Origin of the sequence: Rhizobium sp. SSA_523 (assembly GCF_030435705.1) — a bacterium.
Classification (GTDB): domain Bacteria; phylum Pseudomonadota; class Alphaproteobacteria; order Rhizobiales; family Rhizobiaceae; genus Neorhizobium.
Map to the genome: position 1 here is coordinate 345134 of NZ_CP129381.1, position 56900 is coordinate 402033.

53 protein-coding genes and 1 pseudogene (2 of these 54 running past the window's edge) are annotated in these 56900 nt (G+C 62.0%); 20 read left to right on the forward strand and 34 right to left on the reverse strand.

What is annotated here, in order from left to right; genetic code table 11:
• On the forward strand, positions 1-781 hold the final stretch of the coding sequence (locus QTJ18_RS02970) for an MHYT domain-containing protein (protein WP_252752117.1). The gene continues 1514 nt to the left of window position 1, outside the view; only the last 781 of its 2295 coding nucleotides appear in the window; its start codon lies off the left edge, out of view; it ends in the stop codon at positions 779-781.
• Between the two features lie 187 nt (positions 782-968).
• Here QTJ18_RS02970 and QTJ18_RS02975 read toward each other — a convergent pair whose 3' ends face one another.
• Positions 969-1613, reverse strand: a complete 645-nt coding sequence (locus tag QTJ18_RS02975; protein ID WP_252752116.1) for a TetR/AcrR family transcriptional regulator — start codon at positions 1611-1613, stop codon at positions 969-971.
• Positions 1614-1701: 88 nt separating this feature from the next.
• Between QTJ18_RS02975 and QTJ18_RS02980 the strand changes: the two genes are divergently transcribed.
• Entirely contained in the window at positions 1702-2475 is a 774-nt protein-coding gene (locus QTJ18_RS02980) for an SDR family oxidoreductase (protein WP_252752115.1), read from the forward strand.
• A 183-nt stretch (positions 2476-2658) separates the two neighbouring features.
• Here the strand turns inward: QTJ18_RS02980 and QTJ18_RS02985 are convergent, their stop codons facing one another.
• On the reverse strand, positions 2659-4521 hold the full coding sequence (locus QTJ18_RS02985) for a TPM domain-containing protein (RefSeq protein ID WP_252752114.1): 1863 nt from the start codon (positions 4519-4521) through the stop codon (positions 2659-2661).
• Positions 4522-4552: 31 nt separating this feature from the next.
• Positions 4553-5425 (reverse strand): DUF3667 domain-containing protein, encoded by an 873-nt coding sequence (locus QTJ18_RS02990; protein ID WP_252752113.1) that lies wholly within the window; start codon positions 5423-5425, stop codon positions 4553-4555.
• 860 nt (positions 5426-6285) lie between these two features.
• Here QTJ18_RS02990 and QTJ18_RS02995 point away from each other — a divergent pair.
• Together QTJ18_RS02995 and QTJ18_RS03000 are read left to right on the forward strand one after the other, a co-directional pair.
• A complete protein-coding gene (locus tag QTJ18_RS02995; RefSeq protein ID WP_252752417.1) occupies positions 6286-6519 on the forward strand; it encodes a hypothetical protein in 234 nt (77 codons plus the stop codon).
• 97 nt (positions 6520-6616) lie between these two features.
• Positions 6617-7015 (forward strand): hypothetical protein, encoded by a 399-nt coding sequence (locus QTJ18_RS03000; protein ID WP_252752112.1) that lies wholly within the window; start codon positions 6617-6619, stop codon positions 7013-7015.
• Between the two features lie 34 nt (positions 7016-7049).
• Here the strand turns inward: QTJ18_RS03000 and QTJ18_RS03005 are convergent, their stop codons facing one another.
• The 5 genes from QTJ18_RS03005 to QTJ18_RS03025 are packed head-to-tail and all read right to left on the reverse strand — an operon-like array spanning position 7050 to position 12248.
• Entirely contained in the window at positions 7050-7805 is a 756-nt protein-coding gene (locus QTJ18_RS03005; protein WP_252752111.1) for an ABC transporter ATP-binding protein, read from the reverse strand.
• Positions 7802-8656 carry an ABC transporter ATP-binding protein gene (locus QTJ18_RS03010; RefSeq protein WP_252752110.1) on the reverse strand — a complete coding sequence of 285 codons (855 nt, stop codon included), beginning with the start codon at positions 8654-8656 and terminating at the stop codon, positions 7802-7804. The genes QTJ18_RS03005 and QTJ18_RS03010 overlap by 4 nt, the downstream gene beginning before the upstream one ends.
• The gene (locus tag QTJ18_RS03015) at positions 8649-9563 is read right to left on the reverse strand and encodes an ABC transporter permease (RefSeq protein ID WP_252752109.1); all 915 of its coding nucleotides are present in this window, start codon (positions 9561-9563) and stop codon (positions 8649-8651) included. Before QTJ18_RS03015 ends, QTJ18_RS03010 begins: the two co-directional genes overlap by 8 nt.
• A gap of 4 nt (positions 9564-9567) precedes the next feature.
• On the reverse strand, positions 9568-10629 hold the full coding sequence (locus QTJ18_RS03020; protein WP_252752108.1) for an ABC transporter permease: 1062 nt from the start codon (positions 10627-10629) through the stop codon (positions 9568-9570).
• Positions 10630-10652: 23 nt separating this feature from the next.
• Positions 10653-12248: an ABC transporter substrate-binding protein gene (locus tag QTJ18_RS03025; protein ID WP_252752107.1), complete on the reverse strand. Its 1596-nt coding sequence runs from the start codon at positions 12246-12248 to the stop codon at positions 10653-10655.
• Positions 12249-12376: 128 nt separating this feature from the next.
• Between QTJ18_RS03025 and QTJ18_RS03030 the strand changes: the two genes are divergently transcribed.
• From QTJ18_RS03030 to QTJ18_RS03040, 3 genes are read left to right on the forward strand one after another with little or no spacing between them, the layout of a single operon-like run.
• The gene (locus tag QTJ18_RS03030; protein WP_252752106.1) at positions 12377-13087 is read left to right on the forward strand and encodes a GntR family transcriptional regulator; all 711 of its coding nucleotides are present in this window, start codon (positions 12377-12379) and stop codon (positions 13085-13087) included.
• A gap of 1 nt (position 13088) precedes the next feature.
• A complete protein-coding gene (locus QTJ18_RS03035) occupies positions 13089-14009 on the forward strand; it encodes a dihydrodipicolinate synthase family protein (protein ID WP_252752105.1) in 921 nt (306 codons plus the stop codon).
• Positions 14010-14021: 12 nt separating this feature from the next.
• Positions 14022-15161 carry a mandelate racemase/muconate lactonizing enzyme family protein gene (locus QTJ18_RS03040; protein ID WP_252752104.1) on the forward strand — a complete coding sequence of 380 codons (1140 nt, stop codon included), beginning with the start codon at positions 14022-14024 and terminating at the stop codon, positions 15159-15161.
• Here the strand turns inward: QTJ18_RS03040 and QTJ18_RS03045 are convergent.
• The gene (locus tag QTJ18_RS03045) at positions 15152-16093 is read right to left on the reverse strand and encodes an AraC family transcriptional regulator (RefSeq protein WP_252752103.1); all 942 of its coding nucleotides are present in this window, start codon (positions 16091-16093) and stop codon (positions 15152-15154) included. The genes QTJ18_RS03040 and QTJ18_RS03045 overlap by 10 nt on opposite strands.
• Here QTJ18_RS03045 and QTJ18_RS03050 point away from each other — a divergent pair.
• A complete protein-coding gene (locus tag QTJ18_RS03050; protein ID WP_252752102.1) occupies positions 16092-16499 on the forward strand; it encodes a DUF2000 family protein in 408 nt (135 codons plus the stop codon). The two genes, QTJ18_RS03045 and QTJ18_RS03050, sit on opposite strands and share 2 nt — an antisense overlap.
• A 48-nt stretch (positions 16500-16547) precedes the next feature.
• On the opposite strand, the gene QTJ18_RS03055 is transcribed toward QTJ18_RS03050, so the two are convergent.
• Positions 16548-17846: a mechanosensitive ion channel family protein gene (locus QTJ18_RS03055; protein ID WP_252752101.1), complete on the reverse strand. Its 1299-nt coding sequence runs from the start codon at positions 17844-17846 to the stop codon at positions 16548-16550.
• A gap of 327 nt (positions 17847-18173) precedes the next feature.
• Here QTJ18_RS03055 and QTJ18_RS03060 point away from each other — a divergent pair, with 327 nt between their 5' ends.
• On the forward strand, positions 18174-18644 hold the full coding sequence (locus QTJ18_RS03060; RefSeq protein ID WP_289852022.1) for an MgtC/SapB family protein: 471 nt from the start codon (positions 18174-18176) through the stop codon (positions 18642-18644).
• A gap of 56 nt (positions 18645-18700) precedes the next feature.
• Here QTJ18_RS03060 and QTJ18_RS03065 read toward each other — a convergent pair whose 3' ends face one another.
• Together QTJ18_RS03065 and QTJ18_RS03070 are read right to left on the reverse strand one after the other, a co-directional pair.
• Positions 18701-20539 (reverse strand): ABC transporter ATP-binding protein, encoded by a 1839-nt coding sequence (locus QTJ18_RS03065; protein ID WP_252752099.1) that lies wholly within the window; start codon positions 20537-20539, stop codon positions 18701-18703.
• A gap of 57 nt (positions 20540-20596) precedes the next feature.
• Positions 20597-21793, reverse strand: a complete 1197-nt coding sequence (locus QTJ18_RS03070) for an aminotransferase class V-fold PLP-dependent enzyme (protein ID WP_252752098.1) — start codon at positions 21791-21793, stop codon at positions 20597-20599.
• A gap of 141 nt (positions 21794-21934) precedes the next feature.
• On the opposite strand from QTJ18_RS03070, the gene QTJ18_RS03075 reads away from it, so the two are divergent.
• Positions 21935-22720, forward strand: a complete 786-nt coding sequence (locus tag QTJ18_RS03075) for an IclR family transcriptional regulator (protein ID WP_252752416.1) — start codon at positions 21935-21937, stop codon at positions 22718-22720.
• 6 nt (positions 22721-22726) lie between these two features.
• Here QTJ18_RS03075 and QTJ18_RS03080 read toward each other — a convergent pair whose 3' ends face one another.
• From QTJ18_RS03080 to QTJ18_RS03120, 9 genes are all read right to left on the reverse strand, one after another.
• Positions 22727-23224 (reverse strand): RidA family protein, encoded by a 498-nt coding sequence (locus QTJ18_RS03080; protein WP_301557759.1) that lies wholly within the window; start codon positions 23222-23224, stop codon positions 22727-22729.
• 28 nt (positions 23225-23252) lie between these two features.
• Positions 23253-24461: an amidohydrolase/deacetylase family metallohydrolase gene (locus QTJ18_RS03085; protein ID WP_252752096.1), complete on the reverse strand. Its 1209-nt coding sequence runs from the start codon at positions 24459-24461 to the stop codon at positions 23253-23255.
• A 1-nt stretch (position 24462) separates the two neighbouring features.
• Positions 24463-25338 carry an ABC transporter permease gene (locus tag QTJ18_RS03090; protein ID WP_252752095.1) on the reverse strand — a complete coding sequence of 292 codons (876 nt, stop codon included), beginning with the start codon at positions 25336-25338 and terminating at the stop codon, positions 24463-24465.
• Positions 25338-26279 (reverse strand): ABC transporter permease, encoded by a 942-nt coding sequence (locus QTJ18_RS03095; RefSeq protein WP_252752094.1) that lies wholly within the window; start codon positions 26277-26279, stop codon positions 25338-25340. The genes QTJ18_RS03090 and QTJ18_RS03095 overlap by 1 nt, the downstream gene beginning before the upstream one ends.
• A 76-nt stretch (positions 26280-26355) precedes the next feature.
• Entirely contained in the window at positions 26356-27882 is a 1527-nt protein-coding gene (locus QTJ18_RS03100; protein ID WP_252752093.1) for an ABC transporter substrate-binding protein, read from the reverse strand.
• A gap of 366 nt (positions 27883-28248) precedes the next feature.
• The gene (locus QTJ18_RS03105) at positions 28249-28701 is read right to left on the reverse strand and encodes a BLUF domain-containing protein (protein ID WP_252752092.1); all 453 of its coding nucleotides are present in this window, start codon (positions 28699-28701) and stop codon (positions 28249-28251) included.
• Positions 28698-30317 carry a putative bifunctional diguanylate cyclase/phosphodiesterase gene (locus QTJ18_RS03110; RefSeq protein ID WP_252752091.1) on the reverse strand — a complete coding sequence of 540 codons (1620 nt, stop codon included), beginning with the start codon at positions 30315-30317 and terminating at the stop codon, positions 28698-28700. The genes QTJ18_RS03105 and QTJ18_RS03110 overlap by 4 nt, the downstream gene beginning before the upstream one ends.
• A gap of 263 nt (positions 30318-30580) precedes the next feature.
• A complete protein-coding gene (locus tag QTJ18_RS03115) occupies positions 30581-31321 on the reverse strand; it encodes an SDR family oxidoreductase (RefSeq protein ID WP_252752090.1) in 741 nt (246 codons plus the stop codon).
• Positions 31322-31445: 124 nt separating this feature from the next.
• On the reverse strand, positions 31446-31658 hold the full coding sequence (locus QTJ18_RS03120) for a tautomerase family protein (RefSeq protein WP_252752089.1): 213 nt from the start codon (positions 31656-31658) through the stop codon (positions 31446-31448).
• 119 nt (positions 31659-31777) lie between these two features.
• Between QTJ18_RS03120 and QTJ18_RS03125 the strand changes: the two genes are divergently transcribed.
• Positions 31778-32665 carry a LysR family transcriptional regulator gene (locus QTJ18_RS03125; protein WP_252752088.1) on the forward strand — a complete coding sequence of 296 codons (888 nt, stop codon included), beginning with the start codon at positions 31778-31780 and terminating at the stop codon, positions 32663-32665.
• Between the two features lie 30 nt (positions 32666-32695).
• Here QTJ18_RS03125 and QTJ18_RS03130 read toward each other — a convergent pair whose 3' ends face one another.
• Entirely contained in the window at positions 32696-33598 is a 903-nt protein-coding gene (locus QTJ18_RS03130; RefSeq protein ID WP_252752087.1) for a LysR family transcriptional regulator, read from the reverse strand.
• A gap of 116 nt (positions 33599-33714) precedes the next feature.
• Between QTJ18_RS03130 and QTJ18_RS03135 the strand changes: the two genes are divergently transcribed.
• Positions 33715-34581 carry an aldo/keto reductase family oxidoreductase gene (locus tag QTJ18_RS03135; RefSeq protein ID WP_252752086.1) on the forward strand — a complete coding sequence of 289 codons (867 nt, stop codon included), beginning with the start codon at positions 33715-33717 and terminating at the stop codon, positions 34579-34581.
• Between the two features lie 183 nt (positions 34582-34764).
• On the opposite strand, the gene QTJ18_RS03140 is transcribed toward QTJ18_RS03135, so the two are convergent.
• The 4 genes from QTJ18_RS03140 to QTJ18_RS03155 all read right to left on the reverse strand — a co-directional run bounded on the left by QTJ18_RS03140 (position 34765) and on the right by QTJ18_RS03155 (position 37313).
• Positions 34765-35238 carry an AtaL-like protein gene (locus tag QTJ18_RS03140; protein ID WP_252752085.1) on the reverse strand — a complete coding sequence of 158 codons (474 nt, stop codon included), beginning with the start codon at positions 35236-35238 and terminating at the stop codon, positions 34765-34767.
• 257 nt (positions 35239-35495) lie between these two features.
• Positions 35496-35885 carry a limonene-1,2-epoxide hydrolase family protein gene (locus QTJ18_RS03145; protein ID WP_252752084.1) on the reverse strand — a complete coding sequence of 130 codons (390 nt, stop codon included), beginning with the start codon at positions 35883-35885 and terminating at the stop codon, positions 35496-35498.
• 43 nt (positions 35886-35928) lie between these two features.
• Positions 35929-36531: an NADPH-dependent F420 reductase gene (locus tag QTJ18_RS03150; protein ID WP_252752083.1), complete on the reverse strand. Its 603-nt coding sequence runs from the start codon at positions 36529-36531 to the stop codon at positions 35929-35931.
• A 29-nt stretch (positions 36532-36560) separates the two neighbouring features.
• Positions 36561-37313: a 3-oxoacyl-ACP reductase family protein gene (locus QTJ18_RS03155; RefSeq protein WP_252752082.1), complete on the reverse strand. Its 753-nt coding sequence runs from the start codon at positions 37311-37313 to the stop codon at positions 36561-36563.
• 107 nt (positions 37314-37420) lie between these two features.
• Here QTJ18_RS03155 and QTJ18_RS03160 point away from each other — a divergent pair, with 107 nt between their 5' ends.
• Positions 37421-38350: a LysR family transcriptional regulator gene (locus QTJ18_RS03160; RefSeq protein WP_252752081.1), complete on the forward strand. Its 930-nt coding sequence runs from the start codon at positions 37421-37423 to the stop codon at positions 38348-38350.
• Positions 38351-38380: 30 nt separating this feature from the next.
• Here QTJ18_RS03160 and QTJ18_RS03165 read toward each other — a convergent pair whose 3' ends face one another.
• The 3 genes from QTJ18_RS03165 to QTJ18_RS03175 form a co-directional block, all read right to left on the reverse strand.
• Positions 38381-40231: an ABC transporter ATP-binding protein gene (locus QTJ18_RS03165; protein WP_252752080.1), complete on the reverse strand. Its 1851-nt coding sequence runs from the start codon at positions 40229-40231 to the stop codon at positions 38381-38383.
• A gap of 179 nt (positions 40232-40410) precedes the next feature.
• On the reverse strand, positions 40411-43047 hold the full coding sequence (locus QTJ18_RS03170) for an ATP-binding protein (RefSeq protein ID WP_252752079.1): 2637 nt from the start codon (positions 43045-43047) through the stop codon (positions 40411-40413).
• 180 nt (positions 43048-43227) lie between these two features.
• Positions 43228-43986, reverse strand: coding sequence for an SDR family oxidoreductase (locus QTJ18_RS03175; protein ID WP_252752078.1), 759 nt, complete (start codon positions 43984-43986; stop codon positions 43228-43230).
• 148 nt (positions 43987-44134) lie between these two features.
• On the opposite strand from QTJ18_RS03175, the pseudogene QTJ18_RS03180 reads away from it, so the two are divergent.
• A pseudogene (locus QTJ18_RS03180) lies at positions 44135-44470 on the forward strand (aldo/keto reductase); the annotation flags it as partial.
• 119 nt (positions 44471-44589) lie between these two features.
• Here the strand turns inward: QTJ18_RS03180 and QTJ18_RS03185 are convergent.
• From QTJ18_RS03185 to gudD, 4 genes are all read right to left on the reverse strand, one after another.
• Positions 44590-46089 (reverse strand): tripartite tricarboxylate transporter permease, encoded by a 1500-nt coding sequence (locus QTJ18_RS03185; protein WP_252752077.1) that lies wholly within the window; start codon positions 46087-46089, stop codon positions 44590-44592.
• A 10-nt stretch (positions 46090-46099) separates the two neighbouring features.
• Positions 46100-46564, reverse strand: coding sequence for a tripartite tricarboxylate transporter TctB family protein (locus QTJ18_RS03190; RefSeq protein WP_252752076.1), 465 nt, complete (start codon positions 46562-46564; stop codon positions 46100-46102).
• A gap of 102 nt (positions 46565-46666) precedes the next feature.
• Positions 46667-47635: a Bug family tripartite tricarboxylate transporter substrate binding protein gene (locus tag QTJ18_RS03195; RefSeq protein ID WP_252752075.1), complete on the reverse strand. Its 969-nt coding sequence runs from the start codon at positions 47633-47635 to the stop codon at positions 46667-46669.
• Positions 47636-47714: 79 nt separating this feature from the next.
• Positions 47715-49088 carry a glucarate dehydratase gene (gene gudD / locus QTJ18_RS03200; protein ID WP_252752074.1) on the reverse strand — a complete coding sequence of 458 codons (1374 nt, stop codon included), beginning with the start codon at positions 49086-49088 and terminating at the stop codon, positions 47715-47717.
• 156 nt (positions 49089-49244) lie between these two features.
• On the opposite strand from gudD, the gene QTJ18_RS03205 reads away from it, so the two are divergent.
• The 5 genes from QTJ18_RS03205 to QTJ18_RS03225 all read left to right on the forward strand — a co-directional run bounded on the left by QTJ18_RS03205 (position 49245) and on the right by QTJ18_RS03225 (position 55003).
• Positions 49245-49961, forward strand: a complete 717-nt coding sequence (locus tag QTJ18_RS03205; protein ID WP_252752073.1) for a FadR/GntR family transcriptional regulator — start codon at positions 49245-49247, stop codon at positions 49959-49961.
• 178 nt (positions 49962-50139) lie between these two features.
• Positions 50140-50982, forward strand: coding sequence for an inositol monophosphatase family protein (locus QTJ18_RS03210; RefSeq protein ID WP_252752072.1), 843 nt, complete (start codon positions 50140-50142; stop codon positions 50980-50982).
• A 53-nt stretch (positions 50983-51035) separates the two neighbouring features.
• Entirely contained in the window at positions 51036-51635 is a 600-nt protein-coding gene (locus tag QTJ18_RS03215) for a dual specificity protein phosphatase family protein (RefSeq protein WP_252752071.1), read from the forward strand.
• A 2-nt stretch (positions 51636-51637) separates the two neighbouring features.
• Entirely contained in the window at positions 51638-53338 is a 1701-nt protein-coding gene (locus tag QTJ18_RS03220) for a metallophosphoesterase family protein (protein ID WP_252752070.1), read from the forward strand.
• Between the two features lie 21 nt (positions 53339-53359).
• Entirely contained in the window at positions 53360-55003 is a 1644-nt protein-coding gene (locus QTJ18_RS03225; RefSeq protein WP_252752069.1) for a Na/Pi cotransporter family protein, read from the forward strand.
• 13 nt (positions 55004-55016) lie between these two features.
• Here QTJ18_RS03225 and QTJ18_RS03230 read toward each other — a convergent pair whose 3' ends face one another.
• Positions 55017-56003 (reverse strand): LacI family DNA-binding transcriptional regulator, encoded by a 987-nt coding sequence (locus QTJ18_RS03230; protein ID WP_252752068.1) that lies wholly within the window; start codon positions 56001-56003, stop codon positions 55017-55019.
• A 531-nt stretch (positions 56004-56534) separates the two neighbouring features.
• Here QTJ18_RS03230 and QTJ18_RS03235 point away from each other — a divergent pair.
• Positions 56535-56900, forward strand: partial view of an ABC transporter permease gene (locus tag QTJ18_RS03235; protein ID WP_252752067.1) — the beginning only. 1488 nt of this gene lie beyond the right edge of the window; 366 of the gene's 1854 nt are visible here — the first part of the coding sequence; it begins with the start codon at positions 56535-56537; its stop codon lies beyond the right edge, outside the window.

Genomic DNA, 56900 nt, shown 5'->3' on the forward strand with positions numbered 1-56900 from the left:
CAATCTCGTCGTCAATGCGCGGGATGCGATGGAGGACGGTTTCATCACCATCACCTCCGAGCCGGACAGAAAGCTGCCGGCGCGGCTGGGAAAGGGGCGGTTCGCCTGCCTCAGTGTCATCGACCAGGGAACCGGCATGGACGAGGAGACGCTTTCACGGGCGCAGGAGCCATTTTTCACCACCAAGGGCGTCGGGCAGGGGACCGGGCTCGGCCTCTCGATGGTGAGCGGCTTTGCCGAACAGTCGGGCGGGATGATCGACATTAGAAGCCGGGTGGGAGAGGGGACCAGGGTCGACATCTGGCTCCCGCTCGCGGCAGAGGATGCGCTGCCCGACGACATGGGGGCCACTGCGCCGGACCGGCCGGACCAGCCTTTGCAGAACAGGACTGTTCTCGTCGTCGACGACGAGCCGCTTATCCTCATGACAACGGCTGCGACCCTGCGGGAAGCCGGCGCCAGGGTTCTCTCTGCCGCGACGGCGATGGAAGCCCTGGAGGTGGTGCGGCGCAATCCCGGCATCTCCTGCGTACTGACAGATTATGCCATGCCGGGCATGACAGGCGCGCAATTGGCGGCGGCAATCCGGGTTAAGCTGCCGGGACTTCCGGTCATCATCGCGACAGGGTACGCGGACGTGCCGGAAGAGATCTCCGGCTATGGCAGATTGCAGAAGCCCTTTACGGAGGCCGATCTCCTGGAAACGATCGCCGTCGCGGTAGCGCCTCTGACGGCCGATATCATCCCCTTTCCGCCGCAGGCGCAGCCCGGCACGGACTAGAGCATCGGAAAAAACCGTGGATGCGCTTCTTCGCAAAAGACCGATTCAATAAATAAAAACTCCGTAGCGCCGGGCCGTATCCGACTACTCGCCCGACGCTATAGCGGCGGCTCGGCCGCAGAGGGTTCCTCGGCCAGCAGATGGCCTGGGGAACTTCACCTCATCAGGCCATCTGCCTTTCGGGCCGTCACGCCTTTCCAGCCGGCGATGCGTCGGTATCGGCCTTTCGCCCCGGCCAGGCCCTCAATGCAATATCGATCAGTCGCTTAAGCCGTTCATTGCAGGCACCGTCACAGGCCTGGGCGGACATGCCCTGAATAACTGCACCGTAAAAGCGCGCAAGCGTGTCGGTATCGGTTTGCGCCGGCAGTTCATCCTCCTGGATCGCGCGGTCGAAGCGTGCCTTGAGGGTCTGGATCGAACTTTCCCGCAGGTCCGCCGTCATCCGCGCCACGGAGGCATTTTCCTCCGCATGCTGCAGGACTGCCGTCGAGACCATGCAGCCCCGCGGCTTGTCCGGCTGCGTGTCGCCATCGGCAATGTCGTAGAGATACAGGCGCAGCGCCTCCCAGATGGGACGGGATGAATGCAGGATCTCCGAGCGGCGCGCGGTTTCGCGTGCGATGCTGAAGTTGAGCGCCTGGCGGTATAGTTCCTCCTTCGATCCGAACATCGAATAGAGGGTCGGCGGATTGATGCCCATGGCCTTGGTCAGGTCGGCAGTCGACGTTCCTTCATAGCCGCGCTCCCAGAACAGCCGGGACGCGATATCGAGGCCCACATCGCGGTCGAGCGCGCGCGGTCTGCCCCGTTTGCGAACTGGATCGGACATTTAAATAGTGATCCCTATTAAATTGTTGACACTGGGGTTTCACGCATTAATATAGAGATCACTATTTAATTTCGCAACGGAGTGACCCATGACCAAGAGACTGAGCAACAAGACCGCCCTCATCACCGGCAGTTCCCGCGGCATCGGCCGGGCGGTCGCGCTTGCCTTTGCGAGAGATGGCGCAGCGTTCATCGGCGTGCATTACAGCGAGAATGCCAAGGCGGCCGAAGCGACCGTGCGCGACATCGAGGCCCTCGGGGTGAAGGCGGTGGCGGTGAAGGCGGAACTGCGGCAGGGCAAGGCGGCGGCAGACAGCATCTGGTCGCAGTTCAGCGAGGCGGCGCGGCGCGAAACCGGGACGGATGGGCTGGATATTCTGGTGAACAATGCCGGCATTGCGCCGGCCCTGCCCCTCAGCCAGACGAGCGAGGACGTGTTCGACGATGTCATGACGATCAACTACAAGGCGCCGTTCTTCCTGATACAGGCGGTGGCCAATCATATTCGAGACAACGGCCGGATCATCAACATTTCGACCGGTTTCACGCGCATCGCCGCACCCACCCATCCCGCCTATGCGGCGTCCAAGGGCGCGCTGGAGACACTGACGCTGGCGCTGGCGCCTGACTTTGCCGGGCGCGGGATCACCGTCAATGCCGTGCTGCCGGGCGTGACCGCAACGGATATGAATGCCGAATGGCTGTCCTCGCCTGATGCGCGCGCCGGCGCAGAAGCGCTTTCCGTCTTCTCGCGCGTTGGTCAGCCGGAAGACGTTGCCGATGTCATCGCCTTCCTCGCTTCCAACGATGCCCGCTGGACAACGGGCCAGATGATCGACGCGACAGGCGGCGCAAGGATCTGAGAAAAGCCCGGGCTCGCACCCCCCGTTTCCGTCTCACTTCCCCTCTCGCTTCCGCTCTGGCTTTCTCTCGCACCATGCCCCGCGCTGTTTCGCGTGGGGCACAGCGCGGGCAGGATCTTCGAGGCCTGACCTCTCTCGGCGCGACCCTCTGGGCCGGGCCGGCAAGGTCCGGTCCCTCGACGCCTACTGCAGCAGATCGTAGCTGATGAGATCGAGCTGCGGCGCACCTGTCCGCAGAACGGTATCGCGCGCGACAAAGGAATAGCGGCGCCCTTCTTGCAGGGGAACCGGCATCAGCGTCTCCAGATCGCGATTGACGTAGAGGACGATATCTTTCCCGTCAGGGGTGCGGACCTGCATGGCTGGGCCGACATGACGGGACCGAGGCTCGTTCACCATGAGTGTGCGGTCTGTCGGATCGGGCGCGGTGGTCATCAGCGTGGCGTCCAGCCGGAGCAGCTTGTTTTCAACCGGATCCCTGGCGGGATCATAGGGTGTGGTCGCCTTGGCCCGTTGCTCGAACATTTTTTCATCCGCAGCCTGATAGGCCGCGAAATCCGGGTAACGGATCACCCAGTCCAGCGACTTTGCCTGGCTCATTACCCGGTAGGCGGCTCCCGCGATGGTGGAACTCACGCGCTGTGGCTGGCCGCCGCCTTCGACGATCTTGAGAAAATCGGCAAGGCGTTTGCGCGGCGAGGGGTCGTTCTCGAACAGCACCCGAAGGCCCGGCCCCAGAGACAGGCCAACCTTCTTCTGGTTTGGCGCGACGACAAGCACAGCGCCGTTGCCGACGTCCATCTTCCCGACCCGCATCTGCCGCATGAAATCAAGGGCGAACTGGTCGGGATCCCGTTCCTGGAGATCCTTGGTGACGACGGTCACCACTTCGACATTCGCCGCCGCCGCGAACTGGTAAGCCGTCTCTTGCAGCTTCTCGCGGACGGCAGGATCGAACACGCCCACATCATCGTAGACGAAGCGGTCGAATTTCGATGGTGTGGCCTCGGCCTGCAGGCGCGGGATTTGGTCGAGAACGGCAGGGCCGGGTTTCGCCGCACCGCTCCCCGCACCCGGGATCACGATATCGAGCGGTCCTGGAATGTCCGGCATGGGGGTAGATGTGACATTGGCAGGCGCAGCACCCTGACCCGTCGCCGCCGAGCCTGGGGGAGCCTCCTGCGGCGGCGCCTTTGGCAGGGCCGGCCGGCTGGGTTCAACGCTTGCCACAGCCACAGTCTCCTCGCCGCAGTCCTGCTGCTGCTGCCGGCAGGATTCCATCCAGCCGGCCTGCAGCGCCTTCAAACGCTTCGCCTGGCCGGGATGGGTCGGGCCATCGGCGAGCGGGATCAGGGTTGCGATTGCCTTGCGCGCCTGCGGCAAGCTTGCGCCCATCTTGAACAGGACAAAGCCGGAGAACTTATCGGCTTCAAGTTCGGTCGGTGGCTGGCTGCCGCCCGGCATCAGCGTGTGGCCGGACAGGTGATGTCCGATTTCATGGGCCAGAATGGACGTGCCGGGCCAGCCATCCTCTCCGGTGGCTTGGGCAACCTCTCGCATGAAGGCGCGGCTATAGGCGATCACCCGCCTGGGTATCCTGTCCTCCCCCAGCACGATGATCGCGGCTGCATTGGGAACATCGCTCTCCATGATGGTGAAGTTCTGCGGCAGGCCGGTGAAGCGCATGATCCTGTCGACGGTCGCCTTGCCCTCCGCGCTATCGGGGCTCTGCTGCGGCTGGGGCCTTACCGTCAGAGCCTTTCCGTCATAGGAACATGCCTGCAGCATTGCCGAAAGCTCTGTCGTCAACTCCTCCTCGTTCGGCGGCTTTTTGGTTTCAGCCTTGGCCTTTTCGGACGGTGGAGGGATCTGCGCTTGTGCGACCAGGGTTCCTTCTTCCATTTGCCGCAGCTTTGAAAAAATCGGCGCGCAGATTGCACTGTCGTCCCGCGTCGGCCAAAGGCTGGCAGGGGCGGCGGCGTCAGCGCCCTGAGGGAGGAAGAGTGCGCCGGCAAGGCCGGCTCCCATCAGAACAATGGCTTTCATGGAGTTTTCCTATCGTTCGTATCGACCTCGATCAGGACAATTGGGCCATCACGATCCGGATGACCGCCCGCGCGTAAAGGTAGAAAAGTCCTTCTTTCGCGACGTAGAAAACAGCCGCACCAAGCGCGGGCCACCACCATTGTTGCCGCCAATTGATGGCGAAAAACTGACCAAACGCAAGAAACACGATGGCTGCTTCGACCCAGCCCATATAGGTTGCGGAGGCTGCGCGATGGGCAGCGACTGCCTCCGGCGAGCTATGCCAGAGAAGCGGCGTGAGGTTGACGATGCTGGCAACGAGAATGACGAAATGGGTATAGGTGGCGAGCACCAGATGTTCCACCATGTTGAACCCGCCTCGAAACCAGAAGACAGTATTCGAAGCAATCAGAACAGCCACGATGCCGAGCGAGAAGGACCACTTGGAATAGGTGCGGACCAGTTCGATCGCTTTGCTCAGCGTCTCGTCGTCCGTGCCGAGATAGTCCGTTCGTGCAATGACAAGCAGGAGCACGACGATTGCGGCAAGCAGGAGCTTGAGGGGATGGGTGTGGTTCTTTCGCTGGCCGAAGACGAATTCCCGAGCCACCACGCCAGGTCGCAGCATGACCTTCACCGCTGATTTGACGAGCCCTCCCTCGAACCAGCGAAGCTTTTCCCAGGCCTCCTCGCGCAGGTGCCGGCTGCTGAGCCGCGATACCTTCTTCTGCCCGCAGGCATGGCAATAGTCATCCACGAGGCCGGTACCGCAATTGCGGCAGACCGGAAGATCGAAAAGGGCCTGGCTGATCTTTTCCGTGCGTATCCTTGCTGCGGCTTCTGCTTCAGCCTCAGCCTCAGCCTCGGCCTTGATGTCAGGAAAGGCACCGGTCTTCGCCGCCGGGCGGGGAGATTGCTCATTCACGCGATGCTACTCCCGGCGCTTTTCCCAGCGGGGCGCCCAATGGTGGCCTTCTGGTAACACAATTTTCCTGCATGCGGACGGCGCGCTTCGCGCATGACGCTCCGGGGGCCTCATCATCCCCGTCCTGCATGCAGCGCCTCCCGAATGCCCACAGGCGTTTGACCATCAAGCTCTCCCGAACGACCTCTTCAGGTTATCGGGCGCTTGGCCTTCGTTTCAAGGGCAGTGTCGCATGCGGGGCGCCGGCGTCAGGGCTTCCGGTCGCGCCATGCTGTCGGGGGAGGAAAGCCGCTTATCAGTGCAGGAGCAAGGTGTGACGCATGCTTTCGCGCAGGGCTTGGTCCAAGCCTTCTGTCATTGGTCAGCAATAACAGTGTCATCGGCAAAGCGGAACGGTGATTGGAAAGTTTTTGCACTGTCTGCGGCCGACAGGGCGCTGAGGGAATTGCAAGAGAAGGGAGCCGTCCGCGGCTATTTCTTCTTCTCCTGATCGTGATGCCACTTGATGGCGTAGAACATGCCCGTGCCCAGCACAAGCAGCTTGAACGGGAAGAACACGATCGGAAACCAATCCCACATTTGGATACTACCCTGGCTATGACGATGGTGTCAGCGCTACCGCAAAACCGTAGATGCCTACATGGGCCATGTTGCCGCAGATTCTGCGCCGCATCGAATTCTGCGCCGGCTCAATTCGCCTTGCCACCGGCAGGACATATGCTACAGCGGACACGGCACTGCCCGATCCCCAGCGGCACCTCATGAGCACCGGCGGACCTTCACGGGTTTGACCGGGACACTTTGCAGTCTCGGGGCTCGATGGATCAGCAAACACGGCAGAGCGAATGAAACAGGAGCAGATATTGAACGAACCGACCGTTGCAGAGGCCACAGATCAGATCTATGCGTCGCTTCAAGCCGATAATGCCGATCTTGACCAGCACATCGCGACCCTACGGGCAGCCCTGGCCCGGGCCGGCTCGAAGGAGGCTGTCTTCGATCCGGCAAAGCTGGTGCAGAACAACCGGTCCGGCAGAAAGCTGATGCAGGCCTATTTCCGGCAGCGCGGCGTGACGGTGACGTTTAAAGCCTGAGCGGCCAGAAGCCGTCGGGCGAGCGCTGATCGTAAGGCCGGCGCTTTGCGGCCGGCAAGGCGGGTCCGGCGCATCGGAGCTGAAGGAAGGAAGAGACATGTCGATATCCGTTCAGAAGACCATTCCCGCCGCGCGCATGCGCCAGTTCAACCAGATGGTTGAGCGCTGGCTGGAGGAAGGCCCGATCAAGCTCGCGACGAATGCGACGATCACGGCGCTGGACAATGCCGATATCCCGAAGGCCGAGCAGGCCGCCATCATCGAGGACAGGGATATCATCATGAAGCACAACATGCGTCTCGGCCTTATCAGCGAGATCTTCGCGCCGGCCATCGAGAAGGCCGTCAAGGCCTCTCGATCAGGGAGCGAGGCGCAGGACGAGATTGCCCGGCTGATCGTGACCGCCGTCGGTATTCGTCAAGACGATGAGAGCGAGCTCGTCACTTTCAATTTTCTGACGCAAAGCGAGGCAGACGCCTTCAATGCAGCGGCTTAGGCAGGCGTTTCAGCCTGTCGATCGCCTGGATGCCTTAGGCGGCAACATAGCCCCGGCTGCCGTCGCGCAGCATGCGCGTATAGGGATGGGTTATCCTGCCTTCCACGAGCTGTTGTCTGTCGGCGATTTCAACGAAAGTCCCATGTTGCATGACAGCGATATGGTCGCACAGATGCGCCACCACTGCGAGGTCGTGGCTCACCAGGATATAGGTGAGTTTCTCCCGTTCGCGGAGGTCTTTCAGCAGGTTGAGAATTTCGGCCTGGATGGAGACGTCGAGGGCCGAGGTCGGTTCGTCCAGCAAGAGAATGCGCGGCTCCAGAATGAGCGCGCGGGCAATGGCGACGCGCTGTCGCTGGCCGCCTGAGAGCTGGTGCGGATAGCGATAGCGGAAAGCAATGGGCAGACCGACATCGGTCAGAACCTTTTCGATCCTTTCCTGCCGCTGCCCGATGCCATTGATCTCCAGGGGTTCGAGAAGCGTCCGCCCGATCGTGTGCCGCGGATGGATGGAGCCGAACGGGTCCTGGAAGACCATCTGCTGGAGCGCCAGCTGCGAGCGTGTCCGCCTGCGGCCAATGTCTTCGCCGTTAATGGTCATCCGGCCGGTCCACTGCTTGTTGCGGCCGGCAAGCGCACCGAGGATCGTGGATTTGCCGCAACCGCTTTCTCCGACCAGGCCGAAGCTCTCACCTTCGGCGACCTGGAAGCTGACGCCTTTGACGATCTGGATTTCGGAATCCTTCGAGCCGTAGGAAACGGTGAGGTTGTCGACGTCGATCATGGTCATGCGGTGGTCTCCAGCCATGCCGGATCGCGCTTGAGCACATCCAGGCGGTCACGGGGATGGTCGAGGCTCGGCAGGGCGTTCAACAACCCTCTTGTATAGGGATGCCGGGCCTCTCCCAGATCCCGGGCGGCGATCTGTTCGACGATCTGTCCGGCATACATGATGATCACCCGGTCGCAGAAGGTCCGGACAAGATTGAGGTCGTGCGAGATGAAGATCAGGCCGATATTGCGTTCCGTTACCAGCTCGTCGAGGATGGCTAGAACCTCCTGGCGCACCGTCACGTCGAGCGCCGAGGTCGGCTCGTCGGCGATGATCAGCGAGGGCGAGGCGATCAGCATCATGGAGATCATGATACGCTGCCCCATGCCGCCGGAGACTTCGTGGGGATAGAGAGTGTAGACCCGCTCGGGATCGCGGATCTTGACCCGCTCCAGCATGGTAAGAGTTCGCTGTCTTGCGTTGCGTTTCGTCACCTTTTCATGCAGCAGGACGGTCTCGGAAATCTGCTCGCCAACGCTCATCACCGGGTTGAGGGAGTATTTCGGATCCTGCAGGATCATGGCCATGCGGCGCCCGCGGATGGAGAGCATGTCCTTTTCCGAAGCAGCGAGCAGGTCTACGTCCTCGAACCGCATGTGATCGGCGCGCACCACCGCCTGCGGCGGCTGAAGGCGCATCAGGGCGCGCCCGGTGGTGCTCTTGCCGGAGCCGGATTCGCCGATGATGCCGACTTTTTCCCGACCGACGGTGAAGCTGACATTGCGCACCGCCTGGACGACGCCCGACAGGGTCGGGAACTCGACCGACATATTTTCGACGGACAGGATCGGTTTTGATGTGTCAGGCATTGCGGGGATCCAGAATGTCTCTCAGGCCATCGCCGAGCAGGTTGAAAGCGAGACTGACGGTCAGAATGGCGATGCCGGGGAAGGTGGTCAGCCACCAGGCATCCAGGAGATATTGGCGGCCGGAGGCGGCCATCGCTCCCCATTCCGCCATGGGCGGCTGCGCGCCGAGGCCGAGAAAGCCCAATCCGGCCGCCGTCAGGATGATGCTCGACATGTTGAGCGTCAGGCGAACGATGATCGACGGCGCGCAGAGCGGCACGATGTGACGCCACAGGATGCGCATCATGCCGGCGCCCTGCAGTTCTGCCGCCACGACGAAATCGGCATTGCGGAAGGTCAATGTCTCCGCGCGGGCCAGGCGCGCGACCGGCGGCCAGACCGTCAGGGCGATGGCGATCACGGCATTTTCGATGCCGGGCCCGAGGCTGGCGGAGAAGGCGAGCGCCAGGACAAGGCTGGGAAAGGACAGGAAGATGTCGGTGATGCGCATCAAAACCGTATCGACCCAGCCGCCGAGATAGCCGGCCGTTGCACCGACGACGAAGCCGATCGGGGCGACGATGACGGTGACGAGAATGCTGATGTAGAGCGTCGTGCGCGCGCCGTAGATCAGCCGTGCATAGACATCCCGTCCGAATTCGTCGGTTCCGAACCAATGGGCAGCGGACGGCGCCTGCAACGCCATCGCAAGGTCCTGGGCATAGGGATCATGCGTGGTGATGACAGGCGCCAGCGTGGCGATAACGACCAGCAGCACGACGATCATCAGACCCAGGAAGGCGAGAGGATTGGCCAGCAGGTTCAGCCAGCCGACGTAATAGGTGTGCAGCCGCGCCTGGCGGGTCGAGGTGAAATCCTCGCTGATCAGCCAGTTGTGCAGGGCGGCGAAAGATCCGGTCTTGCTCATGATGTTACCGTGTTCTCGGGTCGATGAAGCGGTAGACGATATCCGACAGAAGATTGATCGCGATCGAGATGATGCCGATCAGGAGCACGCTGCCGAGAACGGCATTCATGTCGGCGAAGAAGAGGGCCGACGTCAGATACTGCCCCAGTCCCGGCCAGGCGAAGACGGTTTCGATCAGGACCGTGCCGTCGAGCAGGCCGCAATAAGCCAGCGCCACGACCGTCAGCAGCTGCACCCGGATATTGCGGAAGGCATGGCGCCAGACAACCGTATGCTGGCTGATGCCCTTTGCGCGGGCCGTCAGGATATATTCCTGCCGCAGCTGCTCGAGCATGAAGCTGCGGCTCATGCGGCTGAGATAGGCCATGGCGGCGTAGCCGAGAATGATGGCGGGAGCGGCGACGTGGTGCAGGGCGCTGAGGAAGACGTCCCATTCGCCGGCGATCAGGGAATCGAGCAGCAGCGAGCCGGTCGGCCCTTCGACGAGGCCCTCATTATAGATATCAATGCGTCCGCCGCCAGGGATCAGGCCGAACTGCGCGTAGAAGATCAGGATGACGATTGTGCCGAGCCAGAAGATCGGGGTGGAATAGCCGAGCAGACCCACGACGCGTCCCAGATGATCCACCCAGGTTCCCTTGCGCACGGCCGAGATTACTCCGAGCGGCACGCCAAGCCCGGCGCCGATCAGCGTTGCAAGTGTTGCAAGCTCCATGGTTGCCGGGAAGACCCTCGCCAGATCGCTCGCGACCGAGTTCTTGGTTATATGCGACTGCCCGAAGTCGAGATGCACGATATTGCTGAGATAGGTGCCGAACTGGACGATAAGCGGCTTGTCGAGGCCCATCTCCTTATAGACGCGCTCATAGGTTGCCTGATCCGCCTGATCTCCAATCGCGGCAATGACCGGGTCTGCCGGCACCAGCCGCCCGATCGCGAAGGTGATCACGAGCAGGCCGAAGAGGGTGGTCAGGATCACGGCGAAGGATGTGGCGATCTTCCGGGAGCCGGACAACAGCTTGCTGCTGCCCGGCCCCGCTGCCACGGTCGTTTGGGAGGTGGTCAATGTCGGCATCCTCTGTCAGGCAATCATTCGCCCTTGGTCACTGTGTCCCAGCGGGTGAGCCAGGTGGAGTGGCCGAGATAGCCCTTCACGACACCGCGGACGGCCTTGGCATCCGTGCGCTGGAAGGAGGTGATGAGGGGCGGAGAGGATTCCAGATAGGCGCGGTTGATGCTCTCATAGAGCGCGGCGCGCTTGGCCTTGTCCGTTTCATGCGCGGCGGCGGTCACCATCTCCTGAATTTCGGCTGGGACATCCCAGGCTGTGCGCCAGGCAAGAAGTCCGGTCAGCTTGGCGGCGTCCGCATTGTCGCGATTGGTCGCATAGGACGCCAGCACGGCATGCGGATCAGGAAGACGCTCGCCAGAGCGGGCCGAGAACAGTTCGAAGGCGCGCTCGCGGAACTTGCCGATATGATCGCCGCCCTGCAGGTCGAGCTTGATGCCGGCCTTCGCGGCATTGGCCTGAAGCGACTGCGCCACTTCATATTCCGGCGTCACCGGCGTGGCATAATAGACCTTGGAAAAGCCATCCGGATAGCCGGCTTCGGCCAGCAGCTGCTTGGCTTTGTCGATATCCAGCTTGTAGGGGTTTTCCGTCAATGCGCCAGGCAGACCGGCAGGAATGATCGTCTGCTGCTTGATGCCGTAATATTTCATGACGGTACCGGCGAGCCCATCATAATCGATGAGATAGCGGAAGGCCTCCCGGACCTTGGGATTGCCGAGGATCTCATCCTTCTGGTTCAATGCCAGATAGTAGAAGCCAAAGCCGGGCGTCTTCTGGATCGTGACATCATCCTTGGCGTCGAGCGCCGCGAGATCGGTCGACGACAGGCGTGTCGCGACATCCAGGTCGCCGGCCTCGATCTGCAAGCGCTGGGCCGAGGATTCCGGCAAGTGGCGCATCAAAACGCGGCGCATGGCGGGCGCGCCCTGCCAGTAGTCCTTGAAGGCGTCGGCAATCAGCAGCTCGTTTGCACGCCAGGTGCGCAGGGAATAGGGGCCGGAGCCGGCATCGGCGGTCTGCAGATATTCGCGTCCCATATCGCCATTCTTGTCCTTGTCGGCCAGGAATGCGCTGTCGAGGATGGATGTCGAAAAACTTGCGAGCGACAGCAGGATGAGGTCGGCATTCCACAGTTCAGGCGTCTTCAGTTCGAGCGTCTGGTCGTCCGTTGCGCGGATCAGCGTGTCGACATTATCGGCACTGAAGCCCCACTGACGAAGATCGGTCGAGGGTGCCAGGCCGAGCTTCACCAGGCGACGCAGGGACCACTCGACATCCTTGGCGGTGAGCGTATTGCCGGAATGGAAGGTGACGCCCGACCTGATTTTGAATGTGAAGGTCTTGCCGTCGTCGGACACGGTCCAGCTTTCGGCCAGGCCCGGCTCGGGGCTGGCGATATTGTCCGCCGGCAGGACGATCAGGCGCTCGTAGAGATTGGCAACGACTTCCGCCGATTCGAGCTGGTTGAGCTCGTGCGGGTCGAGACCGCGCATGGACGACATGTTGACAGCAATGACGAACTGATCGCCGGGCGTTGCGGCCATGGCAAAATTCGGCGCCGATGCAGCGAGCACGAGGGCGCTGGCGAGGGTCATGAATTCACGTCTTAACATGGGATTTTTCCTCCGTTGAGGCTCCTCAACCTCTTTTTGCCGACGCAACTTTTCGTATCGACATCAATGTGAAATCTGGTATATCAGATCTCACATCATGATTTGCGCGTCAACAGGATTTTGCAGAGATGGTTCAGGGGCACAGCCAGACAGATCTTGACGGACGGATTACGCGACTTGATCCCGCGCTGCAGGTCACGGTGCGTGATCATGTTCACCGCAACCTTCGGGCAGCGATCATTGCCGGCAAGTTCGCGCCGGATGAAAAGGTCAATGAGCGGCAACTGGCCGAACAGTTCGGAGTGAGCACGACGCCGATCAAGGAGGCTTTGCGGCAGCTGGAATCGGAGGGTCTCGTCGAGGCTCTGCCGCGACGCGGCGTGATCATCCGTTTCAACATGGGCTGGGCCGAGGAGATGATCCTGGCACGCGCTGCGCTGGAATCGATGATCGGCCATCTGGCGGCAAAGCGTGTCTCGGACGAGGCCTGCCGGGCGATCGAGGCGACGGTGCGTCTGATGGAGACGGCAACCGTATCCGGAAATGCCGATGAGCTGATCGCGCTCAACGAGAGCTTTCACGAGCAGATCCACCGCGCCTCCCGCTGCGACTATCTGGCCCGGCTGATCGAGCGCCAGCAATTCTACGATGCCAGCATTCGCCGGGTCATTCATTCGGATCCGGCGGAACGCGAAAGGGCCCTTGGAGAACATCGAGACATCGCCCAGGCGATTGTCGAGAAGAATGCGGACCGTGCGGAGCGCTGCATGCGCGACCATGTGGTCCGCTCCGGCGACATCTATCTGTCGATTGTATTTGGGAAGAAAGAGGAAGAGTGACGTGAGTGCAAAACTAGAGGCCGTCAGAAAGGCGCTGACCGGGATATCAGGGGTTCCGGTAACTCCCTACACCAAGGATGGGAGCATCGACCCGGTCAAGCTTGACGGGCTCATCAGGAAGATGGCGGCCGCCAAGGTCCATAATCTGATGGCGGCCGGCAATACCGGCGAATTCTTCACGTTGACTTTGGACGAAATCCGCCTGGTTCATCGCACCACGATCAAGGCCGCCGACGGCAAGGCGCTGGTCAGCGCCGCCGTCGGCCGCTCGCTTGCCGATGCCAAGGCGCTGGCCTCGGACGCGATTGCAGCGGGTGCCGATGCCATCATGGGGCACCACCCGATGGACCCCTTTGCCGGTCCCTCGTACCAGGCGCGGTATTTCCTCGATCTTGCCGATTTCTGCAGCGTGCCGGTGATTGCCTATGTCCGCGGCGACGGGCTTTCGGTTGCCGATTTCCGCCAGATGGCGCTCCACCCCAATATTGCCGGCATCAAATTCGCCTCGCCGAACCTCATGCTGCTTGCCGACGTCATCCGCTCCACCAGGGATGCGCCGGCCATCTGGGTTTGCGGGCTGGCCGAAGGCTGGGCGCCGGCCTTCTACGCGACCGGCGCGCGCGGCTTCACCTCGGGCCTCGTCAATGTCTTCCCGGAACGCTCCCACGCCATTCATGCCGCTCTGGAGAGCGGCGACTATGCGCGGGCACGCGGCCTCATCGATGGGATTGCCGAATTCGAGGCGCTGCGCACCAAATATAACAATGGCGCCAATGTCACGGTGGTGAAGGAAGCGCTCGCCATGCTGGGCACGGAAGTTGGACCGGTTCGCATTCCGGGTGTGGTTGCTCTCAACGATGAAGAGCGGACGATCCTGCGCGGGGTCGTCGATCGCGTGACCGCCGAAACGCGTGCGGCCTGACGGAGCAAGACAATGCATATCACCGGTTTCAAGACCTACATGCAGAGGGTGGACGATCGCCCCCGGCTGCTGCTGAAGATCGAGACGAGCGAAGGCATAGACGGGTGGGGGGAGTGCTACAATCACGGCCCCGACTGGGCGCTGCCGCCGCTCTTCGACTATCTGTTTCACCAGATCGAGGGCGAGGATCCGCGACGGGTCGAATTCCTCGTTCTGAAACTCAACCAGCAGTGCCGGTTTCCGCCGGGCGCCATGGGGCTCGCAGCGATTTCGGCGATCGATCATGCGCTCTGGGATATCGCCGGGAAATCCGCCGGTCTGCCGGTCTATATGTTGCTGGGGGGCAATGTGCGGGATCGGGTGCGGGTCTACTGCGGCGTCTATACCGCGCCGGACGCCGAACATGCCCGCGACCAGACCCAGCAGCTCTTTGAGGAGTACGGCTATACGGCCTTCAAGCTGAGCCCCTATCGCCGCGACCTGCATTCCGGTCGCTGGGGTGAACTGGTGAAGGAGACCGGCGACTGGTTTGCAAGGATCCGGGAGATCACGCCGTCGCATTTTGAATTTGCCTTCGACGCGCATGCGAAGATCTTCGAGCCCTACCAGGCGATCCAGCTTGCCGCGGCCATCGCACCCAATGATCCGTTCTTCTATGAAGAGCCGATAAGACCGGAGCATATTCCGGCCTGGGCGGAGCTAAAATCCAAGGTCACGGTGCCGCTTGCGACGGGAGAATCGCTCTACAACCGTTTCGAGTTTCTCTCGCTGCTGACAGCAAGGGGTGCCGATATCATCCAGCCGGATATCTGCGTCGTGGGCGGGGTCTCTGAGATGCGGCGCATTGCCAGCATTGCCGAGGCGCATTTTGTGACGGTCGCGCCGCACAATCCGATGGGGCCGCTGGCGACGGCCGTGAATGTCCATTTCTGTGCCGCCCAGCCGAATTTCAAGGTCCTGGAGTTCAAGCCGCACGTGCACGCGCCTTGGGCTGTCGATCCCTATATGCCCGTCGATGGCCATATGGAATTGCGTCCGGACCGGCCGGGCTGGGGTCTCGAAATCGACGAAAAGGCCCTTCAGACGGAAGACTATATCCACTGGGAGCGCAAGGTCACGCGCAAGCCCGACGGATCCACGGCCTATCCCTGACAGCCGATTTTCACAGCGCCGCCGGCGAGCCGGCGGTGGTCGCCCCTGTCGTCATGCATGAACAGCCAGCGACCCGGCGTCATGCCGAAGGCCTTGCGGAAATGGCGGGTGAAATGCGCCTGATCCGCAAAGCCGGCTTCGGCCGCTGCCGAGGCCAGGCTCTCGCCGAGCAGCATCGCGCGTTTGGCCTGTTCGAGCCGGCGCATGATGAGGTAACGGTGCGGGCTGGTGCCCATCAGCCGGCGGAATTGACGGGCCAGTTCATAGCGGTTCAACCCCGTTTCGGCTTCCAGCATTTCGGAATCGACCGCCTGCCCGAAATGGCTGTCCAGGAAGTCGCGCGCCCGCAGCACGCCGGTCTGAGCCAGATGATGGACGGGCTTTCCCGGGGCGCCTGACTGTCGGGACAGGCCAGCGGCCAGCCGCATCACCACATCGTCCATGGCAAGCGCGTCGGGCTCCTCTTCCAGATCTGCCAGGATCTCGGCCAGCGCCTGGCGAAGACCGGCATCGGATAGCACGGGATCGGCAACGAAGGGCAACGCTTGGCGATGACCGTTCACCCCGCTGATCATGGTCGGCGGAAGATAGATCATCCGGTAGATCAGGCCGTCCTCCGTGCCGGCAGCTCCATCGTGAAGCTCGTCCGGATGCAGCACGATGACATTGCCGGCATTGCTGAAATGGTCCCGTCCGCGATAGCGGAATGTCTGAACGCCGCGCAGTGTCAGTCCAAGCGCATAGGTATCGTGCCGGTGCGGCGCAAACAGCGTGCCGTGGAAGCGTGCTTCGATGCGCTCGACCCCATGCGAGGGGATTGCGCTGCGGATCGCGGCCGGCGGACGGGCTTTGCACGAACGTTCAAGACCATCCAGCGCAGCCGGCGCTAGATCTTCGTCACCTTCAATGCCCTGCACGGAGTTTGCTTGCATGTTCGACACCAAGATCGCCTTCGTCATCCGCGATGACCTTGAAAACTGGCAGAAGCTGAACGTGACCGCCTTCCTGACCAGCGGCATCGTTGCTCAGACGCCGACAATCATCGGCGAACCCTATCGTGACGGCGCCGGGCATGTCTATAATCCAATGACCATTCAGCCCATGGTGGTGCTTGCCGCTGACCAGGACATTTTGCGAACCATCCACAAGCGTGCCATCGAGCGCCAGGTGACAATTTCCGCCTATATCGAGGACATGTTCTCGACCGGCCACGATGCCGCGAATAGAGACGTCTTTGCGCGATACACTCCCGATGACGCGAAGCTTGTCGGATTGGGCCTGCGCGCCGAACGCAAGATCGTCGACAAGATCGTGAAGGGCGCCAGGATGCATCCGTGAGGGTCGGGCCACCAGCTCTGCTTCTCTCTCTGTTCGATGCTGGTCAAACTAGTCCTGCCTCCGGCTCCAGTCGTCCGTCGGCGTTTTGAGGCTGACTTCCCTCTGCGGCAGGGGGATCGAGATGCCAGCGGTCTTGAAGGCATCCCAGAGCGCAAGCAGGACCTGCCCCCGGACATTGGTGAGACCGTTCGCCGGATCGGATATCCAGAACCGCAGACGGAAATCCAGGGAGGATGATCCGAATGCGGTCAGCCAGCAGACGGGCGCCTTGAACTCATTGGCGACGCGGCCGACGGATGATGCCGATTCGATGGCGATGCGGATCACCTGGTGCGGATCGCTGTCGTAAGAGGTGCCGAAGTCGACGTCGATCCTGACATAGTCGCTCGAGAACGACCAGTTCACCACCTGTTGCGAGATGAAATCCTCATTGGGGATCAGAAATTCCTTGCCGTCCCGCGTGATGACGGAGACGAAGCGGGAGCGAAGGTCGCGGATGGAGCCGAACGTGTCTCCGAGCGTAATCGTATCGCCCGGCTTGATCGACTTGTCGAGCAGGATGATGATCCCCGAGATGAAGTTCGAAACGACCTTCTGCAGGCCGAAGCCGATGCCTACGCCGACCGCGCCGGAGAAGATCGTCAAGGCCGTCAGATCGATGCCGGTCGCCGACAGCGCGGCTGCGGCCGCAATGGCAATGAAGCCGATCTTGATGAACTTGCTGATGAGAACCTTGATGGAGGGCGACAGATCATTCGATTTCTGCACCCAGTGCGACAGGACATTGCCGATCAGGACTGCGACCCAGATGAGCGAGGCCGTGAGCACGATGGCCTTCAGCACCAGGAGCAGCGAAACCCGGACCGCGCCGAGATTGACGGCCATGCCGTCCAGCGCCGCAAGCAGCGGATCATCCAGCCGCAGCGCATGAAGCGCGAGATAGCTCCAGCTGACCCAGGCAACGGCACGCGACAGAGCGGAGTTGCGGATGATCTTGGTGAGGATGGAGATGACGAACCAACCGGCCGTCAGGGTGAGCGCCATCGACATCAGCCATCGGTGCGTAGACGGAAGATATTGAGACAGGCCAAGATTGGCGAGCCAGAGCAGAACCGTGAGATAGAGCCATTTCAGGCGCCGCATGAAGGCGATGATCACACGCAGCAGGTCGGGATTGCCTTTGATGCGCCGGGCGCGCGCCTCGAAGGCCGGCTCCGTTCGCGCCGCGGCAAACAAGGCTATGCCATAGAGGACGATGATCAGGCCCAGCTGGATCAGAACCCAGCCATTCAGGACGAAGGTCTCGAGCCATCGTTCAACACTGGCCATCGCCGACGAAAGGGTCATCTTCCTGTCCTTCCGGAATGCCGATGCTCGCACAGAGGCGGACGAGCGGTCTGACCCTGCGAGAAGTGCGGGCAGGGCAAAAGGTTTCCGCGCCCTCATGAGAATCATGATCCATCGATGAAAAGCGTCCTGTGGCTGGCTCACCCGTCCGCCAGGCCGGTCGCCCGGCATCGCCGGGGACGAAGCTGGGCGGCCGATGTTTTGCAGACGGCGGCGTGGACAGAGGATGCCGCCCATGAAACCGTATTTGTCGTCGCGGGCTTTGTGTGGCATCCAGTAGGCACGTGTATTCGCAGCTGAAACGAGGAAATCTCCGTGGCAGAGGAAATGTGGTCGACCCTTGTGAAGGAATTTTCCGACATACCCGATCTGTCGACCATCACGCTGATTACCGTGCGGCTGACGATTGCGGCGGCACTCGGCGGCATTCTCGGATATGAGCGGGAGCGCAAGGGGCGAAGCGCGGGCGTGCGAACCCATATGCTGGTCGCCGTGGGCGCGGCCCTGTTCGTCATCGCGCCGCTTCAGAGCGGCATGGAGGTCGGCGACCTCTCACGCGTCCTGCAGGGCATTATCCAGGGGATCGGCTTTTTGGGGGCGGGCGCTATCATGGTCCGCTCGACGCGCCAACAGGTCGAAGGCCTGACAACGGCTGCCAATATCTGGGCAACCGCCGGGATTGGCATCATTGCCGGCCTGGGCCTGGAGGCGACGGCCATTCTGTCGACCGTGGTGGTGCTGATCATCCTTGCAGCCGTGCCACTGGTCCTGCCCAAGGATGCCGATGGCGATCGATAATGGCAAGGCCGAGAGAGCGGGCTTGCCGCCTGCTTGCGGCCCGGCTGGGTGTGCGCTTACTCGGACATGACGAGGTGACCCTCGGAGACGGCGCGGTAGCTGCGGGTCGGCAAGACGGTTTCCGGCGAGCGGATCGGGCTCTTCAGTTCATCCACGATCATGTCGCGCCTTTGCCTGCGCCGGGAGGGATCCGGCACGGGAACGGCATCGAGCAGCTTTCGCGTATAAGCGTGCTGCGGATTGCTGAAGACGGCTGCCCTTGGACCGATCTCGACAATCTCGCCCAGATACATCACAGCGACCCGGTGACTGGCGCGCTCGACGACAGACATGTCATGGCTGACGAACAGGAAAGCGAGTTCGAGCTCCTCCTGCAGGTCGAGCATCAGGTTGATCACCTGGGCCTTGATCGACACATCGAGCGCTGAGACGCTTTCGTCCGCCACGATGACGCGGGGACGCAAGGCAAGAGCCCGGGCAATGCAGATGCGCTGCCTCTGTCCGCCGGAAAACTCGTGCGGATAGCGCTTTGCCATGTCGGCGGAAAGGCCAACCTTGAACAGCAGATCCGCGACGACGTCCTGCGCCTCTTTTGCCGTGCCCATCCGGTGTTCCAGATAGGGTTCGGCGATCGCCTGGCCGACGGTCATGCGGGGATTGAGCGAAGCGAAGGGATCCTGGAAAATCATCTGCACGGATTTGCGCATCTGGCGGATGTCGCGCGGGCCAAGGGTCAGCATGTCGCGGCCATCCACCATGACGGAACCCGCATCGGGCTCGATCAGACGCATGATCGCTCGACCGGTGGTCGACTTGCCGCAGCCGGATTCGCCGACCAGCGACAGCGTTTCTCCGGCCATCAGGTCGAAGGAGACGTTTTCGACCGCATGCACGCGACCGACCAGCCGGCCCAGAGGTCCTGCATGAATATCGAAGCGCTTGGTCAGCCCCTTGACCGACAGGACCGGACGTGTGGCATCGACAGTGTCCTTGACCTCCGTGGCCTCCATCGCCATGCCGGTCGAAGGATCGACGACCGGGAAGCGCAGCGGTCTTTCGTGGCCGCGCATCGAGCCGAGCACCGGAACGGCGGCGAGCAGCGCGCGAGTATAGGGATGCTGCCCACGATGGAAAATATCGGCGGTGGCTCCGGTCTCCACCTGTTCGCCGCGATACATGACCACTGTCCGATCGGCGATCTCGGCGACCACACCCATATCGTGGGTGATGAAGAGGACAGACATGCCATCCTCCTCCTGAAGTTCCTTGATCAGATCCAGGATCTGGCCCTGGATCGTGACATCGAGCGCCGTCGTCGGCTCGTCCGCAATCAGCAGTTTCGGCTTGGAGGCCAGCGCCATGGCGATCATCACCCGCTGGCGCATGCCGCCGGAGAAGCGGTGCGGATATTCGTCGAAGCGGGAGGCGGCGGAGGGAATGCGCACCTTTTCCAGAAGCCGGATGGTCTCCGCGCGGGCCTCGCCGAAGGAAATATCGCGATGGCAGAGAAGCGCCTCCGAGATCTGGTCGCCGATCGTGAAGAGCGGGTTCAGCGAGGTCATCGGCTCCTGGAAGATCATGGAGATCTCGTTGCCGCGCACCTTGCGCATCTCCTGTTCCGGCAGCGACAGGAGTTCGCGGCCGGAAAGCCGCACCCGGCCGCTGATTCGGCTGGTCGCCGGGTCCAGGAGACGCATGATCGACAGGGAGGTGACGCTCTTGCCGGAGCCGCTTTCGCCGACGATCGCCACCGTCTCGCCGGCCGACACCGTGAAGGAAACGTCCCGCACGACCGGGCGCCAGGCGCCATCCACCATAAAGGCGGTCGTCAGGCCGTCCACCTCGAGGATGGCCGGTCGATCGCCTGGCGCGCCGTGCTGCTGCGTGTTCGTCATGTCTCGCATGGTCCTTCGTCCCTTGGCTTTCCTGGAGGCTTGGCTCTCGATCCCCGTTCAGTCGGGCCAGCGCAGCATGCCGTCGAAGCGGTGACGGCTGAGATTTTCGATCGGCGTCGCGATGATCTCGTTGGAAGCCCGGGCCTTGTCCAGCTCCGCGGTCAGCCGCTCGGCCACGACGACCTCTTCACCCGGATGCAGGTTGCACGGGTCGAGATAGAAGTAGTTATGTTCCGCCTCATGGTCGCGGACGATGATCGGCGGGCTGCCGGCGCGAAGGGCGGCGGCCAGATCCCAGGCGGTGATATGGGCCTCGCGCGGATCGACGATCACCCGCAGACGATCCAGCGGGTTCTGCGTCGGGTCGGGCTCGATCAGCGCGGTTACGCCGGCGCGATCCTTCAGGGCCTCGCGCCACAGGCTCAGATAGCCGCTTTCACGCGCGCGGATCCCTTCATGATCCCGATTCTCCCAGGCCTCCAGGGCTGCCATGACGCCGAAAATGCTCTCTTTGCCGACCTTCATGCCGCGGCCGATGCCCATGTTCTGCAGAAAGGTGTTGCGCACCATTTCCTTGCGGCCGGCAACGATGCCGGTGGTTGGCCCACCGAGGAATTTATGGCCCGAATAGAGCGCTGTGTCCGCGCCGGCCGCCAGGAAGGTCTTGAGATCGTATTCGGAAGCGGCATCGACAATGACCGGAACGCCGCGAGCATGGGCGATCTCGATAAACTCGGAGAGATGCAGCAGCCCGTAATCGACGACATGATGGGAGACGACATAGACGGCTGCGGCCGTGCGTTCGTTGATCGCGTTCTCCATGTGATAGCGGTGCGTCGAGGTTGCCTGGCCGATCATCACCACCTTGCCGCCCGCCAGCCGGATCGATTGATCGACGGGAGCGCCATAGCTCACGACATGGCCCATCTGCACCAGGACCTCGTTTCTGGCCGGCGCGACATCCGGCAGACGTTCGATGGCGAGCAGGTCCGGCCCGGTAATGGCGCCGGCGACGGCAAGGCTGATGCCGGCGGCGCAGGACGCGGTCACGAAGCCCGCTTCGCCCCCCGTCAGCCGCGCGATCACTGTGCTTGCCTTGCGCTGCAGGTCGTTGATCTCGACAAAGTGCGGCAGGATTTCCGTCATGGCGGCCACCGCCTCCGGCACGACGATGGAGGCGCCGAGGCTCGTCATGGTGCCGGATACGTTGATGACCGGCCGGAGGCCGAGCCTGGTGCGTGGGTCGTTGGACATGGTCGTGATACTCCTGATCTGGCGGCATGCGGGTCGCTATCGACAGCTATGCCATAATAATATAATAGCTCCACGAATCCTCCGAGGAGCACCGTCGTGTCATCGCAAGCAACCAGCAAACATTCCGTCCCCGATACGGCCGTGCCGACGGAGGGCGAAAAGACCGCGCGGCGAAGCCGCGTCAGCGGCATTGATCGGGCGCTGCAGGTCATCGATCATCTGTATGAAACGGGCGCGCCGGCCGGCGCCTATGCGATTGCCAAAGCGATCGGCGCACCGCTGTCCACCGTCTATGTGATCATCGAGGATCTGGTGGAAAAACAGATGCTCACCCGCAGTGCCGACAATTCGGTCTGGCTTGGTCCGCGCCTCTATCATTACGGCCTCGCCTATGCCCGGTCGCTGGATTTCATGAGCGTTGCGACGCATGAGATGCACGATCTGTGCCGGCAGGTCGGCGAGACGGTGCAGCTGTGCGGACGCGATGGTGATCACATGCTGGTCCTGGCAATGGCGGACGGGCCGAGCCATTTTCAGTTCGCGTCGCGCGTTGGAACGCGCGTGCCGTTGAACTGGACGGCGTCCGGACGTCTGCTTGTCGGCCACATGCCACCAGAAGAGCGGCGCGAACTCTTTCGCCGCTGTGCCCGCATTTCGCCCACCGGCCGCGCCGAAGTGGATGCTGCGAGCCTTTGCGACGCCGCCGGAAAGGCGTTCGAGCAGCGGCTTTCCGTGCAGGTTGCCGAATCCGATTATGCCGTGGCCTGTATCGCTGCCCCGATTGTCGACGATGCCGGCAGTTGCGCCGCCACGATTTCGATCGTGCTGCCCGAGCAGAAGGTGAAGGGCAATGACAGTCTTTACGCCGGAAGCGTCATGGCCTCGGCGGCGAAGATCGAGAAGATGATGGGCTGGCGCAACCATTGACACCGCCTAATCCCTCAGCGCCACGATGGCTTCGATCTCGACCGTGATATTGCCGGGCAGCGAGCCGAAGCCGACCGCCGATCGCGCGTGCCGGCCTGCTGCCCCGAAGACGTCGAGAAAGAGGTCTGAACAGCCGTTGATGACCTTGGGGTGATCGAGAAAATCCGGCACGGCATTGACCATGCCGAGCAGCTTGACGATCTGCTTGACGCGGGACAGATCGCCCAGCGCATCCTGCATCACCGCAATCAGATTGATGCCCACGAGGCGGGCATGGCCATAGGCCTCATCGACGCTGACATCCGCCCCGACCTTGCCGGCATGCAATGTGCCATTCTCGTCCAGGGGGCCCTGGCCGGACAGGTAGAGCATCTTGCCCTCCACCACATGCGTGACGAAGTTGGCGATCGGCGGCGGTGGGGGCGGCAGGCTGATGCCGAGTTGGGCCAGCCGGTCATAGGCGCTTTGCTGCGGATCGGCGCTGGAAATTCGGGGATGGGTCAAATTAGCTCCTTGATGCAGATGCGCGCGCTTAGCGCCACGAATAGCCATGGCTGTGGCGAACCAGCTTGCGGGCACGTGGAATGTAGCGTGAGGCGGCAATGGCTTCGGCGCCAATGATCGCATAGCGCGGCTCGAACAGACGGTTGAGGCGGGAAACGTCCCCATTGCTGTCGGTCGCTTCGAGATCGGCATCGACAAGATCGAAAATCGTGAAGTCGGCACGCGCACCGACGCTCAACCGGTTTTCCATCGACAATTTGATGACCGAGGCCGGCGCATGAGTCACGGCCTCCACTACCTTCTCGAAGGGCATTCCGACGCTGAGCAGCTTCGACATCGTGGTTGCCAGATCCCAGACTGGGAAGTTCATGGAATGGCCGTGCAGGTCTGTCGAGATCGAGAAGGGCAGGAGGCCGCGATTGATCGCCGCTTCCGCCACCTTGAAGGAGAAGGAGGCGCCGCCATGGCCGATGTCGAGGCGGATGCCTTCGGAGGCGCAGCGCTCGGCCAGAGCGAACAGATCCTCGTCTTCCAGGATGGAGGACCCAGCCTTGCCGTTGAAGCAGTGCGTCACCACGTCGCCGGGCCCCAGGATCTCAAGTACCTCGTCGTAAAGCGCCGGGGGCTCGCCGACATGCACCATCATCGGGATCTTGAGGATCTTGGCGATCTTCTTGCCGAGCTTGACCGGGGTCACGCCCCAGGAGCCGGTGATGACATGGCTGGCTCTGACCTTCAGGCCGACAATATGCTCGCTGTTCTCCGCATAGCATTCCAGGATGCGATCGAGATTGATGTCCTTGATGTCGCGCAGTTCCGGCACGCGGTTGCAGGCAACGAGGCCGATCGAGCCGAGGTTCAGGAAGGCCTTGATGCGTTCGCGCGAGGGCTCGATGATGTATTCCCGAAAGCCATGGAAATTGGCCTCGCCCGCCGATCCTGCATCGACAAGGGTGGTGACGCCGCGTTCCGCCCCGCATTCGGAGGGGCGGATGGAGATGTCGGTGCCGCCGTGCCAGATGTGAACATGCAGGTCGACCCAGCCGGGCGAGACATAGGCGCCCCCGCCTTCGATCGCGGTACAATCCTGCGGCGGCTGCAGGTTCTCGCCGATCGCGACGATCAGACCGTCGCCGCCCACGAGTATGTCTGTCGCCTTGGCCGCTTCGGACGCACCGAAAGCCATCGGCCTGATATTCTTGAGGAGGAGCGGTCTGCCCGATGCAGTGCCGGCCATGTCAGAGGTCCTTTCGAAGGCGGGGATCGAGCATGTCACGCAGTCCGTCGCCCACCATCTGGAGGGAGAGGACCGAGAGAACGATGGCGAAGCCCGGGAAATAGGTCATCCAGTCCGCCTGGCCGACATATTGGCGGCCGGCGGCAATCATCGTGCCCCAGGTGGGAATTTCGGGGCTGACGCCGAGCCCCAGGAAGGAGAGGCCTGCTTCCGCCAGCATGGCGCTGGCGAAGAGGAAGGTGCCCTGCACAAGAATGGGCGAGGCCAGATTGCGCAGCACGTGCCGCGTCATGATGTGCCAGGTGGAGATGCCCAAGGCTCGCGCGGCTTCGACATAGGGCAGTTCGCGGATCACCAGTGTCGAGGCGCGCACGATGCGGGCAAGGCGCGGTGCATAGACGACGGAGAGGGCAACGATCACGGTGGCGAGCGAGGGGCCAAGCGCGGCGACGAGCGCAATGGCAAGCAGGATGTCCGGAAAGGCCATCATCGCATCGATCAAGCGCGCGATCGGCGTGTCCAGCCGCTTGAAGAAGCCGGCGAGCAGGCCAAGCGCGACACCGATCACCGCCGAAAGGCAGACGACGGAGGCGCCGACGAAGAGCGACAGGCGACCGGCATAGATGGTCCGCGAAAAGATGTCTCTGCCGAATTCATCCGTGCCGAACCAGTAGACCGAACCGGGCGGCTTCAAGCGGTTGACGATCGACAGCTTGGAGGGCGAATAGGGGGCGATCCAGGGTGCCAGAACCGCAAGCAGGACGAAGATCGCCAGCACGATCAAACCGATCGCGACGGTCTTGCGCTTGAGAAAGCGGCGCAGGAACAGGGCCCTTGGTGCGGCGGCCTGTCCGGATGTCGTGGTAATCTCGGCCATCAGTATCGCACCCTCGGGTCAATGAGCAGATAAAGCATGTCGATCAGGAAATTGATGAGGACGTAGAGCCCGGCAATGACCAGGAGTGCGCCCTGGATGACGGGATAATCGCGCCGCAGCACCGCCGACACCACCAGACTGCCGATCCCCGGCAGGCCGAAGACCGTCTCGGTGACGACGGCGCCGGCGATGAGGACCGCCGCCGTCAGGCCAAGCACGGTCAGGATCGGGATCAGCGCATTCTTCAGCGCGTGCTTCAGCACGACACGCCGCTCGAAAAGGCCCTTGGCGCGGGCGGTGCGGATGTAGTCGTCGCTGAACACGTCCAGCATGGAGGCGCGGGTGAAACGCAGGATGAGTGCCGAGGAAACCAGGCCGAGCGCTATGGCCGGCAGTGTCAGGTGATACATGCGGTCGAGGAAGCTTGCGCCCGGCCCGCCATAGCCCGAGACCGGAAAAAGCCCAAGCCGCACCGCGAAGATCTGCATCAGAATGAGGCCGAGCCAGAAACTGGGGATGCTGGCGGCCAGCATAGCGAGCGTCGTGGACGCCTGGTCGATCAGCGAGCCTCGGCGATAGGCGGCATAGATGCCGATCGGAAGTGCGATCACCGCGGCGATGAGCAGCGAGAAGACGGTCAGGAAGAAGGTGGGCTCCGCTCGCTCCACCAGGGCCTGGCCGACCGGAATGTTGAGAAAGATCGACTGGCCGAGATCGCCCTGCAGCAGCTGGCCGATGTAATAGGCATACTGGACCGGGATCGACTGATCGAGGCCAAGACGGGCACGCAGCGCGACGATGTCCTGCGGGGTTGCATCCGGGCCAAGCATCACGGCCGCCGGGTCACCCGGCGTGACGCGCACGATGATGAACACGATCGTCACGACCAGGAACATGACGACAATCATGCCGGCCAAACGTTTGAGAATATAGCTGATCATGCGGCTCGCTTCCGGTGCCTCGCGCGAAAAGTGAGGAACGGATGCGGGCAAAGGCGCCCGCATCCGCAAGCTCAGGTCAGGGATTCAGGGAGGCGTTCCAGAAATAGGGCCACGGGGCGGGCTCGACGCCGTCCAGCTTGGTGGAGATGGCGGCCACGGCGTTGAAATTGCCGATCTTCAGAAGCGGCAGCTCATCATACATGGTCTTCTGGACGGTCTGCCAGAGGGCGATCCGCTTGTCCGGATCGGCTTCCGAGGTAAAGGCATCCACGGCTGCCTTGCGTGCCGGCGTGTCCCACCAACCCGGCGAGCTCGTCGACAGCGCGCCCATCAGGGCCGGCTCCGGCAGGAAGGGGCTGTGGGAAATGTAGATGTCCCAGAGCTTCGGATCGGCGCGACGTTGCGTCAGCGTCGCCCAATCCACAACCTGGAGGTCGACCGTGAAGCCGGCAAGCTTCAGATATTCGGCCGCCACCTGCGCCATCTTGTAGTGGAATTCGTACTGGCGGCTGGTGAGGATCCGCAGCGGCTTGCCGTCGTAACCGGTGGCCTTCAGATCCTCGGCTGCGCCTTCCGGATCGCCAAGGTTGTAATTGCCTTCGGTGCCGATCTCGGTGTGCCAGGCATAAGTGTCGGGATAGAAGGCGCCGTCTGCCGCGTAGAACTCCTTGGCGCCGAAGGCGGCGGCCAGCATATCCTCTGTGTTCAGCGCCTTTTCGACAGCCTTGCGCACCGCAAGATCCGAGGAAAGGCCTTCCTTGGTGTTGAAGACGAAGACGGGAAAGCCGAAGGGCTTCAGCATGATCGGCTGCGAGGCGCTGGAGGATTTGACCCGGTCATAAGCCTCGACGGGGATCGAATCGACATAGGCATACTGGCCGGAAATCGCTGCCTCGACCCGCGTATTGGGATCGGGAACGGGCACGAAACGGATCTCGTCGAGATATTGGTGGCGCGCGCCACCATAGCCATCGGCCTCGCCCGAGCGGGACTTGTAGCCGTCAAAGCGCACCAGCTGGATATATTGGTCCGGCTTGCGCTCCTTCAGCATGTAGGGGCCGGTGCCTACGACATTGCTCAGCGTATCGGCCTGATTTTCCGACGGCAGGATGACGGCGGCCGAATTGTTGAAAGCAAGGAGCGACAGCAGCGGTGCGTAAGGCTGTTTCAGGGCGATGGTCACCGTTTGCGGATCGGCGGCGGTAATCTTTTCGATGAAGGATGCCGCCTGCTTGCCGCGCGAGGCGATCTTCATCCAGCGCTCGAGCGAGGCGACAACATCCTCCGCATTCATGGCCGATCCATCATGGAAGGTAATGTCGCTGCGCAGCTTGATCGTATAGGTTTTCCCATCGCCGCTGACCTCCGGGAGGCTCTCGGCCAGAAGCGGCGTTACCTTCCAGCTCTTGTCGAAGGTGTAGAGCGTCTCGAAGATATGCTGCGTGACGATGCCGACGAGATCGGCCGTCGATGCCATGGGATCGAGCGTCGGCGGTTCGCCGATCGTCGCGACATTCACCACGCCACCACGCTCGGCAGCAAGGACGAGGCTAGGCGCTGCGATCAGCACGGTGGCGGCAAGGAAGGCAAGTTTCATGCGCATGATGAGGTCTCCCGGTTAATTGTTCCATAGTTATGTATTGTAGTTTCTAACTATAGAGTACTCGGCAAGACGCGACTGTCAATGCTCGACGATCGGCAATCGACGAGATTTTATGGAGATGCTCGTGTGAGCGCCTGGGTGGACAGTGATGAGGGAGATTGCGGATCCGCAGCATGCGTGCCGGACCCCGATGGTGCCGGGCGGATACGTCTTGACGCGTTTTGACCCGAGAGCCATCCGACATGGATCGCCGCGCCCAAGCGCCCGCAATCCACGTCGGCAAGGCCTGTGCGGCCGGCGCGCTATGCCGTCTCTCATAGTGAACGGACGGCGCGGGATTGCGCGGGCGCATCCCGCCGGTTGGCGTTAGGCGGCCTGTTCTTCTTCCATGGCAAGATCACGCAGGAGCGCGTGAAGCTGATCGCCATCGAGCCGCGACGGATCGAATCCGCTGGCCTGGCCTATCTCGGCAAACCGTTCCGCATCACCGGGCGCCGTGCCGACAAAGCCCATGGCCCAGTTGGGGAAACAGCGCTTTGCGATCGGATCGAGCGCAAGCAGGGAGACGTCGCTGTGGCGCTCGTCCTGCTGGATGCGCTCGAATGCCGCTTCGAGCTTGTTGAGCGGCCCTTCCAGCACCTGTGCGAAACATCCGGAATTGAACAGCAGTGCTCCGGTGATTTCGTCTCTTTCATTGTTGGATCGGCTGACAGCGAGGATCTGGTCGATATTCTCGGTCATGGGGCGGAGGTCGTCAGCCGATTGGTTGCGGCTGTAATAGACAAGGCGGTGGATCGCGTCGGTCATCGTCGTCGTCATTGCTCCTGTTGGGCTTCTGCCAAAAATGCGCTGATATGGTCCGCCGGCATGGGCCTGCCGGTCAGATAGCCTTGAACATGTGTGCAGCGTTCGCCGCGGACACGTTCCAATTGTTCGGCCGTCTCCACGCCCTCGGCGGTAATCGCCATTCCGAGGCTCGTGCCAAGGGTCGCGATCGAGCGAAGAATGGCCTCGCTGTCGGAATCGTTGCTGGCGACAAAGGAGCGGTCGATCTTGATCTTGTTGAACGGAAACTTCTGCAGATAGCTCAGCGAGGAGTAGCCGGTGCCGAAATCATCCATCGAGATCCTCACGCCCAGCTCGCGCAGGCAGTTCAGGGTCTGGATAACGGTCTCCGTCTCGTCGAGGAGAGCTCCTTCGGTGATTTCGAGTTCGAGCCGCTGGGCCGGCAAGCCGGAGCGTCTCAGAGCCTCGGACACGGTTTCCAGCAGGTTATCGGCCTTGAACTGCAGCGGCGAAACATTGACGGCCACGACCATGTCTCCCGGCCACGATGCCGCTTCCTGGCAGGCCGTCCGCAAGACCCATTCGCCGATCTTGACGATCAGCCCGTTTTCTTCGGCAAGCGAAATGAAGGACAGCGGCGGGACATTGCCCTTCACCGGATGCTCCCAGCGCAGAAGCGCCTCGAAACCCTCCATGCGATTGGTGGTCACGTCGAAAAAGGGCTGGTAGTTCAGCTTGAACTGCTTCAACGCCAGTGCCCGGCGCAGATCGATCTCCATCTGGCGGCGCTCGAGCAGAAGCGTATCCATGCCGGGCTCGAACACGCGATACCGGCCGCGACCGGCCCGCTTGGCCTCATAAAGCGCAAGATCGCCATTGCGCAGCAGATCTCTCGCCTGCATCAGACCATTGCTGAAGGCAACGCCCAGGCTGACCCCGATATTGATGGTATGGCCGTTGATGATATAGGTGCGGCCGACCAGTTCAACCAAACGTGCCGCCAATTTCTCCGCGGCGGCCGCCCCTTCGACGTCCTGCTGCAGGACGACGAATTCATCTCCGCCGAGCCGTGCGACAAGATCGCCCTTGCGGCAGGCCGATCTGATGCGATCGGCGACTTTCGTCAGAAGTATGTCGCCCACCGCATGACCAAGCGTATCATTGACCATCTTGAACCGGTCGAGGTCGAGGCAATGAATGGCGATCGACGAGGGGTTCGATCCGCCCTCCAGCGCTGCGGAAAGATGGGCGAGAAGCGTGGGACGTGTTGCAAGGCCGGTCAGATCGTCCACACCTTTCGGGAGGACCGGGTCCGGGTCATCGGCAATCGGCCGGAGATCGACCAGCAGATCGCCATTGGCGAGATAGACAGCCGCGGCCCTGAAGGGCTCCCCGGCATCCGACAGGATACGTTGGCCTGAAAACTCGCTCTCACCGCTCGGCGCCCGGCTGCCGGGAAAGAGTTCCGAAAATTCGATCCCGATCGCCGCCTGAAGGATCGTCCTGCCGGCCTTGTTGGTGAAGATCACGTGACCATCCGTATCGACGATGAGGATGGGATGCGGCAGAGCATCAAGGATCTCTTCCGGGGCCGCCGTCGTCAGGGGCTTTGGCGGCACGGGATTGCGATCGGGCGAGTTCATGTTCATTGCGAGCTTCCGCATTCTGGATGGGCAGGAACATAACCGGCGGCGGTTACTCAACAACGGATTGTCGACCTGCAACTGCGGATTTTGCGCCGACAGAGTTACCGATTGCTAAAATATTGACGGATGCTCACATTTATTCGGCCTCGCCGGGGATCCTCCGGCGCGGCGTGAGCGGCAGAAGGCAATTCCGCTGCCGCTCGCTCGGCTCTTTTGCGCGATCACTCACCCTTCGGTGTCACAAGACCAGGGCGCTCACCGTGCTCTCAGACCATGCCGCCATTGACGCGAATGATCTGGCCGTTGATCCAGGCACTGTCGTCGCGCGTCAGAAGCGACACGACATTGGCGATGTCGGCGACTTCGCCCAGACGGCCAAGCGGGTTCATGTGCCTGATCCGCTCGAGCGTTGCCTCATCCTTGCCGTCGAGGAAGAGTTCAGTCGCAACGGGACCGGGTGCGACGGCATTGACCGTGATACGCCGCGGCCCGAGCTCCTTTGCCAGAATATGGGTCATCGCTTCGACGCCGGCTTTGGTTGCTGCGTAGACGGCGTAATTCGGTTGATACAGACCGACAACGCTGGTGGAAAAGTTGATGATCCGGCCTCCTTCGCGCAGGCGAGTGGAAGCTTCCCGCAAGCCGTTGAACGTGCCCTTCAGATTGATCGCAACGGTCCGGTCGAAATCCGCATCGTCGAATTTGGCGATCGGTGCGAGCTTCATGATCCCGGCATTGTTCACCAAAATGTCGACGCCGCCATAGGTCGCCTCGGCCTCGCTGAACAAGGCCCGCACCGCGGCGGGATCGCTGACGTCGGCCTGGGCCGCGATGGCCTCGCCGCCTGCGCCCTTGATCTCTTCGACGAGGTTCGCGGCAGCGTCGGCGCTGCCCGCATAGTTGACGATGACGGACAAGCCGTCGGCGGCCAGCCGCCTGGCAATCGCCGCGCCGATGCCGCGCGACGACCCGGTGACGATCGCGACTTTCGTGGTTGAGGTGGTCATGTGCATCTCCTTGTTGTCAGCGCACAGGTTCGGTCAGCCTTTGCGAGTGGCTGACCCTTCATCTGCGTGGCTTTTGAGTGGATCCAGTCGTTGGATCATCGGCCCGTGAGCGGCATCGCTCGCGTCAGGACGTTGCCCGATAATTCTCGGGAATGACGAAGACCTCGTCGGCGCGGGCATAGCCACCATCCTTGACCTCCTCGATCAGGACCATCGTATGGGGACGCGCTGCTTCGGAAAAATATTCGACCAGCATTGCGGTGGTGCGGTGGACGATCTCTTCCTTCTGGGCGCGGGTCAAAGCGGCTTCCGGAACTTTGAAATTGGCGAATGGCATGAGGACGACTCCTGTTTGTGTGTTGCCAGTGCCAGAAGTAACTATTTCATCGATGTGGAGTAGAAGGGTCCGGGCAACATCACTATTTCGTTCGGTGAAACAATGGACAAGGGCTGACCATGGACCGCCTCGACATCATGAAGCTTTTCGTCCGGATTGTCGAAAGACGCAGCTTCGCGCAGGCCGGCCGCGATTTGCAGATCCCCCGCCCGACGGTGACTCATGCCATCCAGCGGCTTGAGGCGGAGCTGGGTGCGCGCCTGCTCGATCGCACCACCCGCTCGGTGCGGCCGACGCTGGATGGATCGCATTACTACGATCGCTGCGTCAGGCTTCTGGCGGATCTGGACGATATGGAGGGTGCCTTTCGGCAGGCGGAGCCGCGCGGACCTCTGCGGGTTGACGTTCAGGGCACGATCGCGCGCTTCTTCGTCATGCCGGAATTGCCGAAATTCATTGCACGATATCCGGGCATCAGCCTGAACCTCAGCGAAGGTGACAGGATGGTTGATCTGGTTACGGAGGGTGTGGACTGCGTCGTGCGCGCCGGTGACCTGGCGGATTCCTCGCTCGTCGGACGCCGCATCGTCGCCTTCGATCAGGTGACCCTCGCCAGCCCTGACTATCTCCGGCGCTTCGGCATGCCGAAAACGCCTGAGGATCTGGACGGTCACCGTATGGTTGCCTACGCGGCGTCTGCCACAGGGCAACCATATCCTCTCGAGTTTCGGCGCGGCGAGGAGGATATCGAGGTTGCCCTTCCCTTCGATGTCGTCGTTCGCGGTGCGGAAATCTACACCGCGGCCGGCGCTGCGGGTCTCGGCCTCATCCAGGTCCCGCGCTACCGGGTGATGCAGCAGATCGCGGCCGGCGAGCTGACGCCTGTGCTGGAGGATTTTCCACCGCCGACCATGCCGGTCTCGGTCCTGTATCCGCAAAGCCGGCACCTGTCGTCCCGCCTGCGGGTGTTTGTCGACTGGCTTGCCGAAATCTTCCAGACAGACTGAGGGAATGGCGGATGCCTGCTCTCTATCGCCTCACCGCGGCATGGCCTTGATGAAATCGATGAAGGCGCGCAGAGGCGACGGCACCAGTCGTCTGCCGGGATAATAGAGGAAGGGTCCGGGAAAACTCAGCCACCAGTCTTCCATGACCGGCACAAGCGCGCCGCTGTCGAAATCAGGCCTCAGCCAGTCTTCGAACAGATACATAAGGCCAAGGCCCGCTTTCGCAGCCTCGATGCCGAGATCGGTCGCGCCTCCGGACTGTACGACCAGATTGCCCGAGGCTTCGATCAGCGACACCTGCCCGTCTCGCTCGAACTCCCATGCCGGGAGAGCCCGGCCGATAAAGCGTCCGCGTATGCAATTGTGCGACAGAAGATCTTGCGGCGTAAGCGGCATTCCCCGCGCCGCAAGATAGGCGGGCGAGGCGGCGAGCGCGAAGCGCTGCTGGCGCGGTCCGATCGGGACCGCGATCATATCCTGCTCCAGACGTTCGTCGTAGCGGATGCCGGCATCATACCCGCCCTGGACGATGTCGACGAAATTCTCATCGGTTGCGATCTCGAGCCGCACCTCAGGATAGGCCGCGAGGAACTGCGGAACGATCCGTGGCAGAACGAGCCGGGCCGCGCTCGCCGGAACATTGAGCTTCAGCGCGCCGGCAGGTCGGTTGCTGTGGCTGGAGGCCTGATTCAGCGCCGATGCGATTTCCGAAAGAGCGGGGCCAAGACGCTCCATCAGCGCCCGGCCGGCCTCCGTCGGCAGGACGCTGCGCGTCGTGCGGTTGAGCAGTCGCACGCCAAGTTCGGCTTCGAGGCGCTTGACGGCATCGCTCAGGGACGACGAGCTTATCCCCGCTCCACGGGATGCCTGGCGAAAACCGCCCGCCCGCGCCACCAGCATGAAGGCTTCCACATCCCCGATCTCCCGCATCATGTCGCCGCGATCTCCACCCGCATTGTCCGGGATGCCGGACAGCTTGTCCAGATATAGCCGGATTGTGGCATCTATGCCAGGCGCCTAATTTCTCGGTCGAAACAGGAGATCGAAACATGACTATGGTTGGAAAATCCGGCACCTTCACTCTCGGTGACCGTTCCGTAAAGCGTTTGGGTTACGGCGCAATGCAGCTTGCAGGGAAGGGCGTCTTCGGTCCTCCGCGCGATCGTGAGGAAGCCGTGGCCGTGCTGCGCGAAGCTGTTGAAAGCGGCGTAAACCATATCGATACCAGCGATTTCTATGGACCGCATGTCACAAATCAGATCATCCGCGAAGCTCTGCATCCTTACAGCGATGACCTCGTGATCGTGACCAAGGTCGGCGCACGACGCGGTTCGGATGCATCCTGGATCCCCGCGTTTTCGCGCGAGGAACTGACGCAGGCGGTGCATGACAATCTGAAGAACCTAGGGCTCGACGTTCTGCACCTGGTCAATCTGCGGGCGATGTTCGATGTCCATGGACCGGCAGAAGGGTCGCTGGATGCGCCGCTCGAGGTTCTTGCGGACTTGCAGCGGCAAGGCTTGATCCGCCATATCGGCCTGTCGAACGTGACGGCAAAACAGATCGAGGACGGGGGGCGGATCACGCAGATCGGCTGTGTGCAGAACCAGTATAACCTGGCACACCGGCAGGATGATGCGATGATCGACAGGCTCGCGGGCGAAGGCATCGCCTATGTGCCCTTCTTCCCGCTTGGCGGCTTTTCGCCGCTCCAGTCCTCCAGCCTATCGACCGTGGCATCGCGTCTCGGCGCAACCCCGATGCAGGTCGCGCTTGCCTGGCTGCTGCAGCGTTCGCCGAACATTCTGCTGATCCCCGGCACCTCCTCAAGGGCGCATCTGAGAGAGAATCTCGCTGCGGAGGCTGTCGAACTTCCGGAAGACGCGCTTCGCGAACTGGAAACGATTGCCGCCTGATCGAAATTCAGCCATCTCCAGGCGCAGGTCATGGTGATGCAAGATTGACTGCCGCGGGAGGAGGGCTGAGCACGGCCCTCCTCCTTTTTGCGTGCCGAAGCCTCGGCCCGTCATGTCTGGGCTCGACCGCGTCGAAAGACCAAGACCTCAGAGCGAGGAGACCTTCGCCGAAGATGCCTTGCATCAAAGCCGACCCTCTGCGCGCAGTTCGCGGGTGCGCTTCAGCGTCGAAAGCAAGGCCGACTTGTAGCCGCGCTCGCTATCGAACTGTGCCTGTTCAGCCTGCTCCTCCGGTCCGTTCGGGGTTTTGCCGCGCAAGCCGAGATAGCAATAGAAGCGCAGCTGAAGATTGCCCTCTTCATCCTCGTAGAGCTCGTTGACGATGGCGCCTTCACGCGGTCCGCCAGCCTGGAAGAAGGTCACCTTGTCATTTGCTTCGAGGGTGATGATTTCCTTGACCGCCGTGCCGCCGATGGTGGCTTCGCGAACGAAGTGGCTTGCGCTTTCTTCGACCACCTCGCAATGCGTGCAGAGGCCGGGCGGAAGAAACAGCCGTGCATCGCGGGCCTTCAGCTCCAGACCCTTCCAGATTTCCTGCCGTGAGAGTTTCGCCTCGCCCTCTGGGTTTACCGGAACGGTTGCCGTCGAATAAATCATGATCGTGTCTCCTTGATTGGGATCGAGAGTTCCCGGCCGGGGCCGGACCAAGCTTTGGAAACAGAACCGCGGCGAACTCAGAAGCGGAAATCCGGGTGCTGCTTGCTTGGCACCTGGACTATGTCCGGTTCGCCATCGGACCAATAGACGGTTAATCTGGACATTCCGTCTCACTAGTGAGACGGTTGCGTCAGGCCGCCCTTCGGCGGAACAGGCGGCCATCGGTAATCATGCAGCGGAGGGGGAGCAGCGAGGCGTCACCGCCTGATCTGGTTAAGCTGCCGATCGAAGTCGGAAGCGTCGAAATAATCCCGCCATACTGTTATCTTTTCGCCATCGACGGTCAGGGTGCCCATGACCGGCAGGGTAATCCGGCCGCCGCTTTCATGAGTGAAGATATCGATCCGCTCATTCAGAACGACATCGCCCGAAGCGGCCATGTGAACGACCCGCCAATCCACGGTAAAGCTCTTGCCGACCCCGAAATCGGCGTGAAATTTTCGGACATTGTCGCGGCCGACAATGTCGGGGAAGGGGACATTGTCGTAAAGGACGTCGTCGGACAGCATGCCGAGAGCCTCTTCGATGCGATTGGCGCTCCAGTGGTCAAAGAACGTCCGGGCAATGTCTAAAGGGGTAGGGGACATGATCTGGATCCTTGATAGGTGAAGGGGAGGGATGTGACGGCGCCTAGCCGATCCTGATGAGATTGAGCCCTGGCAGGGGGCCACCCGGAAACTGTACAAGGCGCGCGCCGAGCGACAGATCGCCGAGATCGAGTGCGAAGAAGCCGAGCCTTTCGATGATCCGGCCAACCTCCGCTTTGGCACTGCCGTCGTCACCGGAGAAGAACAGCACCCGCTTGCCGCCATGGCTGGAGGGATCGCCGGCGACCAGATGCGGCTGAAGGTGATTGAAGGCTTTCACCACGCGCGCTCCCGGGACCAGGTCGACAAAAACCTCCGAGGAGCTGCGTCCCTTCAGATTGGCTGGCTTGAAGAGCGGGGCCTCGATCGGATTATTGGCATCGATGACGATCCTGCCGCCGAAATTCGGAAGTCCTGCCAGCGCCACCGGCAGCTTGGACCAGTTGACGGCAACGATCACGATGTCCTTCGATGCTGCCTCCTCCCGTGTGCCGGCCGTGATGACAGGACCGAGGGCGCTGACGACATCCTTCAGGCTTTCCGGCCCCCTGCTGTTGGACAGGGTTGCCGGAATATTGTTGCGGGCCAAGGCCGTTGCGATAGCCGTGCCGATCTGGCCGGCGCCGATGATTCCGATGCTGGGCATGTGTCTTCTCCAGGATGTCCAATGGGTGTTCAGGCTGTCAGGCCGCCATCGGCGATGATGTCTGCGCCGGTGATGAAGGCGGCTTCCGGGCCGGCGAGAAAGGCGACGAGGCTGGCAATCTCGCTGGGCTGTCCGTACCGTCCGATCGCCATTCCCGCACCGACAAGCTCTGCGACCGGACCATTTGCCGGGTTCATGTCGGTGTCGGTTGGTCCCGGATGGACGGTGTTGACGGTGATTCCGCGTGGGCCCAGATCGCGGGCAAGGCTGCGATTGAAGCCGGCGACCGCGCCCTTGGTCAGCGTATAGACCGATGCAGTGGGAAAGGCGGCATAACGGGTCATGGATGAGCCGATGTGGATGATGCGGCCGCCGGACGTCATGTGACGGGCAGCCTGCTGCGTGGCAACGAAGACCCCGGTGACATTGACGGCAAGCATCCGCTCATAATCTTCGAATTTGTAGTCGTCGATGGGTGCATTGATCGCGATGCCGGCATTGTTAACCAGGATGTCCAGCCGGCCGAAGTGCTCCGCTGCCTGCGTGACAGCCGCCCGGACGGCCTCGGGATCGCCGGCATCTGCCTTGATGGCCAGTGCCTGGCCACCTCTGGCAGTAATCGCCGAAACGACGCTTTGCGCCTGATCGGCGGAGGCACTGTAGGTGATCGCCACCGCCGCGCCTTCGGCGGCCAGGCGCTGCGCGATAGACGCACCGATCGAGCGTGATCCGCCTGTCACCAAAGCTGCTTTTCTCAAAAGTGTCTTGCCTGTCTGCACCATCGTCTTCACTCCATGTCGTTCGATGGGCTGAAGATGGCGTATTCATTCCTCCTTGATTAGCTGCTTACCTCTTGTAAGATTTTAAAAGAAAATTTGAAGGGCAGGGTATGGAAACGCTCGCCAATCTGGAATGCTTCGTCCGCAGTGCCGAATGCGGCAGTTTTTCCGAGGCAGCCCGTCGTCTGTCGCTTACACCGGCCGCTGTCAGCCGGAATGTCGCCGTGCTCGAGCAAAATCTCGGCCTGCGGCTCTTCCATCGCTCCACCCGCAGGCTGACGCTGACGGAGGCGGGCGAGACGTTCCGGAGCTCCATTGCCGATCATCTGGAAGAGCTCCAGATCGCAATCGCTCATGCGTCGACGACCGTCGGCGAACCGGCCGGCACGCTGAAGGTCAGCCTGCCTCCGACCTTTGGTGTCACGCATATCCTGCCGCTCCTGCCGGGCTTTCTGGCGCGCTATCCGCATGTGCGGCCGGAGTGGCATTTCGAGAACCGTCAGGTGGACCTAGTCGCTGAAGGCTATGACGCTGCGATAGGCGGCGGGATAGAGCTTCTGCCGGGGCTGATCTCGCGCGCATTGGCGCCCGCCCACATCGTTCCGGTGGCCTCGCCGGATTATATGGCAAGGCAGACGCCGCCGGTCGATCCATCCGGATTGCAGGCATTGAACGGCATCGTGATGCGTTCCCTGCGGACCGGCCGCATCCGTCACTGGACCATGCGCAATGCGGGCGGTGACGAGATGCCCGCTCCCCTTTCCGAAACCATTGTGGTCAACGACCCGAACGCCATGCAGGAAGCCGCTCTTTTGGGCCTGGGCGTTGCCATGCTCGCGACTGCCGATGCGCTGGCGGCGCTGGAGACAGGCCGATTGGTGCGGCTCATCCCGCGATGGTATGCCGATGCCGGCGCCATCTCCATCTATTACGGATCCCGAACCCTGGTCCCGGCCAAGACGCGCGTTTTCGTGGACTGGGTCGCCGCCGCCTTCAAGGACCAGAGACTGGCGGAGCGCTTCGCCGCGAGTTTGCACTGAGAGTTCTGACAGTCCAAATTTGGCTGTCGTTCAGATCTTCTCCGGGATGAAGCCGGCGGTCTGACGTTTCCAGAGGCTGCCAAATAGGCCGTCCTGCTCGACGAGCTCGGCCGGCTTGCCCTGTTGGACGATGCGCCCCTGGTCGAGCACGATGATACGGTCCATGCTCGCAATGGTCGAGAGCCGATGGGCAATGGCGATGACGGTGCGGCCCTGCATCACCATATCGAGTTTTTGCTGGATGGCCGCCTCTGACTGGCTGTCGAGCGCAGAGGTCGCTTCGTCAAGAATGAGGATCGGCGCGTTCTTCAACAGGACGCGGGCAATGGCGACGCGCTGCCGCTGGCCACCCGACAATTTGATGCCGCGATCGCCGACGAAGGCCTGGTATCCGGTGCGGCCCTCGCTATCTGAGAGATCGGCAATGAAGCTATCGGCCGCCGCCATTTCCGCCGCCGATTCAACCTCCTGGCGGGTCGCCTCCGGCCGGCCATAGCGGATATTGTCGCCGACGGAGCGGTGCAGTAGCGAGACATCCTGCGCAATCACGCCGATCGCGCGTCGGAGGCTCGCCTGCGTAACCGACCGGATATCCTGGCCATCGATCAGGATTCCACCCCCCTGAATGTCGTAGAAGCGTAAGAGGAGGTTTGCGAGCGTTGTCTTTCCCGCCCCAGAGAGGCCGACAAGACCGACCCTCTCACCCGGTCCGACCGTTAGCGACAGATCCTCAAAGACCGGTCTGCCATTCCTGTAGGCGAAACGGATCTTGTCGAAGCGGATCTCCCCGCCTTCGATCCTGAGATCCGCCGCATCCGTCTTGTCCGTGATCGTCGGCGGGGTGGCCAGAACCGGCATGGCATCCTTGATGGTGCCAATGGCCTGGAAGATCTGCTGGCCCATCTGCAGAAAGGTGAAGACCTGGGTGGACAGGCGCTGGAGAATATAGACGGCGCCCACGAATTCGCCGATCGACAGGAAGCCTTTGACGAGACCGGAGAAGCCGATCGACAGCATTGTCAGCCACAAGATCACGTTGAGCAGGACGACGATCGCCTCGGAGGTGCGATAGATACGCTGTTCGCTGTGCTGCGTCTGTACGGCAGTCTGGATCGTGTGGCGGATGGTGCCGGCCTCGCTGTCTTCGGCAGCGAATTGCTTGATCATCTGCATATTGGTGTAGAGATCGGTGATGGCGCCGGAAACGAGGCTGCGCTGCCGGGCAGTGCGGCGCGAGCATTCGGCGAAAAGGGGTACGATTTTGACCGTGAAGGCGAGGTTGAGGGCGATCCAGACGATCACCGGCACGGCCAATTGCCAGGACAGGGCGCTGAGAAGCACCACCGAGCCGACCAGTTGCATCAGGAAGCGGGGAACGGACTGGAAAGCCGCGATGATCTGCTGCTGCACGGCGGAAGCGACCTGGGAAATCCGCGAGGCGACCTGGCCGGCGAAAAGCTCATGGAAAAAGGCGAGATCCTGTCTCTCCACCGCCTTGTGGCCCTGCCATTGAATGGCCGCCGGCATGGCAACGCCCAGCGTGTGGGATGTCAGGGTGTTGACCAGGAAGGACATGATCGGCAGGACGGGAAAGATCAGCAGGCCGAGACAGGCGAGAAGAGGCCATTGCTCTGCCAGGAAGGCGGGTGCGCCTTGCTCTGTCACTCCGTCCACGATGACCGACAATCCCCAGACGATCGACAGGTTGATGGCTTCGCTTGCCATGGAGCAAAGCGCCAGCGCAAGCAGCACGCCGCGAAACATGGAGATGAAATGCAGGAGGACGCTGCCGGGTCCCTTCGCGGGAAGCGGTCTGTAGGCGATCTCCAGCGGCCGGATCCAGGTTTCGAAGGGGCGATAGATGACATCGGAAATCGACATGGCCACTCGCAGAAAAGAAGAAGGGACGGCAAGAGAACCCTACCGGCCCCTGACGTGCTTGTCTCAATCTGAAGTAGCAGTTTGGCCTTTTTCGGTCATCGCACCTTTTGCCGCCCGTGCCATGGTCCGGCAGTCGATGACGCAGGTGCCGTCGCCCGGATGAGAGCGATAGCTCAGGATCACATCGGTGCGGTTTCGCTGCCGATCATGTCTCTGACCCGCCTGCCAAAGGCATCGGCATCGAAGGGCTTCGTCATGATCTGCATACCCTGCTCGAGATGGCCGTGGTTGAGCACCGCGTTCTCGGCATAGCCCGTGACGAACAATATCTTGAGTTCGGGCCGAAGAACGCGTGCCGCATCCGCCACCTGGCGGCCGTTCATGCCATTCGGCAGTCCGACATCGGTGATCAGGAGGCAGATCTCGCTGTCGGATTGCAAGATGCTCATCGCCGAGGCGCCGTCATAGGCCTCCAGAACAGCGTAGCCGAGATCCTCCAGAATATCGACCGCCACCATGCGCACCAGCGGCTCGTCATCGACCACGAGAACCGTCTGCTCGCCCGACGCAACGGGAGGATCAAGCACCGATTCAGGGGCATCCTCGGCAGGGGCATCGGCCAGGTGTCGCGGCAGGTAGATACACACCCTCGTGCCGTTTCCGACTTCGGAATGGATCCGCACCGAACCTCCCGACTGGCCGGCGAACCCATAGACCATAGAAAGGCCGAGCCCGGTTCCCTGGCCGAGCGGCTTGGTGGTGAAGAAGGGGTCGAAGGCCCGCGCCGCCACATCGGGGGGCATTCCGCTGCCGGTATCGCTGACGCAGAGCGACACATAATGCCCGGGCGACAGGCCCCGTTCGCGCGCAGCGCGATCGTCCAGCCAGCGGTTTTCGGTTTCGATCGTAAGCTTTCCGCCATCCGGCATGGCATCGCGTGCATTGATGCACAGGTTGAGAAGGGCATTTTCCAGCTGGCCGACATCGGCGAAGGTCGCCCACAGTCCTTCGCGCTCCGGGGCCTCCACCGTAACCGCCGGACCGACGCTTCGCGCAATCAGCTCCTGCATGCCCGCCACCAGACGGTTCAGGTCGATCGGCTTCGGCTCCAGCGTCTGGCGGCGCGAGAAGGCCAGCAAACGCTGGGTCAGTGCTGCCGCGCGCTTGACTGCGGATTGCGCGCTGTGAAGGTAACGATCGACATCAGCGAGCCGGCCTTGCGCCAGGCGGGTGTTCATCAATTCCAGGCTTCCGCTGATGCCGGCGAGAATATTGTTGAAATCATGCGCCAGGCCGCCGGTCAGCTGACCCACCGCCTCCATTTTCTGAGAATGCCGCAGAGCCTCCTCAGCCTCTATGAGGGCCGAGGTTCTCTCGTGAATGCGGGCCTCCAGCGTCGCGTTGAGTTCGGCCAGTTCATCCGCCGTCCGCCGGAGATTGGCCTCCGCCTGCACCCTTTGGATATGCGCCCAGGATCTCTCGGTCACTTCCCTGATGAGCGCCAGCTCCTCCGAGAACCAGATCCGCGGAACCCGGTCGTGGATCGCCATCAGCGCCGTCAGCTTGCCTTCCCGAACGAGCGGCATGCATATGGTGGCGGTGATCCCGATGTCCTGGAAGGTCTTCGCCTCTTCCGGAGCCAGTTCGGTGAGATTGTCGTTGATGATGAGGGGCAGGCCGGCGGTCAGGTTGGACACGGCAAGCGCGCCGAAGGCCGCAAGGCTGTAATGGCCGACAATGGACGGCGAACCCTCCGCAGCCCAGTCGCCGCGGATGGTGAAACCGTCCTCGTCCTCGTCCATGTCGGCGTAAGCGCAGTTGGAAAGGGACAAATGCTCCCCGACCATCCGCGTGGTGATGGCCAGTATCGCATCCGCGTCGCGGCTCCTGCCGGTTTCTCGCGCAAGGTCATCAAGAAAGCGGAGGCGGGTCTCCGACTGGCGCAGCGCCGCCTCGCCACGTGTGCGTTCCGTCACATCGGATCCGGATACGAATATGCGGGTGACCTCACCGGCCTCGTTCATGATCGGCTGGTAGACGAAGTCGAGGAAAAGCTCTTCCTCCGGACGGTTCGGTCGCGGGCGCGACAGGTAGCGCCGGGCGGTTGCGGAGAAGGGTTTGCCGGTGCGACAAATCTCCTCCAGAAGATCGATATAGCCTTGCTCGATGGCCTCCGGAAGCGCCGCACTGATGCTTTTTCCGACAACGTCGCGATCGCCGATCAGCCGGATGAAGGAGGGGTTGGCGTATTCGATGAAGAAGCCGGGCACGCTGAGCGTCATCATGAAGCCCGGGGCATTGTCGAACATGGCACGATAGCGTTCGCTCTCGCTGGCGATGCGCTGACGACCGCGAACGGCTTCCGTCGTCTCGATCACCGTATCGATCATTCCAAGCACGACACCGTTTTCATCACGGATCGAGCTGTAACAGAAGGTGAAATAGGCGGTTTCCGTATATCCGTGCCGGGTGGTCTCGACGGGGAAGTCTTCATGATAGACGGCCTTGCCGGACATGGCTTGCCTGCAGATCGGCTCCAGGGCCTCCCAGGTCTCCGCCCAGGTTACCCTTAGCGGCTGCCCAAGCGCCTCCGGCTTTGTCCCCAATATCGGCAGATAGCCGTCATTATAGATCGCGATCAGATCGGGACCCCAGAAGAGACATTGGGGGAATCGCGAGGCCACCATGGCATCGACGGTGATGAGAAGTGCGGGCGGCCAGGATTCAAGAGGACCGAGAGCGGTCCTCTCCCATGGAAAGGACCGGATCCGATCGGCCATCACCCCCGGGGAGGAGGGAAAATTCGAAAGATTCATGAAGCACGGCCCGCGATTGACACGGTAGATCTAGTGGAGACACAGCCGTTTGGGAACTGCGGCACCGTGCGAATTCCCTGCTTGTACGGTAGCGTTGGTTGCTTGCGGCGAAAATCTGAAATCCCCTTCATTTCAAGGTGCCGGCGTTGAAGCACCGGCACCCGTCGGCCGGTTCCGCTCTCAGGCGACCGGATACCCCGCTTCCGCAAACCAACGCCGCGCATCGGCGCCGGCGGCAATCTTCATCGGCTGGTCCGGCTGCGTCACCGCATGCCAGACGGCCTCGGCCACGTCGGCTGCCGTCGTGAATTCGGTGCCGGAGCGGAGCCCAGCGATATAGCCCTGAACGAAATCCCGGTAAGGCTCAGGGATGTCCATCCCCATCCGGCTCACCGCATTCTTGCCGAAGCTCGTCGTGGGTGCCGAGCCGGGCATGACCAGCCGGACGCGGATATTGAAGAGCGCGGCTTCGAGAGCGAGGCTTTCGGTGAAGGCATTCAAAGCGGCTTTGCTGGCACTGTAGAGCGACAGCGCGGGCAAGGGCTTGACGGTGACGCTGGAGCTGACATTGACGATGACGCCGGAACCGCGCATCCGCATCTGCGGCATGACGGCCTTCGTCACGGCCACGGCCCCCAGCACATTGGTCTCGAACAATTCGCGGGCCTTCGACAGTTGCGAGCCTTCGAGCACGTTCAGCATGCCGACGCCCGCATTATTGACCAGAGCATCCAGCGGTCCGCACGCCTCGATCGCCCTGCTGATGCTCTCCTCGCGGGTCACGTCCAGCTCTGCCACGGTCAGCCGATCGCTTGCGGGAAAGAGGTCGCGGCGCGGGCTGCGCATGGTTGCAACCACCTCCCAACCTTCTGACAGGAACATCTGCGCAATGGCAAGGCCGAACCCTGATGAGCAGCCGGTGATGAGAATTCTTGGCACGGGACATCTCCTTGTGAGTGGGTGATGACGCGCAAGATGCTGCGGTTTCTCAAGCCATTCCATTCTCCGGGGTCCGCATTCGTTTCGCCATCGTCCAGCTTTCCGACGGAAGCTTCACCGCACAGCGCCCGCACGGTCGCCGCACTTACTCCGAGGCATGGAGGTTCAATTTTTTGCCTGGTCCAGCCAGGGGCGGGGCTTTTTCACGGATCGGCTGGATCGTGACGGAGGAGATCATGGGGAGCTTTCCCGCACCTGGTTGTCCGAGCGGAATTTCGAGCGCCGCAGCAGGGCGATCGCGCTGGCGCAGATGCTGAAATGCCAGCCGATCCAGGTTGCGCTGGCCTATGTCCTTGCGCAGCCCTTTCCCGTGATCCCGCTGATCGGGCCGCGAGTGATCGCGGAACTGGAGCAAAGCCTGCAGGCGGTGGATATCGCCTTGAGGCCTGAGCAGATCCAGTGGCTCGAAGCAGGCGACGTCTGACCATGAAAAACGGTGCCCTCGTCATACTGTACGGTCGCCGCTTCCGCATGAGCGACATCGTCCAGTGCCGTATTTGCCGCCTCGCCAGGCTTGCCAGACGAGAGGCCCGGTTTTGACCCTTACTCCTCGACGAAAGCTTCTTCCCGTTTGCGGCGAATGGCCGGTGCCGCCATGGTCAGGAGAAGCCCCGCCGAGATCAGCAGCATCACGGCACTGATCGGATGCGTGAGGAAGACCGTGGCATCACCCTTTGCAAGCAGCATGGCCCGGCGAAGATATTCCTCCATCATCGGTCCGAGGATGAAGCCGAGCAGCAGCGGCGCCGGTTCGCAGTCAAGCCGGCGCAGCACATAGCCCGCGACGCCGAAGCCGACCATGAGATAGACGTCGAAGAGCGATTTGTTGATGCTGAACACGCCGACGGCGCAAAAGACCAGGATTGCCGGGAAAAGCAGACTGTAGCGCACCGAGATCATTTTCACCCAGATGCCGATCAGGGGCAGGTTCAGAACCAGCAGCATGACATTGCCGATCCACATCGAGATCACGATCGCCCAGAACAACATGGGCTGTTCCTGGATGACCGAGGGACCCGGCTGGATGCCCTGCATGATCATTGCCCCGATCATCAAGGCCATCACGGGGTTGGAAGGGATGCCGAGGGTCAGCATCGGGATGAACGAGGTCTGTGCGGCGGCGTTATTGGCGGATTCCGGCCCCGCGAGGCCCGCCAATGCGCCGTGCCCGAACGTCTCCGGCCTGGCGGACACCTTCTTTTCCAGGGCATAGGCCGAGAAGGATGCCAGCGTGGCGCCGCCGCCGGGCAGGATGCCGAGCACGGAGCCAAGCGCCGTGCCTCTCAGGACCGGGGGAAGCATGGCCTTCAATTCGGCAAGGGTCGGCATCAACCGGGTGATCTGGGCCAGTTCCGTCTTGCCACGTCGGTGATCGCCGAGATTGGCAATGATCTCGCCAATCCCGAATATGCCCATGGCGACAATGACGAAGCTGATGCCGTCCAGAAGCTGCGGCATGCCGCTGGTGAAGCGTTGAACGCCGGAATTGACGTCGGTTCCGACAAGCCCGAGAAGCAGGCCGAGGATCATCATCCCGAAAGCATGCAGGACGGAGCCATGCGCGAGGACGATGGCCGCGATCAGGCCCAGCACCATGAGCGAGAAATACTCTGCCGGCCCGAATTTCAGCGCTAAGAGAGACAGGATCGGCGCCACGAACCCCACAAGCAGCGTCGCCAGCGTGCCGGCGATGAAGGATCCGATGGCGGCTGTGGCAAGTGCCTGGCCGGCCTTGCCCTGGCGGGCCATCTGATAGCCATCAAGCGCGGTGACGACGGAGGAGGATTCGCCGGGCAGGTTGACCAGGATCGCGGTGGTGGAACCGCCATATTGGGCGCCGTAGAATATGCCCGCCAGCATGATCAGTGCCGTCTCCGGCGGCAGGCCGAATGTGACCGGCAGCAGCATGGAGATGGTCGCCACCGGGCCGAGGCCGGGCAGAACGCCAATGGCGGTGCCGAGAAAGCAGCCGATGAGACAATAGAGAAGATTGTAGCCGCTGAAGGCTGCGGCAGCACCAAGGAGGATTCCGGAAACATCCATGCCTACCTCCTCATGCCGTGAACCAGCTGCCGAGAAGGGGCAGCGGAAGCCCGAGGGCCCAGACGAAAACCATGCCGCAGAATGCGATGAGAGCGATCGCGGCAATGCCGCCGCTGATGGAATAGCCAAAGCTCGGAGCTGCCGCCGGCGCGATGAGAAGCAGGGTGGCGAGCGCGAGGATCAGCCCGCCTCCTGGAAGAAGAAGGGCAAACAAAAGCAGGGAGAGGGAGACGAAGACGACCGGCCGCCAGGCGAAGGGCTCGAGGGCCTCGCCGCTGCGCGTGATGCCGCGTATGGCGGAGATCAGGCCGACACAGGCGAGCAGACATCCGAGGACTGTCGGGAAATAGCCCGGGCCCATGCGAATGGCCGTGCCAAAGGAATAGCCGCTGGCAATGAGTGCGAAACCGGAGCCGAGGCAGATATAGATTACGCCGGCCCAGAAATCTTTAGGGGCATGAATGAAAGGCAGCATCGCATTCTCCCACCGCAACGAGGACCACTTCGGATCGTCTCATTTGCGCCTCCTCCCGAGGGGCTGGGTGCGGCCGCCGGAGAGGCGGCCACGCCCGGTCGATCATTCAGCCGTGATCTTTCCCGTTTCGATCACGGTCTTCCAGCGGTCCATGTCCTTCTGGAGGAAGGCGGCGAATTCCTCGTTGGAATTTGCAACGACCTCGAAGCCGATCTTGTTGAACTTGGCGACGATTTCGGGATCGGTCAGCGCAGCCTTCAATGCCTCGTTCAACTTTGCCTTCGCCTCCGCCGGCAGCCCCTTCGGTGCTGCAACACCCTGCCAGGCGCTGACGACGATGTCGCTATATCCAAGCTCCTTCAGCGTCGGCACGTCCGGCAGAAGCGGATGGCGATTTTCGCCTGTCTGGGCCAGCGCCTTCATCTGCCCTTCCTTGACGTAATTGATGATTGCGCCGAGGTTCTGGAAGGAGGCATCCACATGGCCGCCAATCAGATCCGCCTGCGCAGCCGAACCTCCCTTATAGGAGACATGCACACCCTTCGTGTCGGTGGCCTGGAAGAACAAAGCCGCCGTCAGATGGTCCGACGAGCCATTGCCGGAATTGGCAAAGCTGACGCTGTCGGGGCTGGCTTTCATCGCCGCAACCAGTTCCTCGACGCTCTTCGCCTTGAAGTCGGGATGCGCAACGAGAACATTCGGCGTGCTGACGGCCACGGTCAGAAGGTCGAAATCCTTCAAGGGATCATAAGAAAGGCTTTTCTGCAGGAAGGGGTTGGTCGCAAACGTGCCGAGCGATGCGACCAGCAGTGTCTTGCCATCCGGAGCGGCGCGCGCGACGAGGCCGGCGCCGATAGCGCCCGTGGCGCCGGGACGGTTATCGATCACGACAGGCTGGCCAAGCGTTGCGGAAATCTTCGGCTCCATGAAGCGCGCGGTCGTATCGGTTGCGCCACCGGGCGGGAAGGGAACGATGATCGTCACCTGCTCCTGTGCATTGGCGGGAACAAGATGCGCCGCAAGGCCCATCGTCAGGCCAAGGGCCAATCCCAGTAATCTGCTCTTCGTCATTCCACTTCTTTTCCTAAGTGTTGCCGATCTGCGGTGGCGTGCCGGCTCTTGGCCGCAACAGCCTCTGGTTCCAGGGGGATTACCTCACGAGGCAAGGGCGCTTGTTGTCGAAACGCCAATCCTTCACGAGATACTGCATTGCCACGGCATCATCGCGCGCCCCCAAGCCATGCTTCAGATAAAGCTGATGCGCTTCCTCCACGCGATCCATGTCGAGTTCCACGCCGAGCCCGGGTTCGGTCGGGACCGTGACATAGCCATCGACAATGGCGAAAGGGTCGCGGGTCAGCCGCTGGCCGTCCTGCCAGATCCAATGGGTGTCGAGTGCCGTGACGCGACCCGGCGCTGCCGCGCCCACATGGGTGAACATGGCAAGCGACACGTCGAAGTGGTTGTTCGAATGCGATCCCCAGGTCATCCCGAAGGCTTCGCACAGCTGCGCCACCCGCACCGATCCCTGCATGGTCCAGAAATGCGGGTCGGCGAGCGGAATATCCACAGACTGCAACTGGATCGCATGCGCCATCTGGCGCCAGTCGGTCGCGACCATGTTCGTCGCGGTCGGCAGGCCGGTGGCTCTGCGGAATTCCGCCATGATCTCGCGGCTGGAAAAACCCCGTTCAGCGCCGCAGGGATCTTCCGCATAGGCTAAAACATCCTGCCTGTCCTTGCACAGGCGAATGGCCTCCTCGAGCGACCAGGCGCCGTTCGGGTCGAGAGTGATGCGGGCCTCTGGGAAGCGTCTCGCCAGTGCCGTGACCGCCTCGATCTCCTCCTCGCCGGCAAGCACGCCGCCCTTCAGCTTGAAGTCCTGGAAGCCGTATCGATCCTGGGCAGCTTCGGCGAGGCGAACGATCGCCTCCGGGGTCAGCGCCTCTTCATCGCGAAGGCGGGTCCAGGCGTCGGTTGCGCCCTCGCCGCGCCGGTATGGCAGGTCCGTCCTGCCGCTATCTCCGACATAGAACAGATAGCCAAGCATCTGGACCTTGTCGCGTTTCTGCCCGTCGCCCAGCAGGGCCGCCACCGGAACACCAAGATGCTTGCCGAGAAGATCGAGCAGAGCCGCTTCAAGGGCGGTGACCACATGGATCGTCGTGCGTAGATCGAATGTCTGGAGCCCGCGGCCTGCTGCGTCGCGATCCTTGAACGCGTCCCGCACGGCCTGGAGAAGCGCGTTGTAGTTGCCGATCGACCGGCCCGTGAGCAGGGCAGCGGATTCCTCCAGGGTCTTGCGAATGGCCTCTCCACCTGGAACCTCGCCGACGCCGGTATTTCCGGAACTGTCGGTCAGGATCACAAGGTTGCGCGTGAAGAAGGGCGAATGGGCGCCGCTGAGGTTGAGAAGCATGCTGTCACGACCGGCCACCGGGATAGCCTTCAGCGACGTGATGACAGGCGTGTCCCGACCCGATGAGAAACCTTTGTCCTGAGCCTCAACTGACGCCGTAAGCATGTCCAACCACCTTTCCTCATTGGGTCGACGCAGGAAGGAGAGCCTTCCTCATCTTTTGCCCAACCTTACCGGTGGAAACTAATTTGTCAATATGAGTCATAATGAGTAAACATAGGGGCTATGGAGCTTCGGTATGGAAGGCGCTAGACTGTGCGGATGAACCAGAGCAGCCAGCAGATTCGTCCCTTGCGGGATATGTCCTCGCATGTCCTTGCGCAGCTTGAAGCCATGCTCGCGCAGCCGGCATGGCACAATGGCGGCCGGCTGCCGCCGGAGGCGGAGCTTGCCCAGCAATTCGGCGTCTCGCGTCCCGTGCTGCGCAAGGCGCTGGCGCAGATGCGGGAGGCGGGCCGGATTGTCTCCAGGCGCGGTTCCGCCAATTTCGTGCAGCCGAAAGCGGATATCCTCGCCGCCGCCACGCAGGAGCAAGGCCTCTCGATCCAGACCGTGTTCGACATGCGCCGGTGTCTGCGCTTTCGCGAAGTCATCGAATGTGCCGCGGCGGAGGACGCCGCAAGGGTCGGCGATCTGCACGCAATCGCCGCCATTCAGGCCGCCTATGATAAGATGCTGGCGCTGCCGCCGGGGGAGACGGTATTCGAGACCGACTTCGCCTTCCATCTGGCGATCGCCAAGGCAACGGCCAATCCCTATTTCGCCTTCGCCCTGCGGTCCCTGAAGGACCAGATCCGTCTCACCATCGAATTCACCCGGAAGCTTCAGGATCGCCCGCCGGACCAGGTCGTGCCGCGCGTGGTTGACGAGCATCGGGCCGTGCTGGAAGCGATCAGGGCGGGTGATGCGGCGGCAGCGCAAAGCGCGATGGCCTTCCATATGAAGCAAAGCGTGGTGCGGCTTCTGGAAGAAGACTGAGACGGGAATGCTGCCGGCGGTATGTTTCCTTCATCCCGTAAGCCGCCGTTTTCACGTGATTTTCTGGTGCGCAGAGAGAGGCCCGCCGGATGGGTACTGTCAGCGAAACTATGGCTTGCATTGCATGAACACGCGTGCAATTGTGCACACGTGTTCAGACCGATTTGATGGTGATTCCGTGGACAGTTTTCACTCTGCCGATACGCTTCAGGCGCGGGCCGATCTGTGTCGCGCCGTCATCCGCTCCGCCGGAGAACTGGTGCTGAAGGGGTTCAACGGCGAGACGGGCCGCAGCGTTTCCATGAAGGGCCCGCAGGACTTTTTGACGGTTACGGATGCCGCATCGGAAGCGCATATCCGCGGCATGATCGAGCGGCATTTTCCGCAGGATACGGTGTTTGGCGAAGAGGGCGGCGGGGAGATCGGCGATAAGGTTTGGGTCGTCGATCCGGTGGATGGGACGGCCAATTTTGCCAGAGGCATTCCGCATTTCTGCATCTCGATCGCCTATGTCGAGAATGGTCGCACCGAAATCGGCGCCATCTACAATCCGGCGCTAGACGAGCTCTATTTCGCGCGGCGCGGTGAGGGAGCGACGCTGAACGGAAGACCGATCCTGGCCGCCGGAACGCAGCGTTTCGACGCAGCCTCGATCGAGATGGGGTGGTCGACGAGGGTTGCCAACGAGGTCTATCTCGGGGTCGTCAAGAACCTTCTCGATATGGGGACGAATGTTCGTCGTTCGGGCTCCGGCGCGCTCGCGCTCGCCTATGTCGCGGATGGCCGGTCGGACGGCTATATCGAATTGCACATGAATTCCTGGGACTGCCTTGCTGGCCTGCTGCTGGTCAGCGAGGCTGGTGGTGACGTTTGCCCGTTCTTCGAAATCGGCAGCCTGAGGGATGGTGGCGCGGTGCTTGCCGCCGCCCGGGGGGTCTCGGCCGGCGTCAGCGCGGCTTCGGCCATTCCGCTCTCGGCAGGCGATGGAGACGGAGCGTGCCGAGCAAGCTCTGTCGCCTGATTTGACGAGGATGATAAGCGGCCGAGCCGGTCGCCGCGAGGAGGGACTTGACCATGGACGGACCGATTTACGAGCGCCCTGCCATCAGCAGGATTGCTGAGGGTCTCGGGCCGCATAGTGCCACCCTGTATATCGGGGGGAGCAGCGGAGCCAGCGACATGGGTCTGCTGCGGGCACATGGCATTACCACGGTCGTCAACTGCGCGGTGAACCTCGACATCAATCTTGTGCCGGATCTAGCAAGCGAGGGCGACGTGCTGGCCACCGGCTATGGCGGCATCCGCTATTACAAGCTCGGCCTCATCGATGGCGAGGGAAGTCCCGATACGATGATGCTGGGTGCCTATTACATTCTCGACGGCGCGCTGCGCCAGACCATGCCGAAGCGGGAGACCTATCCTTTCCCGGATGGAGGCAATGTCTTGATCAACTGTCGCAGCGGCCGCAGCCGGTCCGTTTCGCTGGTCGCGCTTTTCCTCCACAAGCAGCAGGCCAAGCGCTTTCCCACCCTTGATGATGCCGTGGCGCATATCCGGACAATGCGGGAGCTGCGGGAGGACGAATGGTTCGAGACGCCGAAGCCCAGCCTCTATGAAGCCGCGCGGCGCGCCTCGGCATGGATCGATCTGATCGAGGCTCGAGAGAAGGCGTGAGCATGGGCAACACCGGATTTCCTCCCGTCGCTATCATTGCCGATGCGCATTTCCACGACACGCAGGCCGATTTCGGCTTTTCCGGCGTGGCGATCAATGGCCAGCGGATGACCCTGCGCAGCTGGTCGGAAACGCGGTTGTCCACCCGCGTCTTCAATGAAAGCGCTGCGGCATTGCGTGAGGCGCTCGACCGGGTGGCGGAACGCCGGATCCGCCATGTGGTGCTGCTCGGTGATTACAGTGACGATGGTCAGCGCGGCACGATGCAGGCGCTTCAGGACATGCTGACCTCCCATTCGCGAGCTTATGGAGCCCGGTTCTATGCCTTGCCCGGCAATCACGATATCTTCGGTCCGCAAGGTCGTCACCACACCAAGGAATTTTTAGGCGAGGGGGGAGAGCGCCTTTTCGTCACGAGTAATGGGGCCTCTGCCGGAAAAAACACCGTCGTCAGTTCCGCCATGTATTGCGAGGGCTACCCGGCGGGTCTGTCCCCGATGGCGGCGTTCGGCTATTTCCGACGCGCTGACGACCTTCATTGGGAGACGCCGTTTGGGGCGAGCGACGCCGTTGAAGACCGGACTTATTCCCTCGCCTCGCCGGATGGCCGCAATCGCTACCGGCTGATGGACGGATCCTATCTCGTCGAGCCGGAGGCCGGTCTCTGGCTGCTGATGATTGACGCCAACGTCTTCGAGCCGGTGAATGGTCATTTCACCGCGGGCGAGGAAGCGGCGTTTACCGACAGCACCTCCGGCGGATGGAACGCGATGCTGCGCGCCAAACCCTTCATGTTCGACTGGCTGTCGGATGTCAGCCGCCGGGCGCGGGCGCAAGGCAAGACCCTGCTCGCCTTTTCCCATTATCCTGCGCTCGATCCCTTCGATGGAGCCTGCGATGCCGAGCGCCTGCTTTTCGGCGACACCAATGTCGTGCGCCGCACGCCGGTCAAGGCGGTCGAAGAGGCCCTGGTCGCGGCGGGAATTGCGGTTCACTTCAGCGGTCACCTGCATGTCGAGGGTGTGACGCGACGCGGTGCGGGCGATCGCACGCTCACCAATATCGCTGTACCCTCGCTTGTCGCCTTTCCGGCGGCCTTCAAGATCCTGCATGCCTCGGCACGACAGGTCGATGTGGAGACCGTCGAAATATCTGACATGCCGTTCGACCGGCGACTGGGGCAGGCCTACGCCCTTGAGGCGCAGGTCTGCGGCGAAGCGGCGGATCCCGCCTTCGACGCTGAGGATTACGGCGCCTTCCTCCTGCACCACAAGCGCGCGCTTGTCCGCCACCGCTATTTTGTCAAGGAATGGCCGGCGGAGATCGTCGAGGCAATCAGCACCCGCAACCTCGGCGAGGTCTGTGCTTCGCTGATGGCCGCCACCGTTGGTCATCGTGGCAAGGGGAAGGAGTGGTCGGAGCTGCCGATGATCGACCTGCCGATGATCGATCTTATCGCCGACTGGTACTGCCTGCGACAGGGAGCCTCGCTGGCTTTGCCGCATATTGCGAAGGAGAGGTTGGCGCTCTATCGAAAACTGGCCGATGCTCTTTGCCTTCCACGAGATGCGCAACTCGGTCCGGTCGAGACCTTTCTTACCTTGTTCTTCGACACTCTCCGGCGCTTGCTCGATCGCGCCGAAAGCGCTTCGCCGCGCTTGTCGCTGCCCATGGTCGGCTCGGGGACATGTGTGCCGGCATAGCCGGCAATGTGAGGTGGGTGGATGGAATCGGCCTTAATCAGCATCAATCTCTTCGGCGCCGTCGCACTGCTGCTGTTTGGTCTGCGCCAGATCAAGGACGGAACGTCGCGCGCCCTGGGGCCAAGGCTGCGCACCGGCCTTGCCGCCGGCACCAGAAGCGGCCGGCGCTCCATTCTCGCCGGCTTCCTTGCCACCATTGCCCTGCAAAGTTCGACGGCGACGGCGCTTATGGTTGCCTCTTTCGTCGAAAAGGACATGATCGTTCCGGCCATGGCGCAAATCGTCATGCTTGGCGCCAATATCGGGACCGCCACCACGGCCTGGATTGTCTCCTTCGGGCTTGGCTGGTTGTCGCCGCTGCTGCTCCTTGCCGGCGTCATCATGATGCGCATGGCGTCTTCGACGAAGCAGGCGGCAGGAAGCGCGTTGGTGGGCGTGGGACTGATGCTGCTGTCCCTGCATCTTCTGTCGGCGGCCACGGATCCGATCCGCCAGTCACCCTCGCTCACGCTCTTCATTGCCATGCTCGCCAATGCCTGGCCGGTCGCTTTGCTGTTTTCGGCGGGACTTGCCGTCCTTGCCTCGTCGAGCCTTGCCGTCGTGGTTCTGATCCTCTCGCTGGCCGCCAGCGGCAGCATCGATCCGAGCCTGGTCATCGTGCTGGTCCTCGGGGCCAATCTGGGCGGCGCCGTGCCTCCGGTAATCGCCACCATGGGTGCCTCGGTCGCCGCTCGCCGTGTGACGCTCGGCAATCTCATCATCCGAGTGATCGGTTGTGCCGTCGTGCTGCCCTTTGTCGGCTATGGCGCAAACCTGCTGGAACTCAGTGCGTTTTCGCATGACCAGCTTGCCGTCGAAGCCCATCTGGTGTTCAACCTCGCCGTGGCGCTGGTCGCCTGGCCGCTATCACCGCTTGCGCTGAGGCTGACGGCGGCGATCCTGCCGGAAAAGCGACCGGCGGAGGATCAGCGGAGCTTTCTCGATGCGCATGATCTCGACCACCCCGTCGCCGCGCTTGCCGGGGCAAGCCGCGAGGTGATGCTGGTCGGCGACCTGATCGAGCGCATGCTGCGTCAGGCTTCGGACGCCATGATCCGCAACGACATGGCGCAGTTGAACGAGATCAGCGCGCTGGAGGGTCGTGTGGATCGGATCCAGCACGAGATCAAGGTTTTCGTCACCAAAGTGGGACAAGGGACGCTGAGCGACCAGGATTATCGCCGCTCCATGGACATTGTGGAATATGCGATCAACCTCGAGCATATCGGCGACATCATCGAGAAGGGCATCCGTCCGGAGATCGCCAAGAAGGTCGGGCTTGGTCTACAATTCTCGCAGGCCGGGCAGGAGGAATTGCTGGGACTGTTCGCCATCACGCTCGATAATCTGCGAATGGCACAGACGGTCTTTGCGACGCATGACGGAGACCTGGCCAGGCGTCTTGTCGAGGTGAAAGAGGATGTGCGCCGGCTGGAAAAGCAGTCCTCGGCGCGTCACCTGCAGCGCCTGCGCGAGGGCCGGGCGGACAGTATCCAGACAAGCTCGCTTCATCTGGATCTCCTGCGGGACCTGAAACGGATCAATGCCCATATCGTATCGGTTGCACTTCCCATTTTGAGCGATAGCGGTCTCCTGAACGAAAGCCGCATTCGCCAGGTCAGCTGAGCCGGCATGAGCCTCAGCGGGCCGTGGCCCGTTCCACCATGCTTACCGGCACGACCTGAAGACGTGTCTCCGGCGCGTCATTGTCCAGCGCTGCAAGCACTTTCTCCGTCAGCGCATCGAAGGATTGGGCGATGGTCGTCAGCTGGTAGCTTTTCCAGCCGGCCTGGGGGATATCGTCAAAGCCGACGACCGAAAGATCCTGCGGCACGCGCCGCTTCATTTCCAGCCGGGCGGCATCCAGAAAGCCGAGTGCCAGCAGATCTGTGACGCAGAAGGCGCCGTCGATCTCCTTGTCCGCCAACAATTCGCAGCCGGCCTTGTAGCCTGTTTCATAGGTGGTCGGTCCATCGGACCAGGGAACCACTTCGATATCCTCCGCAACCATGCGGGTGGTGAAGGCCCTGGCGCGTCGTAGCTGCGCCGGCGTCTGGCTGCCGCTGGTAACGACGGCGACCTTCTTGCATTTGGCCGCCCGCAGCCGCATGGCCGCCAGATCCGCGCCATGCGAATCGTCGCTCAGGACGATATTCGTATCCGTTCGGTCCATGCTCTGGTTGATCAGGATCAGGCGTACGCCGTTGGCGATGCATTCGTCGACGATCGAGGCCGGCGGCTCGCCCGAAAGCACGACGATCGCCTGGGCGCGGAATTCGAAGAGCAGTTCGATCAGCGGCGCGATGTCCTTGCGCGCATCCGCGGCATTGAGCAAGAGACATTGCGTTCCGCGCCGGAGAAGGCCCAGGCTGAGGGCATCGAGTTGCCTGGAAATGAAGGGCGAGCTCAGATTGGCGCCAACCACGCCGATCAGGTTGGAGCGGTCGTTGTTCAGTCCCTGCGCCAGACGGTTGACGCGGTAGCCGAGTTCCTGCGCTGCCTTGAGCACCTTCTTGCGCACAGCTTTCGATACGCTGCCGCCGGGCGTGAAGGTGCGCGACACGGTGGAGCGCGATACGCGCGCACGCTTTGCCACTTCTTCCGCAGTTACGAACCCACGAGCCATCGATCTGTCCCTGTCCATCTCGTCTCACCACAGGCCACAAAGCTTGGATATTTCCAATCCCCAAAATTCCGATCCTGCTGCAGCACTGGAATAATCTGGGCTTCTTACCGGTAGCCGGCCCCGGCAGCACAGCCTTCCAAGGCCGCGGCGGGTCGACATAGCCGATATTTCCCACAAGCATCCATGCAATTGGTCGCGCGTGCAATAAAAATCGTATAGAGGCGCAGTTTTATCAAACGATATCAGTTAGATAAAATAGTGAGCGCGCGTGCATTTTAATGATTGACAAAACGAAGCCCAGAACGGATCATCATCCTGTCGCCGGACCGAATGGAGCAGACATCCAGAAAGTCCGGCGATCATGAATGCCGAAGCATTGGCGTTCGCGAGGGGCTGGCGGGCCGGGAGTCCCGCCGGGAGGATTGAAGACATCGCTGGAGCTGACGCTTGAGGCTGCCAATTCGCAGCCCGCGCGGGCGCGTTCACGCGTCCAAGTGCGTGACGCTGCGATAGATGGCCTGTGGAGGAATGATGGCTTTCCTGAGTGACAAAACCGAGGCGCGAACGCTGGGGAGCAGCGCGTCCACCGCGCCCTCCGCGTGGCAGGCCTGGCGTTACCGGCTGAAGATCGCGCTCCGCGAGCCAACCACCCTGATCGGCCTGCTGACGGCCCTGCTCTTCACCTATCTGATCGTCGTGCCGATCATCTCGATCGTACTGGATTCCGTCCGGGTCCAGTTCGGCCACGAGCGCCGCCTCGGCAAGGATGTGGGTGAACTGACATTCTATTACGTCGACCGGGCCTTCTTTTCGCCCGTCGCGACCGACCTTTTCTGGCGGCCTTTGTTCAATACCTTGACGGTGGCGCTAGGGGCAATCTCGCTTTCCCTGGTGATC

Bases quoted from the DNA above. Each gene is read 5' to 3' on its own strand.
- QTJ18_RS03100 (WP_252752093.1), bottom strand. From the start codon at position 27,882: ATGCGCATGAAACTTGCCTTCCTTGCCGCCACCGTGCTGATCGCAGCG.
- QTJ18_RS03150 (WP_252752083.1), bottom strand. From the start codon at position 36,531: ATGCCCAGCATCGGAATCATCGGCGCCGGCCAGATCGGCACGGCTATC.
- QTJ18_RS03030 (WP_252752106.1), top strand. From the start codon at position 12,377: ATGGTTCAGGGGCACAGCCAGACAGATCTTGACGGACGGATTACGCGA.
- QTJ18_RS03120 (WP_252752089.1), bottom strand. From the start codon at position 31,658: ATGCCATTCGCCAATTTCAAAGTTCCGGAAGCCGCTTTGACCCGCGCC.
- QTJ18_RS03140 (WP_252752085.1), bottom strand. From the start codon at position 35,238: ATGATTTATTCGACGGCAACCGTTCCGGTAAACCCAGAGGGCGAGGCG.
- QTJ18_RS03005 (WP_252752111.1), bottom strand. From the start codon at position 7,805: ATGACCATGATCGACGTCGACAACCTCACCGTTTCCTACGGCTCGAAG.
- QTJ18_RS03015 (WP_252752109.1), bottom strand. From the start codon at position 9,563: ATGAGCAAGACCGGATCTTTCGCCGCCCTGCACAACTGGCTGATCAGC.
- QTJ18_RS03055 (WP_252752101.1), bottom strand. From the start codon at position 17,846: ATGACCCTTTCGTCGGCGATGGCCAGTGTTGAACGATGGCTCGAGACC.
- QTJ18_RS03170 (WP_252752079.1), bottom strand. From the start codon at position 43,047: ATGAATCTTTCGAATTTTCCCTCCTCCCCGGGGGTGATGGCCGATCGG.
- QTJ18_RS03225 (WP_252752069.1), top strand. From the start codon at position 53,360: ATGGAATCGGCCTTAATCAGCATCAATCTCTTCGGCGCCGTCGCACTG.
- QTJ18_RS02980 (WP_252752115.1), top strand. From the start codon at position 1,702: ATGACCAAGAGACTGAGCAACAAGACCGCCCTCATCACCGGCAGTTCC.
- QTJ18_RS03130 (WP_252752087.1), bottom strand. From the start codon at position 33,598: ATGATGCGGGAGATCGGGGATGTGGAAGCCTTCATGCTGGTGGCGCGG.
- QTJ18_RS03115 (WP_252752090.1), bottom strand. From the start codon at position 31,321: ATGACCACCTCAACCACGAAAGTCGCGATCGTCACCGGGTCGTCGCGC.
- QTJ18_RS03165 (WP_252752080.1), bottom strand. From the start codon at position 40,231: ATGTCGATTTCCGATGTCATCTATCGCCCCTTCGAAACCTGGATCCGG.
- QTJ18_RS03065 (WP_252752099.1), bottom strand. From the start codon at position 20,539: ATGACGAACACGCAGCAGCACGGCGCGCCAGGCGATCGACCGGCCATC.
- QTJ18_RS02985 (WP_252752114.1), bottom strand. From the start codon at position 4,521: ATGAAAGCCATTGTTCTGATGGGAGCCGGCCTTGCCGGCGCACTCTTC.
- QTJ18_RS03155 (WP_252752082.1), bottom strand. From the start codon at position 37,313: ATGGTGCAGACAGGCAAGACACTTTTGAGAAAAGCAGCTTTGGTGACA.
- QTJ18_RS03145 (WP_252752084.1), bottom strand. From the start codon at position 35,885: ATGTCCCCTACCCCTTTAGACATTGCCCGGACGTTCTTTGACCACTGG.
- QTJ18_RS03125 (WP_252752088.1), top strand. From the start codon at position 31,778: ATGGACCGCCTCGACATCATGAAGCTTTTCGTCCGGATTGTCGAAAGA.
- QTJ18_RS03050 (WP_252752102.1), top strand. From the start codon at position 16,092: ATGTTCGACACCAAGATCGCCTTCGTCATCCGCGATGACCTTGAAAAC.
- QTJ18_RS03105 (WP_252752092.1), bottom strand. From the start codon at position 28,701: ATGACGACGACGATGACCGACGCGATCCACCGCCTTGTCTATTACAGC.
- QTJ18_RS03135 (WP_252752086.1), top strand. From the start codon at position 33,715: ATGACTATGGTTGGAAAATCCGGCACCTTCACTCTCGGTGACCGTTCC.
- QTJ18_RS03060 (WP_289852022.1), top strand. From the start codon at position 18,174: ATGTGGTCGACCCTTGTGAAGGAATTTTCCGACATACCCGATCTGTCG.
- QTJ18_RS03045 (WP_252752103.1), bottom strand. From the start codon at position 16,093: ATGCAAGCAAACTCCGTGCAGGGCATTGAAGGTGACGAAGATCTAGCG.
- QTJ18_RS03220 (WP_252752070.1), top strand. From the start codon at position 51,638: ATGGGCAACACCGGATTTCCTCCCGTCGCTATCATTGCCGATGCGCAT.
- QTJ18_RS03205 (WP_252752073.1), top strand. From the start codon at position 49,245: ATGAACCAGAGCAGCCAGCAGATTCGTCCCTTGCGGGATATGTCCTCG.
- QTJ18_RS03215 (WP_252752071.1), top strand. From the start codon at position 51,036: ATGGACGGACCGATTTACGAGCGCCCTGCCATCAGCAGGATTGCTGAG.
- QTJ18_RS03070 (WP_252752098.1), bottom strand. From the start codon at position 21,793: ATGTCCAACGACCCACGCACCAGGCTCGGCCTCCGGCCGGTCATCAAC.
- QTJ18_RS02975 (WP_252752116.1), bottom strand. From the start codon at position 1,613: ATGTCCGATCCAGTTCGCAAACGGGGCAGACCGCGCGCGCTCGACCGC.
- QTJ18_RS03085 (WP_252752096.1), bottom strand. From the start codon at position 24,461: ATGGCCGGCACTGCATCGGGCAGACCGCTCCTCCTCAAGAATATCAGG.
- QTJ18_RS03090 (WP_252752095.1), bottom strand. From the start codon at position 25,338: ATGGCCGAGATTACCACGACATCCGGACAGGCCGCCGCACCAAGGGCC.
- QTJ18_RS03025 (WP_252752107.1), bottom strand. From the start codon at position 12,248: ATGTTAAGACGTGAATTCATGACCCTCGCCAGCGCCCTCGTGCTCGCT.
- QTJ18_RS03095 (WP_252752094.1), bottom strand. From the start codon at position 26,279: ATGATCAGCTATATTCTCAAACGTTTGGCCGGCATGATTGTCGTCATG.
- QTJ18_RS03190 (WP_252752076.1), bottom strand. From the start codon at position 46,564: ATGCTGCCTTTCATTCATGCCCCTAAAGATTTCTGGGCCGGCGTAATC.
- QTJ18_RS03040 (WP_252752104.1), top strand. From the start codon at position 14,022: ATGCATATCACCGGTTTCAAGACCTACATGCAGAGGGTGGACGATCGC.
- QTJ18_RS03160 (WP_252752081.1), top strand. From the start codon at position 37,421: ATGGAAACGCTCGCCAATCTGGAATGCTTCGTCCGCAGTGCCGAATGC.
- QTJ18_RS03195 (WP_252752075.1), bottom strand. From the start codon at position 47,635: ATGACGAAGAGCAGATTACTGGGATTGGCCCTTGGCCTGACGATGGGC.
- QTJ18_RS03230 (WP_252752068.1), bottom strand. From the start codon at position 56,003: ATGGCTCGTGGGTTCGTAACTGCGGAAGAAGTGGCAAAGCGTGCGCGC.
- QTJ18_RS03185 (WP_252752077.1), bottom strand. From the start codon at position 46,089: ATGGATGTTTCCGGAATCCTCCTTGGTGCTGCCGCAGCCTTCAGCGGC.
- QTJ18_RS03110 (WP_252752091.1), bottom strand. From the start codon at position 30,317: ATGAACATGAACTCGCCCGATCGCAATCCCGTGCCGCCAAAGCCCCTG.
- QTJ18_RS03010 (WP_252752110.1), bottom strand. From the start codon at position 8,656: ATGCCTGACACATCAAAACCGATCCTGTCCGTCGAAAATATGTCGGTC.
- gudD (WP_252752074.1), bottom strand. From the start codon at position 49,088: ATGCTTACGGCGTCAGTTGAGGCTCAGGACAAAGGTTTCTCATCGGGT.
- QTJ18_RS03000 (WP_252752112.1), top strand. From the start codon at position 6,617: ATGTCGATATCCGTTCAGAAGACCATTCCCGCCGCGCGCATGCGCCAG.